Genomic DNA, 56,373 nt, shown 5'->3' with positions numbered 1-56,373 from the left:
ATTACCAAATTGGGAAAGGACAGATCAAACTCAATAATTATACGGAAGACGGAAAAGAATTTATTCAGAATATATTTTCGGGAGGACACAGTTTTGCAGAATCCCTGCTGTTTGTAGACCGTCCATATCCCATGAATGCGATCGCGATAAAGGATTCTCATATTCTAAGGCTTCCCAAATCTGTTTTTTTGAATCTGATTAAGGAAAATCAGGAGATCTCGCTTAATGTCTATCAATGTATGGCAGAAAGAATGTACTACAAATATCTGATGCTGTACAACCTCTCTTTCCAGAATCCGATACTGAAACTGAAACAGCTCATGGATTATCTTAAAAGTTACTACGAGGACAAGAGTCCTTACTCTTTTCAGATTCCCCTTACACGGCAGCAACTGGCTTCCCTTACCGGTGTCAGAGTGGAAACCGTTATCAGATCCATAAAAACAATGGAGAAAGAGAAGATTCTAAAGATTGAAAAGAGAAAGATTTTGTATTAGCTAGGAAGAGGGGTGATGGAAGATGGAAGTTCTATGAAGCCTGTGAAGAAAACAGAAGTCTTTCAATTGGTATTTTTTTAGTTTGGAAAAGGAAAATGGAAGTTATTATAGAGTTCCACTATTCTTTATTCGTATCAATTTCAAAACCTAGGGAGCAGGTAAGCTTTTTTGACGCAAAGCTTCATCTTGTTAATGTTTAGTTTTGAGGAAGGCAAAGACTGTGACTGCGTCACTGATGAAGCTCTGGGTATAAAACATCCGCTTAATCGGATCAATGAAATTGATTATGCTCTTTGCTCTCCTCGTACTGTACGGTATTATAATAGAACTTTGCGTGGAAAAATTTTATCTTTTCTCCAAGTTTTAGGTGATCCCTTAAGTCTCAACTCTTCGCTGCTTCCTACTGATTTTCTACAAAAACCAAATTCCGAAGAAATTCAGTGCAGCCTTCAAAATCGAAATAACGGTTTTTCAGAAGCTGGATTTGATAGTGTACCGGCAGGTATATTCCCCATTTTGAAAAATCTAAAATTCCCGGACTCTTTTCTAGTGTTATAGACAATTCTAAGTCTAAATCAGAAGATGTTTTGGATATTTCTTTAATGGCTGATTTGAAGATTTCTCTATTCATTTTCTTTTTGTTTTCATCCTCATTTGTCTTTATACTAAAAGAGCTTTCTAACTCAGAATAATGGCATGTTATTCCTTTAATCTCAAGAAGAAACCTTATTGTTCTGTTAATTCTGGAATCAGCAAATGAATAGAATCTGATATTGCTGTTACTTAATAATAAAGGACGTTCACTCTGGATATTCTTAAGATCAAAAATTGAAAATTTCTTACGAAGATCATGTATTACGTTCTCCCCATTTTCATTAATAGATTCTATCTTATTTTTTACTTTTAAAATGCTAAGCATTTTTTCTCTGATCCTGTGATCCGTATCTCCACCACCACCAAAAAATACAGGCTTTTTTCCATCTTTAGTAGGAATAACTTCTATCTTTTTTGAATGGAGATCTACTTCTACAATCTTCCATATTCTTGCTGCAAGAAATATATTTTCATCCTCTTTTAGCTGGAAAGACAAGGGCAGTTCACCTATTTTATTGCCGTTATGAGAAACTTTAAAAAAGGTTTCCGTTTTAAACACGCTATAAAAATCCTTATTGTTAACTACCTTTTCTCCTTCTATTCCAATGATAAGTTCTTTTCCTAATTTTTCAAAAAAATCAATTTTTATAAGATAATTAATTATCTCTACAGTTTCTTCTTCTGTAATATTAGCAAATGTTCTGTTTAACTTAATCTCATGAAGAAGTTTATCTAAAGTGATTCCTGAGGTTCCTTTAACTATTGAAAGAAGCTGATGAACAAGAATATCATAAGGCTTCTGGCTAACAGATACCGGTTCTATATAATGTTCCTGATATAACTGCCAGCAAGCTAGTGACTGCAATAAGCTCCATTCTTCCGTTGCATATAAAAATAAATTACTTGCTTTATCCTCTCTTCTTCCGCTCCGCCCGACTCTCTGTATCAAAGAAGCAATACTGTTGGTAGAATCAATCTGCACAACTTCATCAACGTTGCCTATATCAATCCCCAATTCCAGCGTAGAAGTACAGGAAATACAAAATTTTCGGTTCTTATTGTCTTCTTTCGCAAATTTTTCTATATCCTCTCTTACTTCTTTATCTACAGAAGAATGATGCGAAAAATAATTTTTATGCCCGCTTTTTCTTTCAGATTCTCTTTTAAGTTTCACAGCAACTTCTTCTACTCTCCCTCTAAAGTTAGGAAATATCAAAACTTTACTATTTTTAGTCTGTTCATAAAGATCCTCAATCAACTCTACAGGAAGTTCACTCGTTGTTCCTTCAAAATATTTAAAAACAGCATTAATAGGCTTCGGTGTGGTATCTCTGATGACTTTCGTATGTTCGGGATCTCCCAGAAAATTTTTGAGTTCAGCGTATTTATTTTCATCACTTACCGTTGCCGAAAGTGCCACAGTACTGAATTTCTTTTGGTTGACTTTCTGAAGACGCTGCAACAAAGACTGCAGATGAATCCCTCGGTCTGAGCCTAAAAAAGAATGAATTTCATCTATAACCACATACTCCAATGTTGAAAAAAGATGATGAATATTGTGTGGCTTATTTACAAACATCGCTTCCAGAGACTCCGGAGTGATCAGGACAATTCCTTCCGGAGCTTTGATAAGGTGATCTTTTGCTCCTTTTGAAGCTTCTCCGTGCCATTTCGTTACCGGAACATCCAGATAGGCACAGAGCTTTTCTACCCGCATAAACTGATCGTTGATCAAAGCAATTAAAGGTGAGAGATATAGAACTTTTACCCCTTGCTCTTTAAAATTAACTTTTGAAAGGATTGGCAGAAAGGCAGCCTCAGTTTTACCTGAAGCTGTTCTGGAAATTAAAACATAATTATTATCGGTCGGAATAATCCTCTGAATAGCAGCCTCCTGAATAGGCCTCAGACTTTCCCATCTCTGATCACGGATGTATTTTCTGATCGGCTCAGAAAGCATGTCGAATGCTGTCATATTTCCTCAATGTTGTCTAAGAGAACCAAATCGTTCGGTCTTTCGTCTGAAATCTCAATTTCTCCGAAAAGCTGCTTCTTGTCCACCGCCGGATTCTGTCGGATAATGTTCAGAATATTCAGAAAATCCCTGATGACTTCTCTGGGAGTCAGAAATTCCGAAGCTCCCGGTTTGTTGAACATTTCTTCCATGAAAGTGAAGATTTCATCATCGGTGATATTCAGTTCCGTTTTATAATTAAGATCAAAGATCAGCTTCAATTTCTTCAGCAAAACAAAGATTTCATTGTGGTCCAATGGCGTTAATTTGATCACCGGCTGGGCAAAATCTCTGATCTCAAGTGTTTCAAATTTATTGGTTTCCAGCCTGGATTTTAAAGCCTGATAGCTGAACAGTCCTCTCCTTTCGTTTTCCAGAAATTCTTTTGTTCCTGCAAAATTGATGAAGAGATTCGATATTTTCCCCTGAAAACAGTCGTTGTAAATGGATAAAATTTTCTCGTAATTCTTTTCCCGAGCCGCTGCCGTAGAGATTTTGTAGAGGTTGATGGCTTCATCCAGATTAATCATAAACCCACTGTAGCCCATGCTTACAAAGAATTTACAGAAATTCTTAAGCATATCATAAAAATTAGAATCATTGATGATTTCTCTGACACCCAGGTCCTGTCTTGCTTCCGTTTTGGTTTTATATTCGCCTTTGAGCCATTTCAGGGCATTTCTGCGAAGCAATTCATCTCCTTTGATGTAACCTTCGTAGTATTTAACGATCACAGAACCGAAATCGAAACCGCCGACTTCCGTGATTTCATTCACCGTTTTCATAATAGAATTCTGGATCAAACCCAAGTATTGATCGTTTCTGATTTCCGACAGTGAAATATGGTTTTCTTCGGCTGTTTTCGTAATCACCTGCTCAATCCATTTCTCCAGTAAAGTCTGTAATGCACCCCCTTCCGGCTTGGTCTGGATCGCAATATTGTCCATAATCGCAGAATATAAAATTACACTTTTTCCGTCGTTGGAATACAGTCGGTTGTCCGGAGTAAAATCTGCATTGGAAACAACGAATTTCTGTTTCAGGGCAACGGTGTTCAGTAAATGAAGCATAAATGATTTTCCGCTTCCAAAATCACCGATCCAGAATTTCGCCATGCTGTGACCGTTTTTCACATCATCCAGAGAACTTATAAATGCATTAATCTCTTCCGATCTTCCAACGGTTATATGCTGCACCCCTATTTTTGGGACTACTCCGCTCACCAGTGAGTTGATAATAGAAGTAGCTTCTTTGGGTTTAATATTGTCAATCATTGTTTAAAAGTTTTTTATAATAATCAGTATTAATTGTAAAATATTCATCCTCTTCTTCAATAATGATATCGTCTAGGATTTCAAAACAGAGATCATTAATTGAATCGATGGTAGATCCCATAAACAGGTTTTTAGACTGTAAATAGGTTGCCATTTCACTTTGAGGAATATTAAAACTCTGCTTTTCAAATAAGTCTAAAATTTCCTGCTGGATTTCTGATAAATTCAGTTGTTCAACATATTTCTGAGTCTCGGTTTCAGAATTCTGATGGGTGATGTTAATTGTCAGTTCGTCCTCTTCTTCCGGCTCTGCTGGTTTTTCAGTTATATTTTCTTCCTCATCATCATCTCTGAGATATTCTTCCAGCAAAACTACAGTTCCTGAATGCTGCCTTTGTACATTTTCAACCGCATCTCTGTCGATCACGATTTTTTTTCTTTTTGGAAGATACAGCTGAGAAGCTTTTTCAATGGCTGCTTTAAGATCCTTTGTTGTAATGAGCTCATTGACTATCTTTTCAAAATCTGTAAGCTGTTCATTTGTAGAGAACAGGCTCTTCTGAATGTTTTTTGTAAGCTGTTTTCTGTCAAATTGAGAAGAGTTCATATCTTTTTCAAAATAATGGAGATAAAGCTTTAAAGCACTGATCCTGTCATGCTTTGATACAAATTTTGAAGCTTCGAAAAAAATCAAGTCCTGAGAAGGATTTTTAATGTTTACATCCGCCAGCCTGAAGACTTCCCTTTCAAAAGCAAGAGCATTGGAAAAATCTTCTTTAATGGTTTCAAATTTTGCTTTCCACCGGCCGGTATTGTTTTCATTCAGGATGATATTTGTTCTGTGATCTGCATCCAGAATCTGATGCTGGTTTTCTATCAGAAAAGCCTCAAGTTTTGAAACGATCTTTCTGCTGTACTGGTGCAGAATATCCGGATGGGTATAGTTAAAATCCGTATTGATTTTTCTTTTAATTCCATAAACTTCCCTGACGTTATTTTCGCATAATTTTAATATTTGGTTGAAAATTTCAGTTTGTACCGCATCATAGGTATAGCGGTAATTAAGGCTTTCTTTTCTGTAATTATATTGCAGGCAGACAATGATTTCAGACAGTTCTTCAATAACCGTCGTATAGGATTTATTGACCGGAATACAATCGGTTTGGAGATAATTTATGGCTCTTAAAAACTGTTTTAAAATTTGTACTCTGCAGTATTCAATTTCATTGAAAACATTGTCTGCAAACCATAATCTGTCCAGCATTGCAGCCTGTTCATCATTTAAACTGAGTTTTCTGAGGTATTTTTTTCCTATTTTCCAGCCTTCAGGATCATATTGAGGCTGTTGTATATTTTCACCTGCAGGTTCCTGCACGTGTAAAGCCGTTCCAAAATCTATTGGAATATCCGCGCTTCCGGACACATCAATGATAGAGTCATCATAATGTTCATTCTGCATAGTTGTATTCGTATTTAAGGTGATATTTTCGGATAAATTTTCTCTTCAGATGGCATCAAAAACATCAAACTCATGAACCAGGACAATGGTATGTCCTGATTTTCTAAGATCCAAGGCTTTTTCTACCTTTCTTCCATAACAAGAATAACTCCAGCACGCATTATTGGTGTCGCCAATAATGAGATAATCCGTTTTTTTAGAAATAGTATTGACAGCAATTCCACCTTTGTCCTGAATCGCTTTCTGCAGTTCACTGCGATTTCCCCGGCTCAATATTCCTGTAATACAGAATGTTTTGTTTTCAAATATAATTTCGGGATCTAGCGCACAGATTCCTGAAATATTTACATCCGCAGTATCCCTTTCTATTTTAGCCGCTGTATCAGAGTTTTTCAGCTCTACAAACTGTTTGATAAAAGCTGTAAGTATCGTTCGTTCTTCTTCTTCAATGATTTTATCCGCAACAATAGACAACACCAGACTTCTGATCTCATCATAAGGATAATAGGAACTTAAATGTTCATTTTCGGAAAGCCATTCGTGAAGTTTGAATATTTCATGGTCATTTAAAATTCCATCCGCTAGAATTCCATGAAAAATCCCCTGTAATAGCTGAAGATCAGATGTGATTCCATTATAATAAATACTGCCGTGTTCGTATTTCTGACACAGCCAGTACAGATCTTCCACGGCTTCTTTGGCTGGTATTCCGTTGGTTGCCGTATTTTCAATCAAAAGCATAAATTCCCTGAACGGATTTCTGTTGACCAGATCATAATGCTCTTTGGCCCATAATCTGAGTTCTTCCATTTCTCTGGCATCAATTACATCATCTGAAATTATCCCCAGAAGAATGCCTTTTAATGAATTAATTGCTTTATCTGCTCTGGATTTGGTCGTCACAACCTGTAAGTCCGGATTTTCAAAATTCGTCATCTTAAATAATTTGAGTTGATTGGTTAATTAGTTTGTATTGATGGTAAAATCAACTTCCTAATATAGCAATATTATAGATTCAAAAATATTCAGAATTGAAAAAAAAGCCTTACGGTTTTCCGTAAAAGAAGAAGTTAGATTTTAGATTTTAGAGATTAGAAGTTAGAGTATGAAGGTTCTGTAAGACAACTTATCGTTTATCAATTATCATTCATCTTCTATTTTAAAACTACCCCGTCTTTTTGCTAGGTAAAAATCCACCCCTTCATAGAAGGAAAATTTGTGCCAATACAAATTGGTCATCTATATAAATTCCAGGTAGCATCCTGAATCTCGAAACCCGTATCCCGAAATAAACTTACACCTCTCCATCAAGCTGTCTCTGAAACTCCTCCAGATATTTCGCAAGATGCAATCCGTCTGCCAGTCCGTGATGGGCTTCCACAGAAACCGGAAGGTACTTTTTACCATCACGAATGCTAAACTTTCCGAATGTGATCTTTGGGACAGATTCTGAATTATTAAAGCTGGTAGGATGCAGCAGCGCGCTGAAAGAATTCCATGGAATGGTTGAGTGTCTGATGAGATCTTTTCCAAGTTCACCATTATTCATTCTGATCCCGGATGTTCGCTGTACATCTGCTATTTCTTCCTGCATCACTGCATTAAACACGTTAAAATCTTTGGAAAAAGGGATAAATGCAAAACCGAAAGTACCGTCTGCTCTGCCAATCGTAGTTCCGGCGTGAATAGCATCATACAAAACCACCTGACCATCTACGATTCTCAATTTTAATTCATCTACAGCATTGACAGCCACCATCGACCGGTGAAGATAGGTTGCGAAAAAAGAATGTCCGTTTTCCTTTGCATAAGCATAAGCTTTTGTACAGTCCACTTCAGTGGTAAAGCCAAAGTAGGGGCTTGCCATTTTGGAGAAAAATTCAAAATGTTCTTTTCGGTTCCAGTTTTCGATGTCTATGATCTTCATTGATTTTATTTGCTGCAAATTTCCGTAAGTTTTCCCGGTTTTAAAAGTTTATCATGAAAAAAATTATAGAAATAAAACATCGGAGATAGAATGAAAACTTACTATCTGTGGTTGATTTTGGTCGGTTTTTTGATGCAAACAGAACAGGTTTACACTATCAGATCTTTATTCTGTACTGTAAATTTCTCACTAACATTCTTTTGGCTTACTTACTAAAGAAGCTGTACTTAATAATAATTGAACACATACAATATGGAGACAGAAAAAATAGGATTCATCGGATTAGGAAATATGGGCCATCCTATGGCTAAAAACCTTGAAAAAGCTGGATTTCCGCTCTCAGTTTACAACAGATCACCTGAAAAAACTGAAGGTTTTAAAGAAAAATCAATCGTTTATACTCAAATTCCGGAGCTGGTTCAGAACAACAACATCATATTTACTATGCTTACCGATGATCGTGCCGCAAAAGCGGTTTATGAAGAAGTTTTAAAATCAGATATCAGCGGAAAACTCTTTATCGATATGAGTACTATTTCTCCGCAAGCAACCGGTGAAATTTCCGGAGCTGTTAAAATAAAGGAAGGATCATTCATTGATGCCCCGGTAGCAGGAAGTACCACGCCGGCTGCAGAAGGGACGCTGATCATTATGGCTGGTGGTGAAGAAAAAGATCTTCAGAGAGCCATGCCTTATCTGGAAAAACTTGGAAAAGCAGTCAAACATCTGGGCGAAAATGGAAAAGGAATTGCCGGAAAACTGTCGATCAACTATTTCCTTTCCGCTATTTATCAGGGTTTGGCAGAAACCGTTTTGTTTGCAGATCAATTGGGGATTGAACGCACTTCGATGTTAGAAATCATTAATGAAAGTGCAAGCGGAAGCGGTGCTACAAAAGTGAAAACACCTCTATTAATCAATAATCATTACGATCCTGCTTTTGCTTTGGACCTGATGTTGAAAGATATTCTCCTGGCTCAAAATGCAGGTGCAGATTTTCCACTATCAAAGGTTTTAAGCGAAACGTATCAGGCAGCTCATGATAAAGGCTTCGGGAAAGATGATGTGATTGGCATTATCAATTATCTGAAAAAATAAAACACGAAATGTTCTTGATCTCAGAAATAACATTTAACGGTAAACATGATGGATACACAAAATTTCAAAGGAACTCACTGGTCTGCAAGAAAAACAGGGCCAATTTATATTGTCAGTATCAAAGACCAATCAAGTATAGTTGAGGCTTTGACTGATTTTGTTAAAAGCCAGAATATACAGGCCGGAGAAATCACAGGTATTGGTGCTGTCAGCGAAGCCACCCTTCGATTTTTTAAACCTTCCGATAAAAAGTATGTCGATAAAACTTTTCATGAGCAGATGGAAATGACCAATATTTCCGGAAATGTTTCCGAGATCGATGGGAAACCGATGCTTCATATGCATATTACTTTGGGAAGAGAGGATTATACCGCTTTGGCAGGGCATCTTCTGGACGCAAAGATTCGTGGTGCAGGTGAATTTATTTTCTATCCGTTAGATACAAGAGTTGTAAAAGTGAAGAATGAAGAAGTGGGAATCAATTTCTATGATTTTGAAAAATGAAATGGCAAACTGCTTTGAAAGTAGTATTTTTGACTAAATATTTTCCTGATGTTTGACATCCTGCTTTCCCATATCCAAAACAAAGTTGAGCTTTCTGAAGAACAGAGCCATAAGATTCCATCTTTTTTTACGTTCAAAAAATTACGTAAAAAGCAATATCTGTTACAGGAAAATGATATTTGCAAATGTCTTTCATTCGTCAGTAAAGGCTTGCTTAAATCCTATGTGTTGGATGAAAAAGGAAACGAACGGATCAATATGTTTGCATTCGAAGGATGGTGGATCTCTGATTTTAACAGCTTTATTCATCAGGAAAAAGCAGTTTTGAATATCGATGCTGTAGAAGAAACCGAAGTATTGATGATTACATTGGAAAATTATGAAAGATTGATGCTGGAGATTCCCGTCATGGACCGTTATTTCAGGATTTTGTATCAAAACAGTCTGGTCACAAAAGATTACAGATTGATGGTTTCCAACAGCTTTACAGCAGAAGAAAAATACATGCATTTTGCTCAAAGAAGTCCGGACATCATCAAAAGGGTTCCCCATAATCTTATCGCTTCTTATTTAGGCCTTGCTCCCGAAACTGTAAGCAGGATACGAAAAAAATGGTCCCTGAATACTTGATCTGGATCAACACTAATGCATGACGCAAGTCAAGTGTTTCATCCTTCTCCTGTTCATAATTTTGTAAAAGAAATTTTACAGAAATGGACAATACAAAAAACATAGTACTGGTAGTCGGTGCGACAGGAATTACTGGCAGCAATCTTGCTGAAGAGCTTATTTCACAGGGATGGACGGTTTATGGACTTTCCAGAAATACAAATAACAACATTCCGGAACTGATTCCGGTAAAAGCTGATCTTCTGGATATCGACAGCTTAAATAAAGCACTGGATGGGATCTCACCTACTCATGTGTATTTCACAACATGGATGCGAAACGATACGGAAGAAGAAAACATCCGTGTGAACAGTGCATTGGTAAGGAATCTACTGGATGTTTTGGCTCCGAAAAAATCGGTAAAACATGTGGCTTTGGTGACAGGTCTGAAACATTATTTAGGACCTTTTGAAGCATATGCCAAAGAAGGAAAACTTCCTGAAACTCCGGTCAGAGAAGAACATCCGCGACTTCCTCTCCCCAATTTTTATTATGCGCAAGAAGACGAGGTGTATAAAGCTTCGGAAAGAGACGGATTTACGTGGAGTATTCACAGGCCCCATACTGTGATCGGTTATGCAGTGGGCAATCTGATGAATATGGGAACTACTCTTGCGGCGTATGCCAGTATCTGCAAAGAAAAAGGACAGAAAATGATATGGCCGGGTTCTGCAGAGCAATGGAATGGTGTTTCTGACGTGACGGATGCCAGAATCTTAGCCAAACAACTTGTCTGGGCTTCTACTACAGAATCTGCAAGAAATCAGGCTTTCAATATTGTAAACGGAGATGTATTCCGATGGAAATGGCTTTGGAAAAGGCTCGCAGACTGGTTTGGTATTGAAGCAGAAGATTTTGACGGAACAGTAAGACCGCTTGAAAATACATTGAGTACGGAAGGCAAAACCTGGAAAGAAATAGCAGAAAAATATGGTTTGAAAGAAAATAATCTCGACAGACTGGCTTCTGCATGGCATACCGATCTCGATCTTGGAAGACCTTTGGAAGTGATGTGTGATATGGCTAAAAGCAGAAAACTTGGATTTACAGCGTATCAGAATACAGAAGATTCTTTCAAGGAACTGTTTGAAAAACTGAAGGCGGAAAGATTGATTCCTTAATCTGAGTTTGGAAGCTGGGGAGGCTGGAAGTTACTATTAGACATTCATATTTAACTGTTCTCATCAAATTCGAATAGTCCTGAAAAATTAATAAAACTGCGATTTAGCTGTTCTTTGGGATACGAATATCTTCCCTCTTCCAGCTTCAAACTTCCCGACCTCAAAATAAAAAAGGAGCAGTTTATCGCTGCTCCTTTTTTATTATTGATGTGTTTTTTAGTTAAATCTCGCTGGTTGTCATTCCGAACTTCTGTTTGAACGAATAGTAGAAATGGGAAAGATTTTCAAATCCCAGCTCAAGATAAATATCTGACGGTTTTTTATCCCTGTGCCGGATCAGATAATACGCTTCTTCCAGTCTTTTTTCTTTAAGCCACTGTTTGGGTGTTGTATTGAATGCTTTGTTAAAATCACGCTTAAACCCCGACAAACTGCGGCCTGTGAGCCTGGCGAAAGTTTCCACCGATACATTAAACATGAAGTTCTTATTCATGTATTCTTTCAGATCAATCTTATGTGGTTCCGAAAAGTCAAAAAGAAGGTTTTTAAAATCAGGATTACTCTGAAGAATGAGTTCTATCGCTTCTTTGATCTTTAAAATAACTAATCTCGAAGTTGCTGTTTTTGTCTTATCAACATACGGCAGCAGCGAAACAAAATATCCTCTGAAGAACTCATCCGGTTCAAAAAACAACTTTTCAGTATTGGGAAATCTTTCCGCAGCCGTCATTTTATTTTCCGCAGCATATTGCCGAAGCGTTTCCTGATCAAGCGTTATAGAAAGAAACTGGTATTTTTCATTTTTTGAAGGCTGTTTTACCGTACGGATCAATTGATTTTTCCGCACCAGAACTACTGTATTCTCTTTTATGATCGTCTTTCCTTTGTCATGAAAAGCATGCGTTTCCCCGGACAGCTGAAAACCTAGAAAATGATCCGGAATAAATTCCTCATGTCCCCTGTACGTTTCAAAAGCACATGAATACACCAGTTTGTCGAATATGATCTCAGAAGTTCTCTCCATAATACAAATATCTGAAATTTAACCCACAACAGAAGCACCGGCCTCTGCAATCTCTTTGTCCTGCTCAGGAGTTCCCCCGGAAGATCCTATGGCTCCGATGATTTTCCCCTCAGCATCTTTGATCACTACTCCACCGGCAATCGTTAAAAGTCCGCCATTGGAATTCAGCATACCATATCCGTGCATATCTGCTCCGGCAATGATTGTTCCCATGACATCGCTGTTAACCCCGAACATCACTGCGGTTTTCGCTTTTTTAAGGGCAAAATCTATGACCCCGTAAACGCTGTCCAGTCTTGCTAATGTCATCAAATGTCCGCCATTATCTACCACCACAATACTTACTGGAATATTGATGGATCCAGCTTTTTCTATGGCTGCATGTAGTGCTTTTTCAGCCTGTTTATAAGTAATGTTCATGATTTAACTTTTTGCCGTCCATGCATCCGCCTGAAGCTGTTTTACAAAATCTTCCGTTTCTTTAGGATGTACGTTTCTGAAATTGGAATTTTCATCCAGTGCTACATTCACAATCACATCGGCCATAGACTGAGGATCCAGCTGATGCGCCAGAGATTCAGCAACGCCATCAAAAGAAGATTCCGGTGTGAAATTCACTTTAGGATCATACCATCGGAAGATAGAATCTACTCCTCTGTCATTGAATCCTGTTCCGAAAACGCCTGGATTGCAGGTTGCGATCTTGATATTGAATGGAGCCAGTTCAGTTTTTAAACCTTCTGCAATAGATTCCATAGCGTGTTTCGAAGCGCAGTAAGCCGCAACATAAGGAACCGTCCATAAACCTCCCATAGAAGTCGTGAATACAATTTTACCCGGCTTCTTCTGCTCAATAAATTTCTTAACGAAACCCTGCGTAAGTTCCAATGCACCGAAAACATTCACATCAAACATGGAACGGATAAATTCCAATGGCTGTTCTGCAATAGGACCACCTTCCATAATACCGGCATTACTGATTAAAATATCAATATCATACTTTTGATGGATATAAGCGATATCTCTGGAATTGGTTACGTCCAGTTTATCAGCTATCAGTTCAATTCCCAATTCGCCCGCCTCACGGATTAAATCACTTACCTGTGGATAAACCTGTGCCGTAGCGATTACTTTGTGTCCTTTTTTAGCCAGATCAAATGCGGCTATCTTCCCGAAACCGCTTGCTGCACCTGTAATTAAAATAGTTTTGCTCATTTTGTATTTCTTATTGTTACAGATACAAATTTCAAGGATTTTGAAAGGAAGATTATTGGTGGATGGTTCAAAGTTTTATTGGTGGAAAGTTCAATATAAAATTGGTTCACACCTATTTCTGTATGGAAAACAAACTTTGGTGAATATGAAGAGATGATCATGGAGCAACCCATGATGATAAGAGGAAAATTATTTATTGATATGAAAATGTTCTGTCATTCAGATGTGCTTTTTTTTAATTCCCTTTTTTGTTTATAAAAGTTTTTATCAGCAATGTAAATGGTCTTCTTTATTTCACAATAAAGGGTTTCCTTATTTTTATCTGTAAGCTGTGTTGTTTTAACAATGACAATTTCCTTTTCCGTTTTTATCCGCTCCTCTATTTCATTGAGTTCTTCTTTTGTATAAATGAATTCAGCATGGAGATCAATATGAGCAGGACGTTTAAAATAGATTTCTGCAGATTTATCCCAAATAACATATTTGTGATCCGTAAGATAGATCAGCTGAACCATAGGTATTGGATCGACTGAAGAAAACATACTGCCACCAAAAATACTTCCCATATAATTTTTGTTTCTATAACTGATAGGGAGCTTAATGCAAATCTGGGACAAATCTTTAGATACAAATTCTATCCGGGCAGTACTTCTGCGGTACATAGGAGATAAGTTGAATGCCCATTTGAATAGTTTTGGCAGTCCAATAATTTTTGCTCCGTATTTGCTTACATTTTGGTAAAAAGTCATTGTTAAAGTTTTAGATTGTTAATAATTTCATCCATTAAAAGCTGAATTTCATTTTTGGTATACAACCTTCCTATTTGTGCCAACCCAACTAACAGAGATAAAATTTCCATTGCCTTTAACTGACAATTCTTAATCATATGGAATTCTTTTTTATCAATACCGGATTCTAAGATTGCTGTGGTATGAGACAGAATGATTTCATTAAAATCCTTTAGCTTTTCGGTTATCTTTTCATCCAATGAATTATAATCAGAGGCTAAAGTTCCGGTCAGACAGATCTGCTGTTTATCAATAAGTGATAGATAGTAATTAAAAAGACCTTGCAATTTTTCCGTTGCTGAAAGTCCATTTTGGGCATGTTTCAGATTAAAGATACGCTGTTGATGTACTTCGATAATGGCCAGACAAAGATCAACTTTAGATGGAAAGTGATAATGTATAGATGATGTTTTTATGTCGATACTTTTCGAAATATCAGCATAACTAAAGGCATTATACCCCTTTTCAATTAGAAATTTATTTCCGATTTCAATAATTTTATCTTTCGTATTCATAAATCTATCTATTAGTAGGTAGATAAAAATACAAAATAAAATTGATTGTCGAGATTTAATTTAAAAGCAGTCTACAAATTTTAAAGAAAAACAAGGATTGGTTAGGTTTTTGAAGATTAAATACAAACCAATCACACCATTGAAATTAATCACATTCACAAAAAAAGGCATTTATTGTCCGCAGGGGAAATTCTATATCGATCCCTGGAGGCCCGTTGATCTCGCAGTCATCACACACGGACATGCCGATCACGCCCGATGGGGAATGAAAAAATACCTTTGTCACCATTATACAAAGCCGATTCTGTATCAAAGGATTGGGATAGATATTGAATGTCAGAGTGTTGAATATGGTGAAACGGTTATTTTGAACGGAGTGAAAGTTTCGCTGCATCCTGCCGGACATATCATCGGATCAGCTCAGATCAGATTAGAATACAAAGGATATATTACCGTTATTTCGGGAGATTATAAGGTGCAGGAAGATGGACTGAGTACTCCATTTGAGCTGGTAAAATGTAATGAATTTGTGACGGAAAGTACTTTCGGATTACCCATTTACAACTGGCTGGAAGTTCCCGATCTCAATAAAAAACTTCAATCCTGGGTACTTAAAAATCAGGAAAACTCAAAAACTTCAGTATTTATAGGGTATTCGTTGGGAAAGGCTCAGCGAATTATGAAAGCTGTGGAAGGTTTCGGGAAAATCTATGTTCATAATTCCATTGGAAGGTTGAATGAAGCCTTTGAATCCGTGGGCATTACTCTTCCGGATTACAAAATCGCTGATTTTAAGGAGAATCCAAAAGAAGTACAGCACGAAATCGTCATTGTTCCTCCTGCTCTGCTTGATAGCAGTATCATTAAAAAAATACCGGATGCCGCAACCGCGATCTGTTCAGGATGGATGCAGGTACGCGGAGCCAGAAGATGGCGCAGCGCGGATGCCGGATTTGCCATGAGTGATCACGCCGACTGGAAAGGACTTCTGCAAGCCGTAAAAGCTACAGAAGCCGAAATTGTACATGTCACCCACGGACAGACCGAAATTTTCTCAAAATATTTAAATGAAATCGGTATTAAAGCAGACGTTGTAGAAACCCTGTTTGGTGAAGACGAAGAAGAATCTGAAAAAGAAATCACTGAAAATCCTGAGCCATGAAACATTTTGCAGATCTGATTAATGCTTTGGAAACGACCAATAAGACCAATGCTAAAATAGATGCCATCATCGATTATCTGGAACGTGCTCCTGATGAGGATAAAGTGTGGTTTATTGCACTGTTTACAGGTAAAAGACCTAAAAGAAATGTCAACACCAATTATATGAAAGAATGGGCCCTGGAGATTACAAAACTACCGTTTTGGTTATTTCAGGAAAGCTATTCTTCGGTGGGAGATCTGGGCGAAACCATTTCCCTGATTCTTCCTCCGCCTTCGGAAAAAATTGAGCGTACTCTTTCGCAATGGATGTTGGATATTGTCAGTTTAAAAGACAAATCAGAAACAGAAAAAAAAGCTTTTGTATTGCAATCGTGGAACGGACTGGATTACACAGAACGTCTCATCTTTAATAAATTATTGGGCGGAAGTTTCAGAATCGGGGTTTCGGATAAAACGCTGATCAATGCACTTACTAAATTTTCATCTCAGGAATCCAGTACTTTGATGCATAGTCTGATGGGAAAATGGCTTCCCGGGGAAGTTTCATATCATGAACTGATTTCGGCTGAGAATATCAATCCGGATAATTCAAAACCCTATCCCTTCTGCCTGGCTTATCCGCTTGAAAAAGAACTGGAAGAACTCGGAAATCCTGAAGGCTGGCAGATTGAATATAAGTGGGACGGAATCCGAGGGCAGATCATCAAAAGGAATGATGAAGTCTTTATCTGGTCGAGAGGTGAAGAGTTGGTCACCGATCAGTTTCCGGAAATCAGGGATGCCGTACTGGCAATGAAAGGGAACTTTGTTTTAGATGGAGAGATACTTGCGGTAAAGGATTCTAATGTTTTAAATTTTAATGAATTACAGAAAAGATTAAACAGGAAAACTTTAACTAAAAAAATGCTCGCGGATATTCCGATTGAAGTCTTTGTTTATGATCTTCTGGAGCTGGAAGGAACCGATCTCCGCGAAAAATCCATCGCCGTCAGACGCGCCATGCTGGAAGAATTACTGCTGAATGAAACTCCTCAAAATATTAAACTTTCTGAAGTCATTGAGTTTGAAAAATGGGAAGACCTGAATGCAATACGGGAAGGATCCAGAGATATCAACAGTGAAGGTCTTATGCTGAAACAGAGAAACTCCCCCTACCATTCCGGAAGAAAAAAAGGCGACTGGTGGAAGTGGAAAGTAAGTCCGCTAACCATTGATGCAGTCCTGATCTATGCCCAGAAAGGAAGCGGCCGACGAAGTGCCTACTACACAGATTACACATTCGCCGTAAAAAATGGTGATACACTGGTGACGATTGCAAAGGCCTATTCGGGACTGACGGATAAAGAAATCATGGAGGTGAGCCGGTTTGTTAATAAAAATGCCATTGAAAAATTCGGTCCGGTGCGCACGGTGAAAGCTGAACTGGTCTTTGAAATTGCTTTTGAAGGTATCGGATTCAGCAGCAGGCATAAAAGTGGTGTGGCCCTGAGATTCCCAAGGATTGTAAGATGGCGGAAAGACAAAACCGTAGAAGAAATAGACGAACTTGAAGAAATAAAAAAACTGATCCAATAATTTGAAAGCATTTGAAAATAGCGACGGATTCAAAGTCATTCAGCAATGGATGGCTGATAAAGCCATTTCCCCTTTCAAATTTCAGATTGACACCTGGCAGAAATTCGGAAGCGGATACAGCGGAATGGTAGTGGCACCTACCGGATTCGGGAAAACATTTTCTGTTTTCCTTGCACTGGTTTCAGACTTTATGAATCATCCTGAACAGTATAAAAAAGGGTTGAAAATGATCTGGATCACTCCGCTGCGTTCTCTGTCCAAAGATATTGCCAAAGCGATGCAGGAAGCCATGGATGAAATCGGTTTGGATTGGACCGTTGGCGTCAGAAATGGAGATACGGAACAGAAAGTAAGACAACAGCAGATCAGGAATATGCCTGAAATTCTGGTCGTCACTCCTGAAAGTCTTCATCTGCTTTTAGGCCAGAAAAATCACACGAGATTCTTACAGGAAATGAAATGTGTGGCCGTTGATGAATGGCATGAACTCTTGGGTTCAAAACGCGGTGTTATGGTCGAACTGGCCATTTCACAGTTAAGAAAATATGTTCCGAAAATAAAAATATGGGGAATCACAGCTACGATAGGAAATCTGGATGAAGCAATGGATGTTTTAATTCCCTACGACATCAAAAGGACAAAGATTACAGCTAAAGAACATAAGAAAATAGACATCCTGCCGGTTATTCCGGATGAGCTGGACATTCTGCCGTGGGCTGGACATTTGGGAGCCAAATTAGCCGATAAAATAGTTCCCATCATTTTGGATTCAAAATCTACGATCGTTTTTACCAATACACGAAGTCAAAGTGAAATGTGGTACCAGCTTTTACTTGATGCTTATCCTGATTTTGCAGGCCAGATCGCCATTCACCACAGTTCCATTGATGCTCATCTCCGGATCTGGATCGAAGAAAATTTAAGTGCCGGAAAACTGAAAGCTGTCGTTTCCACTTCTTCGTTAGATCTTGGAATTGACTTTAAACCTGTTGATATGGTGATTCAAATCGGTTCTGCTAAAGGTGTCGCCAGATTTTTGCAGCGGGCTGGGCGAAGTGGCCATTCCCCTTTTGAAACCTCTAAAATCTACTGTGTTCCCACCCATTCTCTTGAACTGATCGAAGTGGCTGCTTTAAAAGAAGCCGTGAAACAGAAAGTAATCGAGCCGCGAGAACCTCAGGTGTTGTGTTTCGATGTATTGGTTCAGTTTCTGATGACTTTGGCGGTCGGTGACGGATTTTATCCCGAAGAAACCTTTGAAAGAATCAAAAAAGTATTTGCTTTCCAGGAAATGACCAATGAAGAATGGAAAAGTATTCTTGATTTTCTGACAATTGGTGGAAGCGTGTTAAAAAGCTATGAAGAATTCCATAAGATCGTAGTCATGGAAGACGGTTTATATAAAGTAACCTCACGGAAAATTGCCATGCTCCACCGTATGAATATGGGCGTTATAGTAAGTGATGCCATGCTGAAAGTGAAATTTATTTCAGGCGGTTATATCGGAATGGTAGAAGAATATTTTATTTCAAAATTAAAAAAAGAAGAAAAATTCATTCTGGCTGGACGAACGCTTGAAGTCGCCATGATCAAAGATATGACCGTCTACGTCCGCGCTGCAAAAGGAAAAGCAATAGCTCCGAGTTATCTGGGCGGAAGACTGCCTTTGAGCTCCAATTTAGGACATTTTTTAAGAGAAAAACTCTCTCATGCCTTAAACCCGAAAGCTTCTGAAAAGGAACTTAAATTTTTACATCCATTGCTGGTCAATCAGGAAAAAAATTCCCACATTCCTAAAGAAGACGAATTTCTCGTTGAGCTCATTAAAAACCGTGAAGGTTACCACCTTTTCATGTATCCTTTCGAAGGACGTTTGGTTCATGAAGTGATGGCCGCACTCATCGCTTACCGTATTTCAAAACTGGCCCCGATTTCTTTTTCAATGGCCATGAATGATTATGGTTTTGAACTTTTCAGCGACAAGGAAATTCCTCTGAATGAAGACAATTTAGATAAAATTCTAACCCGCGACAACCTCATGAACGATGTCATTGCCAGCATCAATTCAGCAGAAATGGCAAGAAGAAAATTCCGAGATATAGCCGTCATTTCAGGAATGGTGATTCAAAATTACGCCGGAAAACAACGCTCCAATAAATCATTACAAAGTTCTGCGGGTCTTATTTTTAAAGTGCTGGAAGATTACGACCCAAATCATTTCCTTGTCAGACAAGCCTATACCGAAGTTTTCAATATGCAGCTTCAGGAACCACGACTGGTAGAAGCTTTTAAAAGAATTGAAAAATCAAAAATCATTTTAAAATATTCCCATACCTTTACTCCATTGAGTTTTCCTATCAAAGTAGACAGCCTAAGACAGACGCTTTCAAGCGAAAGTTTGGATGCGAGAATTAAACGAATGGTGGAACAGGCGAGGAAAAGAGGGTTTTAGTTTTAGAGTTATAAATTATGAGTGATGGGTTTGTTTCGGGATACGGGTTTCGGGTTCTATGTCGCAATATAACAACTTCCCTCTTCCAGCTTCCAAACTCAATAATACATTTTACAAAAAAAATTGAATATCGCCGTTAAAAATATCACCCTCAACAATGAAGTTTTTACTTTGACCAATCAGCGTGTAGCCTTTTGGAAAAAAGAGAAAGCATTGATTTTGTCTGATCTTCACATTGGGAAAACCGCTCATTTCAGGAAAAATGGAATTGCTTTGGCCAATCATATTATGAAAAGTGATCTGGAGAGACTTTCTTTTCTGATTGAATATTTTCAGCCCGAAAAATTTATTGTTGTTGGGGATCTGCTTCATGCAGGAGACAACTCGGATGTGGATGAATTCTGCAACTGGAGAAACCAGTATCCGGATCTTCAGTTTTATCTGATTAAAGGAAATCATGACCGTTTATCCGCTGCCCTGGAAAAGAAATTATGTTTAAATTTTAAATCCAAAATTCTGACCATCGAAGGCTTTACTTTTATTCATGATTTTGACCAAACACTCCCGAAATTTCAAATTACTGGACATATTCACCCGGGCGTTGTCCTGAATTCTTCTGTAAAGAACATCAGGCTTCCGTGTTTTGTTCAGACTGAGAAACAATTATTACTTCCCGCATTCAGCGAGTTTACAGGACTGGATACGAAAAACATTCCTAAAGGTGGGAAATTCTTTGTATTTACGGATTCTGAGATTCATGAAATATAGGTTCCAGATATCCATTCAATAGGGATGGGCTTTAGCCCATCTGAACAAGAAAAAACATTTCAACGGCTTTAGCCAAAACCTGAAAAATATAGAATTTATTTCATTTTGATTTCCCGCTGATCTGGCGTATAGAGCAGATTTTTTATGTCTGATTAAGGATGAATACGTAAAATAAAAAGACTGCCCAATGACGGACAGTCCTTGAAAATATAAAAACAGGAAAAATTATTTTTGATTTTTACTTAAACTGATGCTGTAAAGCGTGATCAATACGGTTGCCACTAAAAATAAGGCTCCGATCCATGGTGTGCTTGCCAACCCCAATGAAGATGTTACAATAAGACCTCCAGTATAAGACCCAATAGCAATTCCTATATTGAATGCCGCAATATTGATCCCTGAAGCTACATCTTCAGTTCCCGGAAGTTCTTTTTCTGCAATCTGCACCACCAAAAGCTGAAGTCCCGGTACAGATGCAAACGACAAACCTCCTAAAAGAAAAAGGGTAATAATACTTAAGATCTGATTCCCGGCCGTGAAATAAAATGCCAGCAGTACCAGTCCCTGCGCTGCAAACATCCAGAGAAGTGCTTGTAAAGGATTTTTATTCGCAATCTTTCCGCCCAAAAGATTTCCTAAAGCAATCGCAATTCCGTAAATCAGAAGGATAAAAGTCACTGTAGATTCCTGAAATCCTGTGATCTGCTGTAAGATCGGAGATAAGTATGTAAATACCACAAAGGTTCCTCCGTATCCCATAGCTGTCATTAAAAAAGCAAAGATCATACGTCTGTTTCCAAATACCTTGGGAAGACTTTTTAAAGAGGCCGTCTGGTCGCTTTTAAGGTTTTTCGGAACCAACAGCATACTCGCTAATAAACCTATGATTCCAAGAATAGAAACTCCTATGAAAGTGGCTCTCCATCCGAAATGCTGTCCTATAAAAGTTCCCAGTGGAACTCCGGTGACAATTGCAAGGGTAAGTCCGGCAAACATGATTGAAATCGCTGTTGCCCTCTTCTCCTCAGGAACCAGTGAGGCTGCAATAGTTGAGCCGATGGAGAAATAAACCCCGTGAGCAAATCCTGTCAGAATCCTGGCCATAACCAATGTGATGAACCCAGGAGCAATAGAAGCCAGTCCGTTCCCGATCACAAATAAAAGCATGATGGATACGAGTAATACTTTTCTTGGAATTTTTCCCGTTAATGCTGTCAGTATCGGAGCACCTATCGCTACTCCAATGGCATAGAGACTTACCAGAAGTCCTGCTGAGGGAATGCTGATTCCCAGATCTCCCGCCACCGTGGGAAGAAGTCCTACAATCACGAATTCTGTGGTTCCAATTCCAAATGCACTGATGGTTAATGCCCACAATGCTGCCGGAAGACCTTTACTTTTAACAGCAGGCTCCGTTTTGATCTGTATTTCTTTTTGATAATTCATTGCGTTATAATTTTGTTGAGTTTTGACAGGACAAATTTCCGACGAATTATCGTATTATAAAAATAACTTAAATTCTACTTAAGTATCAGAATAATGATAGTTTGTTTTTTTGAACAAAAATTCCGTTCCTTTGCAATAAAGCCAGTTATCCTAATGAAAAAATCGGAAGCCACCCGCCTGAATATTCTCCAGAAAGCCTTTGAACTGATCTATGTAAAAGGGTATAAAACCACCAGCGTTGATGAGATCATTGCCACTACACAAGTGACGAAAGGGGCCTTCTATTATCATTTTAAAACGAAAGATGAAATGGGGCTTGCCATCATCAATGAACTTTTGAAAACCAACTTCAGAAGTACTTTTATTGAACCTCTTGAAAACACGGATCATCCGTTGGAAAGTATTTATCAGCTGGTGTACGGAATCTTAATGGAAAACGAGCTTCTGAAGGTTGAATATGGATGTCCTACTTCCAATTTAACCCAGGAAATGGCTCCCTGGCATATGGATTTCACCAGAGCACTGAACGAGCTTGCAGAACGTTGGGAAAATGCAATGATCACCTGTATCGAAAACGGGAAAAAGAAAGGTTCCATAAAAGAACATGTGGATGCCAAAGAAATTGCGGTTTTTGTGATGTCCGGGTATTGGGGCGTAAGGAATTTAGGGAAACTGGAGAATTCAAAATCTGTATATCTTATTTATTTAAAAGGACTTAAGAATTATTTTAATTCATTGGAATAATTTTTTCTTAAAAAACATACTAGTTAGTATGTTTTTATTATATCTTTGGTGCGTTCAAAAAAGTCATCCATGTACCAGACCCTTACCTTTTTGCACTCCACATTCCGCTGGATCGTTTTATTCAGTCTTATTTATGCCTTATGGAGATCCTACAGAGGATATTTTCATCATAAAGTATTTTCCAAAACAGATGATTCAGTCAGGCACTGGACGGCAACTATTGCTCATATCCAGTTGATCTTAGGAATTATTCTCTATGTTAAAAGTCCGATTGTTAAATATTTCTGGAAGAATTTCAACGAGGCGAAAGAATCTCTGGATCTGCTTTTCTTCGGACTGATCCACATTTCCCTTATGATTACGGCTATTGCACTGATTACGATTGGTTCCGCTTTAGCGAAAAGAAAACCTACAGACAGAGAAAAATTTAAAACGATGCTCCTTTGGTTCGCAACTGCACTTGCCGTTATTTTTATAGCGATTCCATGGCCGTTCTCCCCTTTTGTTAACAGACCTTATTTCAGATAATTATGAGACATTTATTAAAAACAAAAATCGGACGCCTGAGAATTCTGGCTATTCTGGAAGGAATCTCTCTGCTTACTCTTGTATTCATCGCCGTTCCAATGAAGTACTGGCTTGGAAACCCTGCACTTGTTAAGATGATGGGACCAATTCACGGAACTTTATTCCTTCTTTTCCTGTTTAATACTTTAAGCGTAGGCGTTGAGCAGCAGTGGAAGTTTAAGGAAACCACCTGGAAAGTGATTCTGGCATGTTTTATTCCTTTCGGGACCTTTTATATTGATAACAAAATTCTGAGCAAATTATGAAAACGGTGCTGATATTTTGCGGAGCAGCACTTACAATTTATGTTCTATACCGGGTTTACAAATATCAGACTTTAGATGACGGCTTAGATCAATTGATTAAAAAAGGGGGCTGTCATTCTCGATGTAAGAACCGAGAAAGAATATAAAATGGGACATATTGAAGGTTCAGTAAATATTTCTTTGGGAACCATCAGAGAAAGATATGTTGAACTGGATCGTGAAAAAACTTATATCACAGTATGCTCTCACGGACTTCGAAGCGTAAAAGCTGAAAATATTTTAAAACAAAGAGGATTTAAGCATGTGCATAATGGTGGTGCCTGGACTGATCTTCAGGGATTGATAAAGTAAGGAAGTTGGTCATTATTGAGATTGATTTCGAGCAATAGCCATGTCAATGTTTAAAACCTTGACATGGCTAATTTCCATCCTCTTAAGCCAGACTAAATAGTACTGTCCTTCATCCAAACCACTTTCTGCTCAGAATGATGTTCCATACCAATGATGTCACGATACAGTTCCGGCCTTCTTGCTTTTACATATCTGCTTCCGCCGGCCTGGGTAAGCTTTTCAGGAGTAAAAACAGCCGTTTCAAAACTGTCCTCAAATGAACGACATTCCGCAATGATATCTCCAAAAGGATCAATAATCATCGAGCATCCGTTTTTCAACTGATCATCATCCATCCCGATCGGATTGGAGAAAACAGCATAAATTCCGTTGTCATAAGCTCTGGCAGGCAGCCATTTCATCAGCCAGTCTCTTCCTTTCATTCCGTCAAATTCAAAACGGAGCGATGTAGGATCAGCTACTCTGTTCTTCCATAATTCAGGATCTACAAAACCGGCACCCGGCCTTGTGGAAGGCGTACACATCGTCACATGCGGCATAAAAATAATATCTGCCCCTAAAAGCCTCGTAGCTCTTACATTTTCAACGATATTGTTATCATAGCAGATCAGAATTCCACATGTCCAGCCATGAATTTCAAAAACACAGTATTCGTTTCCGGGTGTCAGATTTGGATTGATAAAAGGATGAAGTTTTCTGTATTTGGCTTTCAGTCCGGTTTTATCTACACAAACGTAAGCCTTGAAAATATGATCATTTTCATCTTTTTCAAACAATCCTGCCAAAATAGTAATATCATGCGTGACCGCAATTTGCTGCAATTTTTGAATGCTTTTTCCATCAGGAATGAATTCTGCGACATCCAGAAGCTGTTCTTTGGTCAGATTTCGGGCAAAAGTGTAGCCTGTAATTGAACACTCATGAAAAACAATGACTTGTGATCCTTTTGAAGCGGCTTCTGCAGCTAATTTTTCTATAACTGATAGATTATATTCTTTGTCACCGCTTTTATTTTCGAACTGGGCGGTTGAAACTTTGAGATTGTCCATTCTTTTTTTCTGCAAAGCTAGCAGTCACAAACATCCAAAGATTGTACAAAACCGACATTGGCTAGGTAAACGGAATTTCGATAAAATTGACCGCCAGTTTATTTTCAGTTTTCAGATACTGACCGGGTGTCAATCCGATTGTATTTTTAAATTCCCTGATCAGGTGGGATTGATCCGAATATCCCGCTTCGTAGGAAAGACTGGCGATGCTGTTTTGATCCGTACTGTTTTTCATCAGACTTAAAAAATGATGAAGTCGGATGATGGTACTGTATTTCTTGGGCGATATACCGATATTTTCTTCAAACTTCCGTTCAATATGACGTTCAGAATATCCTGTAAAATGTTCCAGTTCTTTCAGAGACAAAGCTCCTTTATTTTGAAGCATATATTGCTGAACCTTCATGAGCCATGAATCCGGATTATTTTTGGTTGAGATCAGCTTCATGAAATACGTATTCAGTGCTGCTATTATGGATTGCGGATCTTCTTTGTTATCCAGCTTTTCCTGAAATGGCAGCAACTGATCTTTTAAAATATCCGAAGCCGAAACGATTTCATTTTTAATGTCTTTAGCAGCCACATCAAACAGCAGATTGAAAAAATAGGGCTGAAAAACGACTGCCAGTAAGGAAAATTTTCCTTTTGTACTCAGATCTTTATATTGGGTAGGTTGTCCGTAAAAAAAAGATAATGGTAGATTGCTATCTTGTCTGTCACGCATATTCATATCCGCGGAGATGATTAAACCCGTATTTCCATCAGCAAATAAGCGGAGATTTTTAATCATATCTTCCGGATTTTCTAAGAAGATATAGTGCTTGATGTAGTTGGCCAGCTGTTTGGGAGGAGAGATCTGCATGGCTACAATTTAAGCTTTTTTATAATCCATGGCAACGTGAGTCCCTGTCCTAAAAGTGAAATTAAGACAACTGCTATGGAGAGGAAAACGATTTCACTCCGTAAGGGAAAAGGCTCGCCGTCATTTAATGTTGCCGGAAGACCCAGCGCAATGGCTAATGAAACAATTCCACGCATTCCCGACCAGGTAATGATAAAGCTTGTTTTGGAATCAAATAAGGCATCTTCACTGATTTTTCTTTTCCCCTGAAAAGCTTTCTGAAGGTTGAACTGCTGCAAATAAACCCTTGCCATTCTGATCAGTAAAGTAACCAGCACAATGATTACGGCATACCCGGCATAAGTCCAAACCTGAATATGAGGCATTTTCTTAAGGATGATCGGAAACTCAAGACCGATTAATAGAAATATCAGCCCATTCAGAAGGAAAATAATAATGTCCCAGAAATTTCTGGACTGTTCTTTCACGTGATCCGGAAATTTATTCCTGCTCAGTTTAGACATTCCCAAACCGAGCACAACCACCGCAATGACTCCTGATACCCCGAAGTGTTCTGCAATAAGATAAGTAACGAATGGCATGAGAAGAATTAAACTGTTCACCACCATGGCATCTTTACGAAACAAACCAATCGTCAGCGACAATGCTTTAAAAATAATCCAACCTACCAAAAGACCACCTCCTAAAACAACAAAAAATTCCCGTGAGGCTTTCCACGTAACAAAGGTAATTCCCGTGACCGCAGCCACCGCAAAACGATACGCAACCAAAGCTGAAGCATCATTGATCAGGCTTTCTCCTTCCAGAATCGTCATGGTTCTTTGAGACAGGCCTAATCCTTTTGTGACCCCAACAGCAGCTACAGCATCCGTGGCGGACAAAATAGATCCCAATACAAAAGCCAGTGGCCAGGTCATGCCCGGAATTAAATAATAAGCGATAACTGCAATTCCGGCCGTCGTTAAAAACACCAGTCCTATAGCCAATGTTCCTATGGTATTGATATTGGCTTTAAACTGCTGAAAAGAAATATTAAAAGCCGCATCATACAAAAGCGGTGGCAGAAAAAGCAGCATAATGATCTCGGGATTGATCTCAATTTCGGGCATTGCAGGGACAAAGCCGATCAAAATGCCGACAATTAAAAGCAGCATTGGTACCGGAATCTTTATTTTACTTGCCAAACCGGATACACCGATCATTAAGGCCATGATCACTAAAATGACCGCATAGTTTTCCATCAGATTTTATCGTATTGAAATGATTCGAATTCCCTTTTGAAATAAGGTTCTATCAACAAAAATAAATATTTCTGATGAGCACAGGTATTTTTTTTAAGTCTTAAATCTATTCTCTTTTTAATCCAATTGTTTTGTTGACAAAAAAACCGGAAAAACGGGGATATTTAATGGACAATACTTTGGTGTCATATCCTTTTGGTTAGATTTTTGAACTATACGGAACAACAAATACTGTATTGTATATTCTAAAATTCCAATCACTTAAAATATAATATTATGTCAACAAAAAATTTAACCCACCTCGAAGCCATTAAAAAAATTCAGGAACTGTCGGAAAAAGCAAGAATCTGTATGTTCTGTACCGAACTCGAAACCACACCTTTGAATTCCCGGCCAATGACTCTTCAGGAAACAGATGACAGCGGAAATTTATGGTTCATCAGCAGCGCAACCAGCAATAAGAATTTTGAGATCAAGGATGACCGCAGAGTTCAGCTTTTCTTTATGAATAATGGTGATTCACAATATCTTTCGGTCTTTGGACAAGCTTCTGTTTATAAGGATAAAGCTACCATAGAAGAAAAATGGTCGCCGATGGCCAAGGCATGGTTTGACGGAAAAAGATGATCCGGATGTAAGCATCATTCGCGTGGAACCTAAAGAAACCTATTACTGGGATACGAAAGCCGGAAAACTGGTGAGCCTTTTCAGTTTTGTAGCTTCGGCTCTGACGGGCATTAAAACCAATAACTCCGACGGCGTAGAAGGCAATGCCATCGTATAAGATAAAGGGGGCTTCGGATTCCGAAACCACCTTTTCTACAACATAAATATTAAACTGATATCAAAAAAAACTGGTGGCTGAAGCTTTCGAAGCCATCAGTTTTTTTATTTCTTCACATCCTCCATGGATGCTCCAAAATTGATATGGAGAACATTTCCGTTCGGCGTTACCAAAGCAGGAACCGACTTTACACCTGCATTTTCAGCTTCTGTAATCTTATTCCTGTCATTTCCTAAATGAACAATCTCTACGTTGTCAGCACCGATAAGGTTAATGATGTCATGTTCTGCACTTACACATACTGAACATCCTGCGTGATAAAAAACTGGTTTTTTCATAATTTAAATTAATTTACAAGGGTTTTAATAATATTTCTAAGTTCTTCTGTTTCTTTTTCGGTCAGAGGTTTTAGCGGACTTCTTAAGCTTCCACCTTCCTCACCGAGAATATTCAGGCCTGCTTTGACTGCTCTGGGCAGACCTTTATTCACAATGAATTTCAACAGGTCAAACTGTCTGTAGAACACTTCTTTTGCTTTCTCTAAATTTCCTTCTTCAATGGCTTTGTACAAACCCACATTAAGTTCAGGAATTAAATTGGGGGCTGCGGTACACCATCCTCTTGCTCCGGCCGTAAATGCAGCCAGTGCCAATGGATTGGATCCGTTGTAGAAAGCCGTTTCCTCGCCGAGTTCTTTTCTCAGATAATGCATTCTCTGGATATCTCCCGTACTTTCCTTGATCATCGTAATATTCGGGATCTCCAAAAGCCTTTTCAAAAGTGTCGGAGACATATCTACTCCACTGGTTGCCGGATTATTATAAGCCATGATAGGAATTGAAATCTTGCTGGCCACTGCATCATAATGGGCTACGATCTCATCATCCGTCAGTTTCCAGTAGCTCATAGGAATGATCATCACGGCATCCGCACCTGCTTTTTCTGCAAATTGAGCATGATGAACGGTCTTTTCTGTGGTAAGGTTTGATACCCCTACCAATGTTGGAATCCTTCCGTTGGTCTGTTGTATAGAGGCTTCTGTGATCGCTTCCTTTTCGTCATCAGACAGATAGGGCATCACGCCTGTACTTCCTAATGGGGCAATTCCGTGGCTTCCCGAAACGATGAGTCTTTCCACCAGCTTTTTAAAAAGAGGAATATCTACTTTCTCATTCTGGTCAAAAGGCGTAATGGGATAAGCAATGATGCCTTTGAATGGAACATTTTTCATGTTTTATTTTTTTTAATTAAATGATAAATTAGAGTTTAGGGTTTAGGGTTTAGGGTTTAGGGTTTAGGGTTTAGGGTTTAGGGTTTAGGGTTTAGGGTTTAGGGTTTAGGGAAAAAATCCTTTATTTTATATTTAAAAAAGTGTTCGGTTTGATGTTTTTCTGGAATTTAGTTAGAAAGGCTCTCCTCTAAATCTTTACAAATGAATCGCTTAACCTTAACCTTAACCTTAACCTTAACCTTAACCTTTGAACCCTAAAGATCTCTTCCTTCCTCTTCTCTCAACGCCACACCTAAGTTCTGAAGCTGTGGTGCATTTTCGCAAGCCAGATATTTGGCAGGCTCTGTGTCACTGAGATTCTGATGTTTGTGCCAAGCCCAAGAAGGAATATAAACCGCGTCTCCTGCTTCCCAATGTACTCTCTCGTCCTCTACTTCTGTCCATCCTTTTCCTTCGATCACATACAATACGGTTTCATACGTGTGACGGTGTCTGTTGGTTTGCTGACCCGGAGTTAATCCACCGATAGTCATGCTGACGTTTTTACTTGGAAGATCTACAAAGAAAACCGGGTGCTTTCTTTCTGTTGAAAATTGATTGTGCACGCCTGCATTTTCTACATTTTTATGAATTAAATGGCTAGGTTTTACGTACTTTGGTCTTGCAAATGTTTCGTGAAAGTCTTTTGAACTGAAATCTTTTTTGTCCATGATGTTTTAAATTTTAATTGTTTGTGCGTTATTGCATGACAAAATTACCTTATATTTGGACTGTTTAAATGATTCAGTTTTTACATAAATAGGTAGTCCAGATGCTTCGTCCTTGGAAATTAGAATTTGAAATAGATAAAGAACTTGAAAAAGCCGTCTATCTGCAGATCGCGGATACGATTATTGCGGATATACGTTCCGGAAGGCTCAATGCCGGGGATGCACTTCCCGGAAGCAGAAATCTTGCGTTGATGCTGAAAATCAACAGAAATACAGGAGTGGAGGCCTATCAGGTGCTTATTAATGAAGAATGGGTCGTTTCCAAAGAAAGAAAAGGAATCTTTGTATCCGATAAACTTCCGGTTTTACAGGAAAGAATCAATACAAGAGGTCCGGAAGCTGAAAAGGATTTATCCGTTTTAAACAGACCCATAATCAATTTTGATGATGGCCATCCTGACAGCAAAATAGCTCCGGTGACAGAACTTGCCCGCGCCTACCGCCAGATCTTTAACAGGAAAGCAAAATGGCAGATGATGGGTTACAGCGATGAACACGGCGATATTGAATTCCGGAAAACCATCTCCCAGATGCTGAACCACCAGCGCGGAATGCATATCAATGAAAATGAAGTTTCGATCACGAGAGGAAGCCAGATGGCGATGTTTCTGACCGCTCAATGCCTGCTAAAACCCGGAGATCAGGTGATTGTGGAAAATCCCGGTTACAAACCCGCATGGAAAGCCTTTGAATACGCCGGAGCTGAGCTTCTGCCTGCAGCAATAGATGATGAAGGGATTATGATCAAAGACATTGAAAAGCTTTTAGCAGAAAATAAAAATATAAAAGCGATCTACATTACCCCTCACAGACAGTATCCTACAACGGTTACTTTAAGTTTAGCAAGAAGACTTGAATTAATTGAATTATCAAACAAAAATGAAATAACCATCATTGAAGATGATTATGACAATGAGTTCCATTTTGGGTACCGCCCTATTCTTCCCGTTTCCAGTTTTGCTGAACTCAACAGCTATGTCTACGTGGGAACATTGAGCAAAGTGGTCGCTCCTGCCCTACGGATCGGCTATCTGGCATCCAAAGATCCCAACCTGATCAAAAAAATAGGAGATTTGCGCAAGATCATTGATGTTCAGGGTGATGTGATTATGGAACAGGCTGTCCTCCAATTAATCAAGGAGGGCACGGTGAAAAAACATATCAAAAAAGCGACCATCCATTATAAAAACAAAAGAGATCTTGTGTACAGCCTTTTGGAAAAGCATTTGAAAGATGTCGCCGATTTTACACTTCCTGAAGGCGGTCTTGCTTTCTGGATCGTTCCGAAAGAAAATCTGGATTGGGATGCTGTAACGGCTTCACTGCTTGAAAAAAGCATCAATATCATTCATCCGAAACAATACAGTTCTGATCGTATTATCAACGGATTCAGACTCAGTTATGGATCTCTTTCCGAAGAACAGTTGGAGGATAGTATAAAAATCATTTCCAAGGTTTTGGAATTTCATATCAGCAGGGTAAAATAATTTTATAATTCTATATTTTGGCTAAAGCCGTTGAATTTTTTTTCCTTGTTCAGATGGGCTAAAGCCCATCCCTATTGAATGGATATCCAGAAGCATAATCAGAAATAAAAAAATCTGCTCTATCTGCCGGATCCGCGAGAGATTAAAATGAAATTCGCAGTTCATTTTTTCCGCAGATTGAGCAAATAAAGCAGATTTGTATAGGGTTAATAAGTGAATTATTCCACTTCAAAAATAGCCTGAATTTCCACAGAAGAATTCACAGGAATAGAGGAAGCTCCCAGAGTGGCTCTCGCATGTTTTCCTTTTTCACCCAGAATTTCTACCGTCAGATCTGAAGCTGTATTCATGAGGTCTGCATGCTTTGTGTAATCATCTTTTGTATTGAAGATTCCGGTAAGTTGCACACATTGCTTTACTTTATTAAGATCACCGCCTACTGCTTCTTTTAAAACCGCAATAACGTTAAGCATCGTCGCTTTTGTAGCCTCTTTTACCTGTTCTTCATTCACACTAACGCCTAATTTTCCCGGGTTTAAAATTTTCCCGTCTTTCAAAGCCACCTGATTGATGAATACCAGATTTCCTGAACGTACATACGGCTTATAATTTCCGGCTGGTTGAGGAACTTTTGGAAGGGTTATATTTTTCTGTTTCAAAACAGCATTGATATCTTCGGATTTTTCTACAGAAACTGCTGCTGTCATTTTTTTGCTGAATGTTCCTTTCAAAGCTAAAGCCGTTTTAGCAAAATTACTTCCCTGAAGTTCTGCCAGCGCACGCTCATCTTTGGTAGGTCTTTCCACATCTTTCAGTGAGGCCATACTTGTAACGCCTAAAACGGTATTTCCCTGAGGAATGGTTTTATTGATACCTTCAGTTCCTCTGATTCCGTTGGAAACCAATACCATTCCGTGAACGGCTAAAGTATTCCAGAACGCATTAAGAGCCAGTTCTTTTCCCGCACCACTTCCTGCAGACATAAAAACAGTGGCAGGCATTCCTTCTAGTGAATGATTTGTCCATAAATTAACGGTCTTCGATAAGAATTCACTCATCCCAGTACTGATATTCCCGAAATAAACAGGCGATCCAAACGCGATTCCGTCGTAAGAAGGCAGTTCTTCCACGGATGCGACAGGAATATTTTTCAGTTTTGTGTTTTGAGATTCTTTTACCTGTTTGATGACGGCTGTAGCATTTTTGCTGCTTTCGATGCCGGTTGCTATTTCTTTAGCCAATTCGTAGGTTCCGCCATTATCAGAATGAATGAGGACCAGTATTTTAGCTTTGTTGTCTTGTGCCATGATTGTGGTGATTTTTAATAATAAAATTAATACAAAAACCGTACTTAGTTTTTTCATTTTTAATAGATAAATAATTACCATACAAAATTAGTATTGTCGTTTTTATTAAATTTGCCAAAAATTCTATGCAGAACGACATCGTAAAATGCGGTTTAAAGGAACAAAAGGATAGCCGTTTTGTAGACACCATCGGAAAAGAAGCCTATGTCTGGTGTGAAAAAGATTGGAAACATGATGATCATGAGCATGCCCATCACCGTGCCCAACTTACCTTTGTGGAAGAGGGCTATCAGTATTTTCATATTGACCAGAAGATCTATCTTGTGCCACAGTATCATGTAATTTGGGTTCCTTCGGGAAAGGCGCACAGGATTACTTCTGAAGCAAAAACGGTCAATTTGATGGTCTTTTTATTTAAAAACGTTTTTAATGATGATTTTTATAAAGATGTTCACGTTTTTGCAGTTCCTCCTGTTTTAAAGGAAATGCTTTTGTATGCTTCGAAATGGAACCAGTTAACGGAAGAAGATGAGGAGCAGGATTTGTTTTTTAAGGCTATTTTAAAAAGTCTGCCGAATTTCTGCAGAGAAAGCAGTTATCTTGAAATTCCCGTTCCGTCGGATGCCAGACTTATTCCTGTCTGTACATCTATCAATACCAATTTTAAATACAGCCTGAATGCTGATGAACTGGCAGAAAAAGCACAGATGTCCGTCCGCAGTCTGCAGAGAATATTTAAGAGTGAAACCGGAATTACGCTTCAAAAATACCATCAGCTCGTAAGAATCTTGAAAAGTATAGAATTGATCGATATAGGGCAGTTTACCTTAAGCCAGATCGCCTACAAAGTCGGCTACCAGAGCTTATCGGCTTTTACGTCTTCTTATGATTCGATTATGAAATCGAAACCTAAGGTGAAAAAACTCAGCTAAGGTGTTTCGTCGTGTGCCATGTCTACCGGCTTGGATTCGGGGGAGCCTTTTTCACGGAGCCAGATCGACAGTACCACTATAGAGAAAACAGCTAAAAATTCACTCTGCCAGTTCTGAAAAGATTCAAACCAGAATCTGGAGTCGGATATATAATGCATAGCTGTAACGGTAGGCTCGTGCTTTACCATCAGTTCCTCATTATAATCTTTGAGACTGCCGTAAAAATGCATTCCAAAACTTGCCAGAAACAGAAGAGCAAAAACTAAGGATAAGGAATGTTTGTACAAGGCAAGCCATATTCCGCCTTTCTTAACAGGCCACGGGGCTTTTGCATGAAATTTCGGTTCTTTGTCCACCTCCTCTTTTTCTTCCAGAGATTTTGATTCACTGGAGCCCTTCTGCCTTAAAGAAACGGTCAGAACGATATACAGCATCATCTGAAGAAATTCACTTTCCCAGTTTTCAAATGTTGCCTGTATAAAATGTCCGCTGTGAATATAAGATCCCAGAGACAGTACAGAACTTCCCTGTTCTGCCAGTTCTTTATTTAATGTTTTCCATCCCGTTAAGAACTGCCCCAAAAGACAAACAAGCATTAATCCGAGTACAACAATACTTAAACTGTTACGATAGAAGAAACTTTTTTTGGACATGGTAACGAGCTTAAAGTTTACTATTAAATTTCAAGATGCAGATCTCAGAATTTTGAGACTGATCTAATCTACTTTCTCAATGAAATTATTTTAAAATCAATAACTGGTTTATTTCACTTTTAAAACATCCTAAAATAAATTCCGTATAATACATCTGAGCGTTTAAAGCCTGTGTTTTAGGATGTAGTTCCAGTTTTTTGGTAAGAATGATCTCCCCTTTATAAGAAAATGAAAAATAGGCGAAAATCTTGTACATGGAGTTTCTTATCGGAGTGAAATAGCCAGTGGTCGCAATTGACCAGTCTGATTCAAATAGTTTTGCTACGTTCAGTGCCATGGTTCGTACTACATTTTCAGATACGCAGTCACATTCTTCGGCTTCTGCTCTGTCTACCTGCAATAGTTTTACCTTTTGAGGGAGTGTATAGGCTGTCATGCCTCCTTTGTAAAAAAGAGTAGCATTAGGCATCTGTGAAAAAGCCAGTTGCAGGCATCCTGAGGTAACGCTCTCCGCCACCGCAATTGTTTCACCTGCAGTCATGATAGACTGGCTGATATATTCTAAAAGATTTTTTTGAAATTCCATAATTTTAAATATTTAGTGTGGTGTGAAGGGTATTCGTGGGTTTACGCGTTTCTTTCCGGTTCAAGATCCCAAACTCTGTGTTTGGAAACTGCTGTGATAAACTGCTTATCAGAACTGCTGTCTTTCCAGATCACTACTGCCGGATCTTCATGCTTTTTTGCAGCAATATTGCTGTTGTTATAAAGTTCTTCCGTTTCTGCTCCAAAATAAACGGCTTTACAGTGTTTGTAAGCTTCATTGATGAACTGCAGCACATGATGTTTATTTTCCGGAGCCATAAGTTCTTTCGTTGATTTTTCTCCGGCACTGATGTATAAAGCATCAAAGCAGACACTGGCAATGCTCGTCAGAGAATGTTTTGGCATAAGAGCTGATCCGTCTTTGGTTTTAACGGGAGCTACACTGGGTGCGATAAGTTCTACTTTTGCCCCTTCCGATTCAAGCTTTGATTTTAAATCATTGAGTGCTTTTCCATCTGTACCATTAGCGATGATAAAGCCGATCTTTCTGCTTTTAATGGTATCTTTTATGGTATCTTTCATGCTCAGCGCATCAGAAACCTTGGTTTTAGGCTCTTTTTCTTTGCTCTGAAGTTCTGATGCATTTCCGTCTGCCGGTATACTTTGGTTGGGTTCTACGAGCTTTTTCACTTTCACGCCTACTTTATCAGCTACTTTTTGAGCCAGAGTCTTATCAATAAATGCAAGCTGTCCTACCATTCTTTCACGGATCCCGGGAATCGTTACTTTTGAAAGTTCAAAAATAAGAGCATTCTGAAGGTGGGTCTGTTCAGGTGCTGACTGGCTGTTATAAAACAATTTTGCCTGTGAATAATGATCTACAAAACTCTCGCTTCTTCTTCTGACCTTTTCGCCGGAAACCCTTTCTTCCTGAGAAACAAATCCTCCTTCCGACATCATGGCCTGATAAGGACATCCTCCTCCGATGGAATTGGGCTCATAGCTTACTTTTCCTTTTACTATTTGCTGTCTCATATGTCCGTCACGCTGATTGTTGTGAACGGTATTCACAGATCTGTTAATTGGAATTTCATGGAAATTCGGCGATCCTAATCTGGATAACTGGGTGTCCGTATAAGAGAACAGTCTTCCCTGAAGCAGAGGGTCATTGGTAAAATCAATGCCGGGAACCAGGTGTCCGGGATGAAATGCGACCTGCTCTGTTTCAGCAAAAAAGTTGTCCGGATTTTTATTCAGTGTCAAAGTTCCAAAGATCTCTACAGGAACTTCTTCTTCGGGAATTAGTTTGGTAGGATCCAGAAGATCAAAATCGAATTTATGCTCGTCTTCTTCCGGGATCAACTGTACACCGAAGTCCCATTCCGGAAAAGCACCGCTTTCAATGGCTTCCCATAAATCTCTTTTGTGAAAGTCGGGATCTACCCCGGATATTCTCTGAGCTTCATCCCATGCTACAGAATGCACTCCTAATTTCGGTTTGAAGTGAAATTTAACGAAATGTACCTTGCCTTCTTCATTAATAAATTTAAAGGAATGTACCCCGAAACCTTCCATCATCCTTAAACTTCTTGGAATGGCTCTGTCGCTCATCACCCACATGATCATATGCATACTTTCAGGCATCAGTGAGATAAAGTCCCAGAACGTGTCATGTGCGGAAGCTGCCTGTGGTATTTCATTGTCAGGCTCCGGTTTTACCGCATGGATAAGATCAGGAAATTTTAGAGCATCCTGTATAAAAAAGACAGGTACATTATTTCCTACAAGGTCATAATTGCCTTCATCAGTATAAAATTTTATGGCAAAACCTCTTACATCCCGGGCCAGGTCGGTACTTCCTTTACTTCCGGCAACGGTTGAAAATCTTACAAAAACAGGCGTTTCGTCTCCTACATTATCCAAAAATTTTGCTTTTGTATACGCTTTGAGACTTTTGTTTAATTTAAAAACGCCATGGGCCCCAGAACCTCTTGCATGAACTACCCTTTCGGGAATTCTTTCATGATCAAAGTGGGTAATCTTTTCTCTTAGAATAAAATCTTCCAGGAGTGTAGGACCTCTGTCGCCGGCCTTTAGTGAGTCCTGGTTATTATTGATTTTAAGTCCTTGATCAGTTGTTAGTTTCTCGTTTTCATTAGAGGTACTATGCGTATTCAGCTGGTCTAACTTTTTATTCTTTTGGGTGTCGTTTTTCATATCAATTTTTTTGGTGGTGTGAAGGGTAAAAAGTCAAACAATATCGATGATAAGATTATTCTGTACTTATCCTGTCTTTTTCCAAAGTACTCAGGAGTTTATTCAGGTATTCTTCTTCTTTTAATACTTTGTAATACGCTGTTTTAGCATATAAAGTGAAAGAAGAGTTCTCAATTTTTATTTCGGTATCCACAGGGGCTGCAGATTCAGTTCTCTCGCCGTGATATTCGCGGATATTCAGGATGTATTCGTTCATGTAATTATCGATCACATTTTTCAGAATATCGCATTTGGAATTGTTCTTTATCTTTTCCAATGACTTGATCAGAAAAGCGGTTACTCCGTATGAATTGATAACACTCGGGAATAAAGATTCATTCTCTATCATATTGTTTTTATCATTCAGTCCGGAGTGTTTTAAAGTGTCATTTTCAAATATCATATGCTCATCGGTTATTAGTTATCGGAAACTTTTAAATATTTTTCAAAATAATGAAGGTCTTCCTTGTTCTTGATTGAAAGATAAAACATGATCTGTTCCGGCTCTTTCATTCCGATACTGCTGAAACTGTCAAAATGGGCGATCAGTGCCTGGATATTTTCAATTTCTATGTCCTTTAAAATAACGAACAGTAAAAATATATTATCCCTGATCTCTTTTGCATAAACAGTTGCACCGTCCTCAAACCAGTTTCCTTTATAGGGCACTTTGATAAAGTCTTTGTGCTTCAGGGTCTTTACTATTTTCTGACAGTCCATATATCTGAGTATCGTGGTTATATTGAGCTTCCAATAAGCCTATATAACTTATTATGAGCCGGTTATTCATTTCAATCAAGCCTCTGAACTGCGGTCGTCAAAATCTCCAGTATGCTCAACTGAATTGTATAACTTACTATAATGATGTTTGAAACCCGGCAACAGTTTGGAATCTGATCATCCTATCCGGAAAGCCTAAAGCTTCCATGCTGCCCTTACTGAGGTCTTATGAAATGTATTGAAACTTGATATCTCAAATATACAGGGGAATAATTCACTTTTTTATGACCTTGATCATAATGGAGTCCTTTTAATACACAATTTTCCTGTTTTCAATTGTAATATTTCCTTCTTTCTCCATCTTTTTTAAAGCCCTGATTACAGTTTCTACCCTCAGCCCTACAAGATTTGCAATCTGCTGTCTGGTGAGTTCGATCTGAAAACAACTTCCACAGCTGTCGTCATGATAACTTTTAAGATAATCCAGAAGCCCTTTTAGTCGGGAAATCGGGTTCAGGGATGCGATGTTCTGCAGCATAATCGCTTTAAAATACAGTCTTTGAGAAAGACAGGCATTCATTTCCAGAGAAAGATGATGATGCTTCTTTATCAGCTCCAGAAACCGGTCCTTCGGTACTCTTATAATCTCCGCAGGGGCAATACAGACTGAATTCGTTGGATAGAATTTATCTAAAAAAAGCATTGAATCCCCAAAGCTCTGTTTTACTCCAAAAATATTATGTATAAATTCTTTTCCTTCATCATCATAATTATTGAGTTTCACCTTTCCTTCTCTGATCTGGAAATAATAAAGCGCATGGTCTCCTTCTCTGTATACAAGTTCACCTTTTTTATACTGTTTTACGTCTCCTCCCGATGAATATAACTGCTCTTCGTCAATATTCATACAGCTTATTGTTTTCATACGTATGTCTTTAAAATATTTTCAATAAAAAATAGGGAAATTATATTATTGAAACCGCGTTTTAGTATAAAATTTTTCAATCTTTAATCTGAACAATTTTGTCTCTCTTTATGCACAATAATCCCCTTACCAAAAATTTCATGGGAACTTCGTTCTGTATAGCGCATGCAAATATCGAACCTTATCGATTGAATAAAACGTTAAATAAAGTTAAATTAATTATTAAAATTTAATATAATTAATTTATTATTTGAATTTTAAACAATAATTATACTCATAAATTAAGATATTATCAAAGATAAAATTATCGTTCGAGAAATTGATCCTCACAGCCAACCTGAGGGTATTAAAACCCGCTTTAGTACAAAAACGGGTTTTAAAATCTATGAGGGTAAAATTATTTTTTGATGGCTTTTACAGTGTCCATTTTTTTAGTGGCATCACTATCCATTGTAGGTAACATATCAGAAGGTATGGTATCAATAACCACACTGTCTGATTTTGTAGAAGGATTCGCTTTAGTTTCTTTTTTGCAGCTCAATACAGTTAAGCCTAAAACCATAAGTAAAACGGAGAATTTCATAATCATTATATTTTGTAGGATATGCCTAAAGATAATTTAATTACAAAACGCTATTTTATGATTAGAATCATAATGTTTTATTTTCGATTATTTCGCAAACTTTTTGGTTCCTGCCACACATAAAATAACCCCAATGGTAACGCCAAGCATTCCTATACTCACCTGTTCATGAAGAAAATAGGCTGCAAGTCCCAGTCCGAAAAAAGGCTGCAACAGCTGGAGTTGCCCTACAGTAGCAATGCCACCCTGCGCCAGACCTTTGTACCAGAATATAAATCCGATGAACATACTGAAAAGAGAAATATAAGCCATTCCAAACCAGCCCTGAAAACTTACGGTCTCAATATGTTCAGGAAAATAGATAAAAAACAAAGGAATCATCACCGGCAAAGCCAATACCAGCGCCCACGAAATCACCTGCCAGCCGCCTAATGTTTTTGAAAGTTTTGCACCTTCTGCGTAGCCCATTCCACATAAGATAACAGCCAGCAACATCAGGATATCGCCGATGGGTGATGCTGAAATTCCCTGTGAAACGGCATATCCCATTACCAAAAGGCTTCCAATAATTGAGAAGAGCCAAAATATAGGATGCGGCCGTTCCCCACCACGAAGAACCCCGAATATAGCGGTTGCCAGAGGAAGCATTCCCAAAAACACAATAGAATGTGCCGAGGTCAGATATTGAAGTGCCAGTGCAGAAAGCAGCGGAAACCCCACCACACAACCTATAGAAACCAGTAGAAGAGGAAATATCTGTCTTTTTTCAGGACGCTTTTCTTTATAGATCATCAGGACAGAGAGGGCCAGAATTCCTGCAATGGCTGCACGGGCTATGGTAACAAAGATCGGGCTCATTTCCATTACGGCTAATTTAGTGGCCGGCATTGATCCGCTGAATAGCAGCACCCCTATGAAACCATTGATCCATCCGCTTACACTTTCGTCTTTTGATATTTTATCAGTCATCATTTTATTATCTTTTTTAATAGTTCAAAATTAGAAAGCTGAAACGAATAAACACAGTCTCAGTTTTGTATATTTGCATGAGCACAGTTGCAAAAAATATGAACAGAGAATTTATCTATAATGAGATTGCAGACGGAATAGCATCCCAGATCAGAAATGGCGTATTGAAAGCCGGAGATAAGCTTCCTTCGGTAAGAATGATGTGTCAGGAGCACCAGGTGAGCATGAATACAGCCAAACGGGTCTTCCTGGAACTTGAGTCACAGTCATTAATTGAATCCAAGCCGCAATCCGGTTATTTTGTCAGCAGACTGATGTCTGTAAAACTCCCTCTTCCTGAAGTGAGCAGCCCATCACTGATGGCCAATAATAATGAACCGGATGAACTGATCAGCAAGGTGTATGAAAATATGGGTAAAAAAGGACTCACTTTCTTTTCTATCGGAATTCCTTCGGGAGACCTTCTGCCGCAGGCTAAATTAAAGAAAGAGATCATCAATGCAACCCGGGAATTAAAAGACGGAGGAACGGGATATGAAGAACTTCAGGGGAATTTAAAACTGCGGAGAATGATTGCAGTCCGTTCCCTTCAATGGGGCGGAAACCTCAGTGAAAATGATCTCGTTACCACAAACGGTGGGATGAATGCCCTCTCCTTCTGCCTTATGGCTTTGGGAAAACCCGGCGATACGATAGCCATTGAAAGCCCTTGTTATCCCGGAATTCTTCAGTTGGCAAACGGCTTGGGCTTAAATGTACTTGAACTTCCCACGCACCCGACGACAGGTATTGAAATTGATGCTTTGAGAAAAGTAATTTCCCAAATCAATCTGTGTTTATTAATCCCGAATTTCAATTCACCGCTGGGAAGCTGTATGCCGGATGAAAATAAGAAAGAGATTGTAAGACTTCTGTCCGAACATCATATTCCCCTGATTGAAGATGATGTGTATGGCGATCTTTATTTCGGTTCCACCCGTCCGAAATGCTGTAAATCTTTTGATAAGGATGGAAATGTATTGTATTGCAGTTCTATTTCAAAGACTTTAGCGCCCGGATACCGTGTAGGCTGGATTGCTCCAGGCCGGTATAAAGACAAGATCATGAAGCTTAAACTGCTTCATTCCACGTCTTCTATTTCGATTGTGAATGAAGCGGTTGCCAATTTTCTCAAATCAGGACGCTATGAAAAGCACCTCCAGCAGATGAGAAGGGCACTTCAGAATAATTATCAGAATTATGTACAGACCATCGTTGATTATTTTCCGGAAGGCACAAAAACCAGCCGTCCTCAGGGAGGTCTCTCACTTTGGGTCGAATTTGATAAAAAGATCCGGACCACTGAACTGTACGATCTCGCGATTAAACAGAACATCAGTATTGCTCCCGGCAGGATGTTTACCCTTCAGGATCAGTTTGAAAACTGCATGCGTCTCTGTATCGGCCTTCCATGGACGGAAGAAACCAAGCTGTGCCTGCAGCAGGTCGGTAATCTTGCAAAAAGGATCTGATATTATTTGTCCGGAACGAAATTTTTCCTGGCCAGTTCTTTTCTTACCCTGCTTAAGCTCTCAGGCGTGATTCCAAGGTAGGAAGCGATCATCCACTGCGGGACTCTCAGAAGAAGATCCGGGTACATTTTGATGAACTTCATGTATCTTTCTTCGGCCGTTTCGCCCAGCAGAGAATTGATTCTGTTCTGCAGACTTCGGATGTGTTTCTGCAGCAGGAAATCACTCCTTTCGATACTGTTCGGGAACTGTTCTACCAGTTTGTTGAAGAAATCGGGATGTAGAAACAGAACTTCCGTGTCTTCCACCGCTTCTATATAGTAAATGGATTTTTCGTTAAAATAAAGACTGCTTCGGTCAGAAATCAGCCAGCTTTCAGGAGCGAATTGTATGATGTGTTCTTTACCGTTTTTATCGATGGAATACATCTTTAAAAGCCCTTTTTCTACAAAGAATATATGCCTGCATATTTCACCATACTGTAAAAGAAACTGGTTTTTAGGTATTTTCTTTACTTCGTAGTGTAAGCTGCACATGTTCACTTTTTCTATGGGAACATTGAGTACTTTAGCTAAATACGTGTTAATATTCTTCATTATATAATCTGGCTTATAGATATATCTTCGTGCGAAGCGCTGTTGATCACTTTCCCGTCTTCGATGATGATCAGCTGCGGGCTTTCATGCCTGATTTCAAGATCCTTAGATATTTTATTTGAAATCGCTCTGTGTTCCAGCAAATCTAGGTAATATAAATCCAGTTGATGATCTAAATTATCTATTTCTCTTTCAAAGTTATTCAATACCGTTTTGCTGATGAAGCAGCGTGTAGAATGTTTGAAAATAGCTATTCTATGATGATACGAACTTTCAATTGCTTTAGCCAGATCTTCCTCAGATTCTATTTTTTTCCAGAAAGATTTACGTTCAGGGGTGTTTTCTTTTCCTCCGAATATTTTATCAAAAAAACTCATACATTAAATTGTTTTAAATGATGATCAAGATGTTTGTACTCTAAAAATCCCCAGTCCTTTTCAGTCATTGTACCGAATAATCTGTGGCGGTCCGGAAGCTCTTTATGTTCAGATGCCGTCCGGAAATCCTTCAGTGTATTCAGCAGATTGGTTTTTGATTCATCAAAATCACATTCAAAATTAACGATTAGTTTTTGAAAAGTGGGCATGTTTCGGGGAATTCCGTTGTTAAAGACCTGCATTTCTATTTTGGTTGCCGCTCCTATGGTTTCAAAAAGGATGTTAATCTTGGGAAGTTCAATTTTCCTCAATGGTACCTTAAGAACAAGCTCACAGTGTGTTAACATCTGGGAAATACTCATTTTTCCCCATTTTCGTGGAGAATTTTCATTGAGCAGGGAAATCCTTTGAATGATCTCTTCAAAATAAACCGGATTGTGCAGACTCTTTTTTACCACCCTTTTTCCTTCTTCAGATTTTCGATGTGGGCAAAATGATGGTTGCAATGCCAGACATATAAAGCAAGATAATTTCTCAGATCATAATTCTGGTTTTGCTCGGGATGATGAAAAGTTCTCTCGAATTGCTTATTAGTAAGGGTTTTAAGCAAAGCAGTCCATCGTTGGTGAGTCCCTTTTATCATTCTCATAGCAGGTTTTATCGGCATATTGACACTGTCCTGAAGTTCTGCCCATTTGGCCTCATCATAAGGTCTTATGGTTGGGTTATCTTCCGTTAATGCCAGTTTCAAACGGATAAAACTGTTGATATGACTGTCTGCAATATGGTTCACAAGCTGTCTTACCGTCCATCCTCCTTCTCTGTAAGGCGTGTCCAACTGATCATCAGAGAGATTCTCTATTGAGTTTTTCAGTTTTTCAGGAAAGTTTTTGATGACTTTAATGTATTCATCAAGTTTAATATCACAGATGCTCTCAGGTTGCTGGTACTCACCTATTGGAAACCTCTTCTGGTCTAAGTTGCTCATTTTATTAATTTTATTTTTTAAAGTCTCAGCTGTGTCCGGTCATTAATTTTTGGACGTTTTTTTTAAATAGAAGTGGGCGTAAATTTATCAAAAATTCAAGAATCTAAAATGAAAAATACGTTAATTGTATTTATTACGGATCAATTTCAAAACTTGGTGGCTAGGCAAAAAGTGAATTAGTCTCAAAACTTAAGTAGCAGATGATCCGATTTGTTTTGCTAACAAAAAAAATTATAACATTAAGAAATTAAGATCTTAAAATATGGGGTGCTTAAAGAACTTAAAAAATCAATTTATTGATTTCTTCATTCATAACAATAAGCATACTGCTTAAATCCTTAATGTTTAAATTAAGAAATAAACTAAAGTTTATTGAGGTTAAGAAAATTAAGTTCAAATTTAAACAGACTCTTATAGTTTTTGACTATACTTATTTTATTCCCAAAGTTTCGAAACTAAGTCTTCATTACATAGAATTTACTAATAAAAAAGCTCCAATTCTATTAAAATTGAAGCTTATTATTTAAATCGCTGTGCTAGTAACCATGCAAATCAATGCCCTCGGTTCTCTGTAACGTTATTTTCTTACCCATTTTCTTTTGAATCACTCTGAAGTGTTGTAATTCATCATCCGTCAGAATATTGATAGCCGTTCCTTTTTCATTGGCACGACCGGTTCTACCAATTCGGTGAATATAATCCAAAGGCGAACGTGGCAGCTCATAATTGATCACACATGGTAAAGACTCAATGTGAATACCACGGCCAATAAGGTCTGTAGCGACTAAAATCTGAGCTCCGTTTACTTTAAACTCTTCCAGATTATTTCTTCGGGCACCCTGTGATTTCTGACTGTGAATGGCTACTGCCTTAATTTTATTCTTTTTAAGTTTTTCAACCAGATTATCGGCAGATCTTGTAGAGGAAACAAAGATCAATGCTTTTTCCACTTTCTTTTCTTTAATTAAATAGCGTAAGAAAGGTCCTTTGTTTTCAGGAGAAACATGATAAGCCAATTGTTCGATATTATCAATTTCAACTTCTTCCTTTTTAATCTCAATCATCGTAGGATTAATGGACAAACGCTCCTTCATTTCAGACACTTTATCATTTAAAGTCGCCGAAAACAAAGTCGTTTGCCTTCCGACAGGCATCAGAGCGAAAAGTTTATTCATTTCTTCTCCAAAACCTAACTGAAACATTTTATCCGCTTCATCAATGACCAAATGCTGAATTCCTGAAATACTTAAAGCATTATGATCAATCAAATCCAATAAACGGCCCGGTGTTGCAATAAGAACTTCTACTCCAAACATTCCTTTCATCTGCGGATTAATAGAAACTCCCCCATAAACAGCCATCGTACGGATCTCGCGCTTCAGGTTTTCTGTAAAAGCTCTGAAAACTTCATCAATCTGAATCGCCAGTTCACGGGTAGGAACCAATATTAATACCTGAACATTACGGTCTTTTTTAACTTCTGCGTTTTGTAATTTCTCTAAAATAGGCATCACAAAACAAGCTGTTTTTCCGGAACCGGTCTCTGCAATTCCCATCAGATCTTTTCCCTCCAAAATAACAGGAATAGCCTGCTCCTGAATCGGGAACGGCTTCAGATAGCCTAATTTATTGACAGAACGAATAATATTGTGTGATAATCCTAACGACTCAAATGACATAAAATACTTATTTCCTGCAAAGATAAGCTATTGATATTTGGTTTATATCCAGAAACCGAATGCTGATTGCAATTATTTTCTTTTTAGACGAAAAATTTATATTGCCGATTTGTCCGATAATTCAGTTTTGGACAATTTTTTGAGTATTTTTATCCAAAATTCGAGAAATCTAAATATGAAAAAAGCGTTAATAATCGTAGATGTACAGAATGATTTCTGTGAAGGCGGCGCATTAGCAGTTCCGGAAGCGAATGAAGTGATTCCATACATCAATCTTCTGATGGAGGAAAATGAATATGACCAAATTGTTCTCACCCAGGACTGGCATCCTGCCGATCATAAAAGTTTTGCCAGCAATAACAACAGAAAAGTCGGTGAAAGCATTATCCTGAACGGTGTCCCACAGTTTATGTGGCCTGATCACTGTATCCAGGGAACTTTCGGGGCAGAATTCCATAAAGATTTAAACAGAGATAAAGTCACCCATATCATTCAAAAAGGAAAAAATACTGAAATCGACAGCTACAGTGGATTTCAGGACAACAATCACTTTATGAAAACAGGACTTGATGATTTCCTTAAATACCATGAAATCCAGTTGCTTGAAGTCGTGGGTCTTGCGATGGATTACTGTGTGAAATTCACCTGTACAGATGCGGTGGCCAACGGATATATCACATGTCTTCACTTCAACGGAACAAAAGCGGTTAATGTGAAGCCGGAGAATGGCAGAGATGCTATTTATGAAATGATCCAGAAGGGGGTTACGATTTTGGGGTAATTTAATGAGAAGGAATTAATTGGGTGCGAGATTCGGGTTCCGGGATCGTGCTACAAATTAATTTTCAGTTTATAATGGTCTATACATAATTAAGACGCGGTTTTTCTGCGTCTTTTTTGTTGTGTATAACTTTTTGACTACCACTTCTTTTTGCTCCAAAAAAACCACCCATTCAGCGAAGGGATGAAAACCATTTCCCATAAACATAAATATTTCCACGCATCATCCCGGAACCCGAATCTCGCACCAAGCTCATACCATATAATTTCAGCCCCACTTCTCAGATAATTATCTATATTTGAAAGAAATACGCTGAATGAAAAAAAGCATTGTATTGGCAGCATTTTTCACTGCTGTTCTTGGGAACGCTCAAAATACAGCAGATCCCACATTCAAATATCTGGAATATGACATCCAGAAAATTCAAAGTCTTTACAAAAACAAAAAAACATCGGTAAAAGAAGTGGTGGAAGCCTATCTGAAGCGCATCAATGATGTTGATAAAAACGGAATTAAGCTTAATTCAATTATCACGGTCAATCCGGATGCGGTCAGAATTGCAGACTCTTTGGATCATATCAGTTCAAAATTTAAAGATAAACCGCTGTTTGGAATTCCTGTTTTATTGAAAGACAATATAGACACCCGAGATAAAATGCCGAATACTGCAGGATCTCTGGCATTGAAGAATTCTTTTCCGTTGCAGGACAGTTATCTGGTGAAAAAATTAAGAGAAGCCGGCGCCGTCATCATCGGGAAAACCAATCTCAGCGAATGGGCCAACTTCCGGGGAATGAAATCTACCAGCGGCTGGAGCGGACTCGGTGGCCTGACAAAAAACCCCTATATTTTAGACAGGAATACCTGCGGATCCAGTGCCGGTTCCGGAGCGGCCATCTCTGCCAATCTGGGCATTGTAGCTATTGGTACGGAAACCAACGGATCTATCGTCTGTCCTTCCAGTATCAATGGAATTGTAGGGTTAAAACCAACGGTTGGATTAATTTCAAGACAGGGAATCATCCCTATTTCAAGCACACAGGACACGCCTGGACCTATGGCTAGAACGGTGAAAGACGTTGCGATAAGTTTGGGAACTATGGTAGGCGAAGATAAAAATGATGTAAAAACCTTTGGTAATACTCCATTTCTCCATAAAGATTACACCCGATTTCTCAATTTAAAAGGATTGAATGGCAAAAGATTAGGATATGTAAAAGGAATCACCCACGGCGCCAGCAAAAAAGTAGATGATCTCTTTTTACAGACCTTAAAAGTTCTGGAAAGTCAGGGAGCTGTTATCGTTGAAATAGAAAAAGATCTGCTTTCCGAAGAAGTCCATGAAAAGTCTCTGGAACTGATGATTGATGAGTACAAAGATGGGATCAACGATTATCTTGCCTCACTGGGCAAAAACGCACCGGTGAAAAATATAGACGAACTGATCGCTTTCAATAAAAACAATAAAGAAGAACTGAAATATTTCGGACAGGAATATCTTGAAATAGCAGCTAAAAGCAAAGGCACCAAAGAAGAAGGCTATGCTAAAGCCGTAAAAACAGCACAGGAAGGCAGCCGTGAGAAAGGGATAGATCTCGCCATGAAAAAATATAATCTGGATGCGATTATTTCCCCTACCACAACGGAAGCCTGGAAAACAGATTTAGAAAATGGAGACCATTATTCTTTCGGAAGCGCAGATGCAGCAGCCATCGCAGGATATCCAAGCATTACGCTGACGATGGGCTATATCAATGGACTTCCTGTTGGAATCTTATTTTCTGCTGAAAAGTGGAGTGAAGGAAAACTGATTAATATGGCTTATACTTTTGAGCAGACGAATCCGCAGAGGAAGGTTCCGCAGTTTTTGAAGGAATAACGGGGTCCGGGATACGAGTTGCGAGGTTTCGAGATTCGGGTTTTGAGAAGATGGGATTTTAGTTCAACTTAAAGTTTAATTGGATCAATTTAAAAACTTGAGGAGAGGATATTTTTTTTGACGCAAAGAAATTGATTATCCTACTGATAAAAGGGAAGCAAAGGCGGAATCAATTTCATTGATTCGATTAAGCGGATGTTTTACACCTATAGCATCATCAGTGACGTAGTCACAGTCTTTGCCTTCCTCAAAACTAAACGTTAACAAGATGAAGCTTTGCGTTAAAAAAAGCTTATCTGCTCCCCCCAAAAAAAAAGCGCGGAAATAAAATTTCCGCGCTTTTTATACTTTATAATTCTCTTCTAATGCTTAGAATTCAGCTTTCAATTATGAAACTGAAAAAGTTCTGCTTTGCGACCATAACCCGAATCTCGAATCTCGAAACCCGTACCACGAATCCAGCAACACGCTATTAAAGCATTTTAAGATTATTAACTTCCAGTTCTGTAAGGATTCTCCAGTGTCCACGTTTGATGTTTTTCTTGGTCATTCCAGCAAACATTACTCTGTCTAAAGCTTCCACTTCGTATCCAAGTCTTTGGAAAATTCTTCTGATAACACGATTCCATCCGATATGAATTTCAATTCCGATTTCATTTTTAGGTTTCCCTTCAATGAATGAAATCTGATCTACTACCGCTATTCCTTCGTCAAGACGAATTCCTTCTACGATAAGTCTCATGTCTTCATTGGTCAGTTTTTTATCCAGCGTCACATGATAGATCTTTTTAGCATCAAAAGATGGATGCGTCAGTTTTTTCGTCATGTGTCCGTCATTCGTTAAAAGAATAACTCCGGTTGTAGAACGGTCAAGTCTTCCAACAGGGAAAAGACGGTACGGTGATGCATTCGCTACCAGATCCATTACGGTTTTTCTGGCTTTGTCATCTTTAGTGGTAGAAATATATCCTTTCGGTTTATTTAAAAGCACATATACCGGTTTTTCAGGAGTGATACCCTGTCCGTCAAAAACTACTTTATCGGTCTTCTGAACCTGATAGCCCATTTCACTCACCACTACTCCGTTTACTTCTACCAGCCCCTGCGTGATCAGTTCGTCAGCTTCTCTTCTGCTGCAGATCCCGGAGTTGGCGATATACTTGTTAAGACGGATGGTGTCTTTATGAACATCTTTTTCAATCTTGTTTAACCTTCTTTTCTGTACAAAAGATCTTGCCTTGTCTTCATCTTTGTCATCGCCGGCAGATGGTCTTCTTCCATATTTCAGGCTGCCTCTTTCATACTTGTCTCTGGTATCAAAACTTTTTGTACCTCCTCTTTTTGCAGCTGGTTTACCGAAAGTCTTTCTTTCACGTCCTTCACTTGAATTGGTAATGAAAGCTCTGCTTGCCGTTTTTTCACCTGCCTCTTCATCGCTGCTTTTGGCACTGTCATCACTTCTTTTGAAAGGTTTCTGTCCAAACTTTGAATTACTGCCTTTGTTGTCAAAATTTCTTTCGCCTGCTTTAGGAAAAGGTTTCTTAAAAGGTTTTGATCCTGAAGAATTTCCAGATCTGGAAGCACGAGAATCATCAGAATTGTTTCTTGTTGAAGTTCTTGGTCTTTTTGGTCTTTCTGAATTATTATTATCTCTGCTCATTTCTAAAAATTTCTGCAAAGATAGTAATTTAGTTACGAGTTAAAAATTAAGAATCATAACTTTGCAGAATAGTTTTATTTTAATTTTAAAGAAACCCCAATAATGATAACAATATTAAACGATGATTTTTCTCAATTAAACAATTTTCTACACGGAAAATCTTTCAGTAAAATCTTTATTTTAGTTGATGAAAACACCCATGAATATTGTCTTCCGGTTCTTTTAGGCAACATGGAAACAGATTTAGGTTTTGAAATTTTAGAGATTGAAGCCGGTGAGGAAATGAAAAATATCCAAACGGCCAATCAGCTTTGGGAAATTCTTACCGAAATGCAGGCGGACAGAAAAGCACTGGTCATCAATCTTGGTGGCGGGGTGATCACAGATATGGGCGGTTTTATCGCATCTACCTATAAAAGAGGCATTCAGTTCATCAATATCCCTACTACCCTTTTATCCATGTGTGATGCTTCTATAGGCGGAAAAACAGGAATAGATCTGATGCATTATAAAAATATGGTGGGAACTTTTGCCTTCCCGGAACAGATTTTTATTTATCCTAAATTTTTAGAAACACTTCCTTTTAAAGAACTGCGAAGCGGTTTTGCAGAAATGCTGAAACACGGTCTTATTGCTGATAAAGCCCATTGGGATAGTTTGATTCAAATTCACAAGCTGGATGTGGAAACGGTGGTTCCTCATATTCAGACTTCCATGGACATCAAACAGGACGTTGTAGAAAAGGACTTCCATGAAAAAAATATCAGAAAAACCCTGAATTTCGGGCATACCATAGGACATTCAGTGGAAAGTCTTTGTCTGAGCCGGGGAAATCCTATTCTTCATGGTGAGGCTGTAGCTATGGGAATGATTTGTGAAGCACACCTGGCTAATCTTGAAAACCTTATCACTGAAGAAGATGCCACTTTCATCATTGAAAACATTCAGAGGTATTACTCTTACCTTGATATCAGCGACTTTACGGACGAGAGTATTACGGAACTTCTGCTTAACGATAAAAAGAATACAGACAGCAAAATCAATTTCTCCCTGCTTACGGGAATAGGATCATGTACTTATGATTACCAGTGCAGTCAGGAAAATATTTTGAAATCTTTAGAATTTTACAGAAAACTGGATACTGTTTAAATACTACCCGGAATTTTGAAGCCGGAAATCATTAAGATATGCCAACTAACCATGTCAAGGTTTTGAATCTTGACATGGTTCTAATTAACGGGAACTATTAAAAATTACTGACTCATACTCTCTCTCAGCTTCCATTCCTAATTCCCCGATATTTTTCGCTGTAAACGCTGTTTTATCGTCTGATAAACCTCTTCCAGCTCATGGGTATCATTATATAAATAAGGAAGGTAAAAACCGACTCCCTCTACTTTAACTCTTATCTTATTTCCCAGCCATTTATCAATGATTATCTCGACTGTCAGCTGATCCGTAAAATAAGCTTTCTCCATTTTTGTACGAAAAAACATAGAGACTGCATGGAAGTTTCGTGTTCCGGTCCCAAAGTCATAGATCGGGAAAAACTCAAAACTGTCATCGTTTATAATAAGTTGGACAATCTTTTTCCTCCGGATAAATAATTTGATTCCCATGAAAATACTGTACAGTGATGCCAGGAATAAAATGATCAACAAAACCAGCATCATTATAAGCGCAGCAGACTTTCCGGTTTGAATTTCTTTCATAATCCCAGGAACTGAGGGAAGCAAAAAATAAATAAAAAATGCCGGCATTACGATCATTACAACACTGAACGTGGTGCTTCTGTAGGACGAAATAAAAAACAATTTCTGTCCGGGAGTATCCCGACAATCCGTCGTCACAGGCACAGGATCTGTTGTAAATGCAGTATAAATAAATTTTACAGTCAAAAACAGGATCACAGTACCCACACCTGCCATCATATAAATAGTAAAAGGATATTCAACCATGCCTGAAAGCATGACAAACATGGCTATCATCATCAACACAGCAATGGAAACCGTAAATTTTATAATCTTTTTATGTTCCATAATCGCAGCTTTCTTTTTTATAACCTGTCTTGTTGAGAATTCAAAAACGATCCTATCCTAAGTTTTAAAAGCTTAATTTACAATATTACAGTTAATTATGAAATAACACTGTTTTTAACTTATTTTAATAGAATATAGAACAGTTTTTAAGGGTTTGCAATTTAGATCATGTCTAAACAAACGTTTAATAGGATAGTTAAAATACTAACATCCAACCATTTAAATGCATTACAAGCAAAATCACTACGCCTTTTTATACTGACTTTTGTCATGTAAATTATTTTTGGCAAGCAATTTGAAAGATACTCTGCGTTCAACCAAAAAATTGAACAGTAGTAAAATTTAAAATTAAGAATAGTAAAATATTAAAAAAATTAAAGTTATGAAAAAGTTAATTTTAGGATTAGCAGTAACTGCAAGTTCACTGGCATTCGCACAACAGACTCCAAAATCTTCTTCTAACCCTGTAACATTCGGTGTGAAAGGTGGGATGAACGTATCTTCTCTTTCTAAAGACGAAGGTTTAGATGATCAAAAATCTAAAATCGGTTTCAATGCAGGTGTATTTGCTAACATTCCAGTTGCAGAATCATTCAGCATTCAGCCGGAGGTTTTATACTCTCAGTATGGAGCAAAAGCAGATTATACTGTATTAGGAAACAAGTTTTCTTCTTCAACTAAATTAGATTATATCGCAGTACCGGTAATGTTCCAGTACAACCTGATCCCTAATCTTTTTGTAGAAGCAGGTCCTGAATTCGGATTCCTGGTAAGTGCAAAAAACAAAATCAAAAACGAAAGTAACGGAAACTCTTCAACTTCTGATAACTACAAAGATGATTTAAAATCTTTCAACTTTGGTATCGGTCTTGGAGCAGGATATTACTTCACAGATAACTTCGGAATTACAGCGAGATACGTTGCTGGTTTAACAGACGTAGCTAAAGACAGACCTAATGGATCTGATGCTGTAAAAAACAATACATTCCAGGTAGGATTAGCTTATAAATTCAAATAATAAGCTTTAACATTCAGATAACAAATTTTATATTCAATAGAAAGCCGGCCTATTTATTTAGTCCGGTTTTTTTGTGTTTAAATTTTCTCCATTCAGCATTTTTGGCAAGAAGTTTGCGTATATCTGAGAAGCTGGAAAACATGATATTTCAATCAACGTAAGACAGCAAAAAAAGTTTCTTCATATACAAATTGATTTCAATAGAAAAGGTCAGGTTTATTCATTTAAGCCTGACCTTTTCGCGTAAAACATGATATTTATCAGTTTAATCCCTTTGGCGGGAATTTTGATGCAGTGTGAAAGCATAAGTATAAACTTTAAAAATCATGAAAAAACTAATTTTAGGATTGGCATTTGCTGGAAGCCTTTTGGTGAATGCACAGGAAAAAACTAAATCTGCATCTGCATCACCGATTACTTTCGGGGTTAAGGCAGGATTGAACGCTTCTACGCTTACCAAATATGATGGGTATGACGGGTATGATAATGACCAGAAACTGAAGCCAGGTTTTAATGCAGGAGTATTTGTAAATATTCCGGTAGCAGAGAAATTCAGCGTTCAGCCGGAAGTTCTTTTTAGCCAATTAGGTTCAAAAACTGAAGAAAGAGAGGTGTACTACAATAATTCTGATAAATTCAGAAGAGAATCTGATTACAAAAAAACACTGAATTATCTTACCGTTCCTGTAATGGTGCAGTATAATATCCTTCCTCAGCTTTATGTAGAAGCAGGACCAGAATTCGGATTTCTTCTAGGAGGAAAAGACAAAGGAGATTTTACTCTTACACAAACTTCAGGAAGTACTACGACCACACAAACGACAAGCTTTTCCAACAACATTGTTAAAGATCTTCACAATAAATTCAATTTTGGAATCGGTATCGGCGCAGGATATTACTTTACTCAGAACTTTGGGGTAACAGCTAGATTTACAGCGGGTATTACAGATATTTATAAGCATAACACTGGAGATGCGGTTAGAAACAATGCATTTCAGGTGGGTGTAGCTTACAAATTCAAATAATCAGTATTTTAGATCATAAGATGTCTGAATTTTATTTAATTCAGTATCGATCAAAGCATTACAAAAGATCAGGCTTATTCATTTAAGTCTGGTCTTCTGTTTATAATACGACTTTTTTTAATTACTCACTTTGATGGGAATTTCACCAAAGGCTGAGAAAATAATTTAAACTTTATAATCATGAAAAAACTCATTTTAGGATTGACCATTTCGTTGGGTTCGCTTGCATTTGCACAGGAAAAAACAGAAGCTAAATCTAAATCTCCCATTACTTTTGGAGTAAAAGGGGGTATGAACATCTCTACCGTTAGCGAAGTATATGACAATGGTTGGATGTATTCTGACCAAAAAGCAAAAATTGGTTTTAATGCCGGAGTTTTTGCCAACATTCCAATCTCAGAAAAATTCAGTCTTCAGCCGGAAATATTATACAGCGGACTGGGTGCAAAAATAGAAACCAGCAGAATGTTTGATCTCGGCCCTATGACCAAATTAGAAGGAAAGGAAACTCTTTCGTTAAGTTACCTATCCGTACCTGTAATGTTTCAATATAATATCATTCCTGATTTATATGTAGAGGCCGGACCTGAATTTGGGTTTCTTCTAGGCGGAAGATCTAAGGGAGAATGGACTGACACTACAGATAATATCAAGACTACAACAAGCTATTCTGATAAACTTTCAAACGGTTTATTCAATAAATTCAATTTTGGAATCGGGATTGGAGCCGGATATTATTTCACTCAAAATCTTGCAGTGACAGCTAGGTTTACAGCAGGTATTACAGATATCTATAAGCACGACAATGGAAATGCAGTTAGAAATAATGCATTCCAAGTTGGTTTAGCTTACAAATTCAAATAGAGATATATTATTTTCAAGTTAATGTCGGGTCTTTTCGGAGATCCGGCATTTTTTATGGATATGTATTTTGCCAAGGGTATCAATTATCTTATCTGCTTTCGTCTTATTTTTTCAGGTTTAATTCTATATTAAATCATCAACATAAATGCATTTTAGTATAAAATCGTTTCCAAAAAACAAAATTCCATAACATAATTTTTCATAAAATTTCGTTAAAACAGCGGAAAACAGAATCCGGAAAACCTTCACAAAAGCCCTTCAGGTAAGGGTTTTCCGAGTTTGGCAAGCATTTTGCAAAATAATTCAAGTCTGATTGAAAAACCAGACACGAAGTACAACAGTAAAATTAAAAAATAAAATTATGAAGAAGTTATTTCTAGGGTTGGCAGTTACTGCTGGCATGATGACATTTGCTCAAGAAACAAAAACAGTAACTCCGGAACCCATCAAAAAAGAAAAACAACCGATCAGATTTGGTATCAAAGCAGGGGGAAACTCTTCTTACTTCAGTGAGCAGAAATTAAGCCTAAATAACCAGAAAGTCGGATTCCATGCTGGGGTTTTAGTTAATATTCCAATTTCTCAAAAATTCAGCTTACAACCAGAGGTTTTATACAATCAGTTAGGAGCAAGAAGCGTGATCTCATCTACGGATGTAACTACGGGTGCTACGAACGTTAAAACGAAGAGCGAATACAAAACTACCATGAACTATATTTCAGTTCCTTTAATGGTACAAATGAGACCTACTGAAAGATTTTATGTAGAGGCAGGTCCTGAATTCAGCTATTTCATCAACGGGAAAAACTCCGGAGACAGCACGATTTCTACGACAACAGGTGGTGTTACCACAACTCAGTCTGTATCTAACTCTGAAGACATTAACAAAGATAACGTTAACAAGTTTAACCTAGGTTTAGGTTTAGGTCTTGGATATGATGTTACTCAAAACCTGGGGATCAACGCAAGATACATCAACAGTCTTACGGATATGAGAAACCAAAAGCCTGAAGGTACAGAACCATTGAACCACAGAGCGTTTCAGTTAGGTCTGAATTACAAGTTCTAATAAGAGACAATCAATTATTTAACCTATAGTAAAGCCCGGATTTAATTTTTTTAAGTCCGGACTTTCGTTTTTTGGCTCTGGTGGCTTCGAGTGCCTCAGCCACCAGATATTTGTCACTCTTTGAATGCTTTTCGATGTATTGGATTTACGTATCTTGAAACGCTCAAACCCTAAAACACTCCCACTCTCAAACCCGTACCTCGCATCCTGAAACACTCTAGCTCTAAAACGCTCAAACTCTCAAACCTCTTTACCGGTTATTCAAATATTCTCGGATCATCGCTGATTACACCGTCTATTCCCATATCTTTTAATTCTTTTAATCTTTCTTTCGTGTTGACGGTCCATGGGATCACTTTCATACCCAATGCATGGCATTCCTGTACCAATTTTGAAGTAACGAGGGTGTGATCAGGACTGTAAATAGTTGGGGTAAAACTTAGAAATTTCATATCTCCGGCTACACCATTCAAATGATTCGGATATTCTTTGAATTTTTCGGTGGGTATATTTTCGAAATGAGCCTGCTGTTGAACTATC

Annotated in this window: 59 protein-coding genes (2 of these 59 cut by a window edge); 25 read left to right on the top strand and 34 right to left on the bottom strand. The window is 38.2% G+C overall.

Features of this window, described 5'->3' with window-relative positions:
* Nucleotides 1-497, top strand: the 3' portion of a protein-coding gene (locus N0B48_RS18310) for a Crp/Fnr family transcriptional regulator (RefSeq protein WP_259840404.1). Its footprint begins 97 nt before the window's first position; 497 of the gene's 594 nt are visible here — the last part of the coding sequence; its start codon lies off the left edge, out of view; its stop codon occupies nucleotides 495-497.
* 400 nt (nucleotides 498-897) lie between these two features.
* On the opposite strand, the gene N0B48_RS18305 is transcribed toward N0B48_RS18310, so the two are convergent.
* From N0B48_RS18305 to N0B48_RS18285, 5 genes are all read right to left on the bottom strand, one after another.
* Nucleotides 898-3,066, bottom strand: coding sequence for a DEAD/DEAH box helicase (locus N0B48_RS18305; protein WP_259840403.1), 2,169 nt, complete (start codon nucleotides 3,064-3,066; stop codon nucleotides 898-900).
* The gene (locus N0B48_RS18300; RefSeq protein ID WP_259840402.1) at nucleotides 3,063-4,379 is read right to left on the bottom strand and encodes an ATP-binding protein; all 1,317 of its coding nucleotides are present in this window, start codon (nucleotides 4,377-4,379) and stop codon (nucleotides 3,063-3,065) included. Before N0B48_RS18300 ends, N0B48_RS18305 begins: the two co-directional genes overlap by 4 nt.
* On the bottom strand, nucleotides 4,372-5,838 hold the full coding sequence (locus N0B48_RS18295; RefSeq protein ID WP_259840401.1) for a tellurite resistance TerB C-terminal domain-containing protein: 1,467 nt from the start codon (nucleotides 5,836-5,838) through the stop codon (nucleotides 4,372-4,374). Before N0B48_RS18295 ends, N0B48_RS18300 begins: the two co-directional genes overlap by 8 nt.
* A 45-nt stretch (nucleotides 5,839-5,883) precedes the next feature.
* Nucleotides 5,884-6,774, bottom strand: a complete 891-nt coding sequence (locus tag N0B48_RS18290) for a BRCT domain-containing protein (RefSeq protein ID WP_259840400.1) — start codon at nucleotides 6,772-6,774, stop codon at nucleotides 5,884-5,886.
* A gap of 358 nt (nucleotides 6,775-7,132) precedes the next feature.
* Entirely contained in the window at nucleotides 7,133-7,765 is a 633-nt protein-coding gene (locus N0B48_RS18285) for a chloramphenicol acetyltransferase (RefSeq protein WP_259840399.1), read from the bottom strand.
* 252 nt (nucleotides 7,766-8,017) lie between these two features.
* Between N0B48_RS18285 and N0B48_RS18280 the strand changes: the two genes are divergently transcribed.
* The 4 genes from N0B48_RS18280 to N0B48_RS18265 all read left to right on the top strand — a co-directional run bounded on the left by N0B48_RS18280 (nucleotide 8,018) and on the right by N0B48_RS18265 (nucleotide 11,157).
* Nucleotides 8,018-8,863, top strand: coding sequence for an NAD(P)-dependent oxidoreductase (locus N0B48_RS18280; RefSeq protein ID WP_259840398.1), 846 nt, complete (start codon nucleotides 8,018-8,020; stop codon nucleotides 8,861-8,863).
* Between the two features lie 45 nt (nucleotides 8,864-8,908).
* A complete protein-coding gene (locus N0B48_RS18275; protein ID WP_259840397.1) occupies nucleotides 8,909-9,367 on the top strand; it encodes a PPC domain-containing DNA-binding protein in 459 nt (152 codons plus the stop codon).
* A gap of 48 nt (nucleotides 9,368-9,415) precedes the next feature.
* Complete coding sequence (locus N0B48_RS18270; RefSeq protein ID WP_259840396.1) at nucleotides 9,416-9,997, top strand: Crp/Fnr family transcriptional regulator; 582 nt, start codon at nucleotides 9,416-9,418, stop codon at nucleotides 9,995-9,997.
* Between the two features lie 83 nt (nucleotides 9,998-10,080).
* Nucleotides 10,081-11,157, top strand: a complete 1,077-nt coding sequence (locus N0B48_RS18265; protein ID WP_259840395.1) for an SDR family oxidoreductase — start codon at nucleotides 10,081-10,083, stop codon at nucleotides 11,155-11,157.
* Between the two features lie 220 nt (nucleotides 11,158-11,377).
* On the opposite strand, the gene N0B48_RS18260 is transcribed toward N0B48_RS18265, so the two are convergent.
* The 5 genes from N0B48_RS18260 to N0B48_RS18240 all read right to left on the bottom strand — a co-directional run bounded on the left by N0B48_RS18260 (nucleotide 11,378) and on the right by N0B48_RS18240 (nucleotide 14,699).
* Complete coding sequence (locus N0B48_RS18260) at nucleotides 11,378-12,181, bottom strand: helix-turn-helix domain-containing protein (protein ID WP_259840394.1); 804 nt, start codon at nucleotides 12,179-12,181, stop codon at nucleotides 11,378-11,380.
* 18 nt (nucleotides 12,182-12,199) lie between these two features.
* Nucleotides 12,200-12,601, bottom strand: a complete 402-nt coding sequence (locus N0B48_RS18255; protein ID WP_259840393.1) for a GlcG/HbpS family heme-binding protein — start codon at nucleotides 12,599-12,601, stop codon at nucleotides 12,200-12,202.
* A 3-nt stretch (nucleotides 12,602-12,604) separates the two neighbouring features.
* Nucleotides 12,605-13,396, bottom strand: coding sequence for an SDR family oxidoreductase (locus N0B48_RS18250; protein ID WP_259840392.1), 792 nt, complete (start codon nucleotides 13,394-13,396; stop codon nucleotides 12,605-12,607).
* A 215-nt stretch (nucleotides 13,397-13,611) separates the two neighbouring features.
* Entirely contained in the window at nucleotides 13,612-14,145 is a 534-nt protein-coding gene (locus N0B48_RS18245) for a DUF4442 domain-containing protein (protein WP_259840391.1), read from the bottom strand.
* A gap of 2 nt (nucleotides 14,146-14,147) precedes the next feature.
* Nucleotides 14,148-14,699 carry a TetR/AcrR family transcriptional regulator gene (locus N0B48_RS18240; protein ID WP_259840390.1) on the bottom strand — a complete coding sequence of 184 codons (552 nt, stop codon included), beginning with the start codon at nucleotides 14,697-14,699 and terminating at the stop codon, nucleotides 14,148-14,150.
* 139 nt (nucleotides 14,700-14,838) lie between these two features.
* Between N0B48_RS18240 and N0B48_RS18235 the strand changes: the two genes are divergently transcribed.
* The 4 genes from N0B48_RS18235 (at nucleotide 14,839) to pdeM (ending at nucleotide 20,658) form a co-directional block, all read left to right on the top strand.
* Nucleotides 14,839-15,861 (top strand): ligase-associated DNA damage response exonuclease, encoded by a 1,023-nt coding sequence (locus N0B48_RS18235; protein WP_259840389.1) that lies wholly within the window; start codon nucleotides 14,839-14,841, stop codon nucleotides 15,859-15,861.
* On the top strand, nucleotides 15,858-17,438 hold the full coding sequence (locus tag N0B48_RS18230) for an ATP-dependent DNA ligase (protein ID WP_259840388.1): 1,581 nt from the start codon (nucleotides 15,858-15,860) through the stop codon (nucleotides 17,436-17,438). The genes N0B48_RS18235 and N0B48_RS18230 overlap by 4 nt, the downstream gene beginning before the upstream one ends.
* A gap of 1 nt (nucleotide 17,439) precedes the next feature.
* Nucleotides 17,440-19,890, top strand: coding sequence for a ligase-associated DNA damage response DEXH box helicase (locus tag N0B48_RS18225; RefSeq protein ID WP_259840387.1), 2,451 nt, complete (start codon nucleotides 17,440-17,442; stop codon nucleotides 19,888-19,890).
* 123 nt (nucleotides 19,891-20,013) lie between these two features.
* Entirely contained in the window at nucleotides 20,014-20,658 is a 645-nt protein-coding gene (pdeM, locus tag N0B48_RS18220; RefSeq protein WP_259840386.1) for a ligase-associated DNA damage response endonuclease PdeM, read from the top strand.
* Between the two features lie 225 nt (nucleotides 20,659-20,883).
* Here pdeM and N0B48_RS18215 read toward each other — a convergent pair whose 3' ends face one another.
* The gene (locus N0B48_RS18215) at nucleotides 20,884-22,104 is read right to left on the bottom strand and encodes an MFS transporter (protein WP_259840385.1); all 1,221 of its coding nucleotides are present in this window, start codon (nucleotides 22,102-22,104) and stop codon (nucleotides 20,884-20,886) included.
* A gap of 153 nt (nucleotides 22,105-22,257) precedes the next feature.
* Between N0B48_RS18215 and N0B48_RS18210 the strand changes: the two genes are divergently transcribed.
* The 4 genes from N0B48_RS18210 to N0B48_RS18195 all read left to right on the top strand — a co-directional run bounded on the left by N0B48_RS18210 (nucleotide 22,258) and on the right by N0B48_RS18195 (nucleotide 24,032).
* The gene (locus tag N0B48_RS18210; protein ID WP_259840384.1) at nucleotides 22,258-22,848 is read left to right on the top strand and encodes a TetR/AcrR family transcriptional regulator; all 591 of its coding nucleotides are present in this window, start codon (nucleotides 22,258-22,260) and stop codon (nucleotides 22,846-22,848) included.
* 69 nt (nucleotides 22,849-22,917) lie between these two features.
* Nucleotides 22,918-23,376: a hypothetical protein gene (locus N0B48_RS18205; protein ID WP_259840383.1), complete on the top strand. Its 459-nt coding sequence runs from the start codon at nucleotides 22,918-22,920 to the stop codon at nucleotides 23,374-23,376.
* A gap of 2 nt (nucleotides 23,377-23,378) precedes the next feature.
* Nucleotides 23,379-23,681, top strand: coding sequence for a DUF3817 domain-containing protein (locus tag N0B48_RS18200; RefSeq protein ID WP_259840382.1), 303 nt, complete (start codon nucleotides 23,379-23,381; stop codon nucleotides 23,679-23,681).
* A 147-nt stretch (nucleotides 23,682-23,828) separates the two neighbouring features.
* On the top strand, nucleotides 23,829-24,032 hold the full coding sequence (locus tag N0B48_RS18195; protein ID WP_259840381.1) for a rhodanese-like domain-containing protein: 204 nt from the start codon (nucleotides 23,829-23,831) through the stop codon (nucleotides 24,030-24,032).
* A gap of 92 nt (nucleotides 24,033-24,124) precedes the next feature.
* On the opposite strand, the gene N0B48_RS18190 is transcribed toward N0B48_RS18195, so the two are convergent.
* The 3 genes from N0B48_RS18190 to N0B48_RS18180 form a co-directional block, all read right to left on the bottom strand.
* Nucleotides 24,125-25,081 carry a nitrilase family protein gene (locus N0B48_RS18190; protein ID WP_259840380.1) on the bottom strand — a complete coding sequence of 319 codons (957 nt, stop codon included), beginning with the start codon at nucleotides 25,079-25,081 and terminating at the stop codon, nucleotides 24,125-24,127.
* A 61-nt stretch (nucleotides 25,082-25,142) separates the two neighbouring features.
* Complete coding sequence (locus N0B48_RS18185; RefSeq protein ID WP_259840379.1) at nucleotides 25,143-25,943, bottom strand: AraC family transcriptional regulator; 801 nt, start codon at nucleotides 25,941-25,943, stop codon at nucleotides 25,143-25,145.
* Between the two features lie 2 nt (nucleotides 25,944-25,945).
* Nucleotides 25,946-27,184, bottom strand: coding sequence for a Na+/H+ antiporter (locus tag N0B48_RS18180; RefSeq protein ID WP_259840378.1), 1,239 nt, complete (start codon nucleotides 27,182-27,184; stop codon nucleotides 25,946-25,948).
* A gap of 276 nt (nucleotides 27,185-27,460) precedes the next feature.
* Between N0B48_RS18180 and N0B48_RS18175 the strand changes: the two genes are divergently transcribed.
* Together N0B48_RS18175 and N0B48_RS18170 are read left to right on the top strand one after the other, a co-directional pair.
* A complete protein-coding gene (locus N0B48_RS18175; RefSeq protein WP_259840377.1) occupies nucleotides 27,461-27,811 on the top strand; it encodes a pyridoxamine 5'-phosphate oxidase family protein in 351 nt (116 codons plus the stop codon).
* Complete coding sequence (locus N0B48_RS18170; RefSeq protein ID WP_259840376.1) at nucleotides 27,795-27,968, top strand: pyridoxamine 5'-phosphate oxidase family protein; 174 nt, start codon at nucleotides 27,795-27,797, stop codon at nucleotides 27,966-27,968. The genes N0B48_RS18175 and N0B48_RS18170 overlap by 17 nt, the downstream gene beginning before the upstream one ends.
* Nucleotides 27,969-28,072: 104 nt before the next feature.
* On the opposite strand, the gene N0B48_RS18165 is transcribed toward N0B48_RS18170, so the two are convergent.
* From N0B48_RS18165 to N0B48_RS18155, 3 genes are all read right to left on the bottom strand, one after another.
* Nucleotides 28,073-28,306: a thioredoxin domain-containing protein gene (locus N0B48_RS18165; protein ID WP_259840375.1), complete on the bottom strand. Its 234-nt coding sequence runs from the start codon at nucleotides 28,304-28,306 to the stop codon at nucleotides 28,073-28,075.
* A gap of 8 nt (nucleotides 28,307-28,314) precedes the next feature.
* Nucleotides 28,315-29,199, bottom strand: coding sequence for a dihydrodipicolinate synthase family protein (locus N0B48_RS18160; RefSeq protein WP_259840374.1), 885 nt, complete (start codon nucleotides 29,197-29,199; stop codon nucleotides 28,315-28,317).
* 254 nt (nucleotides 29,200-29,453) lie between these two features.
* Nucleotides 29,454-29,909 (bottom strand): cupin domain-containing protein, encoded by a 456-nt coding sequence (locus N0B48_RS18155; RefSeq protein WP_048507048.1) that lies wholly within the window; start codon nucleotides 29,907-29,909, stop codon nucleotides 29,454-29,456.
* A 101-nt stretch (nucleotides 29,910-30,010) separates the two neighbouring features.
* On the opposite strand from N0B48_RS18155, the gene pdxR reads away from it, so the two are divergent.
* Entirely contained in the window at nucleotides 30,011-31,456 is a 1,446-nt protein-coding gene (pdxR, locus tag N0B48_RS18150; protein WP_259840373.1) for a MocR-like pyridoxine biosynthesis transcription factor PdxR, read from the top strand.
* A 218-nt stretch (nucleotides 31,457-31,674) separates the two neighbouring features.
* Here pdxR and N0B48_RS18145 read toward each other — a convergent pair whose 3' ends face one another.
* Entirely contained in the window at nucleotides 31,675-32,820 is a 1,146-nt protein-coding gene (locus tag N0B48_RS18145) for an Atu1372/SO_1960 family protein (RefSeq protein ID WP_259840372.1), read from the bottom strand.
* Nucleotides 32,821-32,888: 68 nt separating this feature from the next.
* On the opposite strand from N0B48_RS18145, the gene N0B48_RS18140 reads away from it, so the two are divergent.
* The gene (locus N0B48_RS18140; RefSeq protein WP_259840371.1) at nucleotides 32,889-33,695 is read left to right on the top strand and encodes an AraC family transcriptional regulator; all 807 of its coding nucleotides are present in this window, start codon (nucleotides 32,889-32,891) and stop codon (nucleotides 33,693-33,695) included.
* Here the strand turns inward: N0B48_RS18140 and N0B48_RS18135 are convergent.
* The 8 genes from N0B48_RS18135 to N0B48_RS18100 form a co-directional block, all read right to left on the bottom strand.
* A complete protein-coding gene (locus N0B48_RS18135; protein WP_259840370.1) occupies nucleotides 33,692-34,348 on the bottom strand; it encodes a DUF6766 family protein in 657 nt (218 codons plus the stop codon). The genes N0B48_RS18140 and N0B48_RS18135 overlap by 4 nt on opposite strands.
* 85 nt (nucleotides 34,349-34,433) lie before the next feature.
* Nucleotides 34,434-34,934: a CinA family protein gene (locus N0B48_RS18130; protein WP_259840369.1), complete on the bottom strand. Its 501-nt coding sequence runs from the start codon at nucleotides 34,932-34,934 to the stop codon at nucleotides 34,434-34,436.
* A gap of 41 nt (nucleotides 34,935-34,975) precedes the next feature.
* A complete protein-coding gene (locus N0B48_RS18125; RefSeq protein ID WP_259840368.1) occupies nucleotides 34,976-37,111 on the bottom strand; it encodes a catalase in 2,136 nt (711 codons plus the stop codon).
* A gap of 55 nt (nucleotides 37,112-37,166) precedes the next feature.
* Nucleotides 37,167-37,553, bottom strand: a complete 387-nt coding sequence (locus N0B48_RS18120; protein ID WP_259840367.1) for a hypothetical protein — start codon at nucleotides 37,551-37,553, stop codon at nucleotides 37,167-37,169.
* Between the two features lie 14 nt (nucleotides 37,554-37,567).
* Nucleotides 37,568-37,870, bottom strand: a complete 303-nt coding sequence (locus tag N0B48_RS18115; RefSeq protein WP_259840366.1) for a hypothetical protein — start codon at nucleotides 37,868-37,870, stop codon at nucleotides 37,568-37,570.
* Nucleotides 37,871-38,180: 310 nt separating this feature from the next.
* The gene (locus tag N0B48_RS18110; RefSeq protein WP_259840365.1) at nucleotides 38,181-38,795 is read right to left on the bottom strand and encodes a Crp/Fnr family transcriptional regulator; all 615 of its coding nucleotides are present in this window, start codon (nucleotides 38,793-38,795) and stop codon (nucleotides 38,181-38,183) included.
* A gap of 397 nt (nucleotides 38,796-39,192) precedes the next feature.
* The gene (locus N0B48_RS18105; protein WP_259840364.1) at nucleotides 39,193-39,378 is read right to left on the bottom strand and encodes a hypothetical protein; all 186 of its coding nucleotides are present in this window, start codon (nucleotides 39,376-39,378) and stop codon (nucleotides 39,193-39,195) included.
* Between the two features lie 87 nt (nucleotides 39,379-39,465).
* On the bottom strand, nucleotides 39,466-40,350 hold the full coding sequence (locus N0B48_RS18100) for a DMT family transporter (RefSeq protein WP_259840363.1): 885 nt from the start codon (nucleotides 40,348-40,350) through the stop codon (nucleotides 39,466-39,468).
* A gap of 95 nt (nucleotides 40,351-40,445) precedes the next feature.
* On the opposite strand from N0B48_RS18100, the gene N0B48_RS18095 reads away from it, so the two are divergent.
* Nucleotides 40,446-41,858 carry an aminotransferase-like domain-containing protein gene (locus N0B48_RS18095; RefSeq protein ID WP_259840362.1) on the top strand — a complete coding sequence of 471 codons (1,413 nt, stop codon included), beginning with the start codon at nucleotides 40,446-40,448 and terminating at the stop codon, nucleotides 41,856-41,858.
* Nucleotides 41,859-41,860: 2 nt separating this feature from the next.
* On the opposite strand, the gene N0B48_RS18090 is transcribed toward N0B48_RS18095, so the two are convergent.
* The 5 genes from N0B48_RS18090 to N0B48_RS18070 all read right to left on the bottom strand — a co-directional run bounded on the left by N0B48_RS18090 (nucleotide 41,861) and on the right by N0B48_RS18070 (nucleotide 45,498).
* Nucleotides 41,861-42,454 carry a Crp/Fnr family transcriptional regulator gene (locus N0B48_RS18090; RefSeq protein ID WP_034730236.1) on the bottom strand — a complete coding sequence of 198 codons (594 nt, stop codon included), beginning with the start codon at nucleotides 42,452-42,454 and terminating at the stop codon, nucleotides 41,861-41,863.
* Nucleotides 42,454-42,831 (bottom strand): bacillithiol system redox-active protein YtxJ, encoded by a 378-nt coding sequence (gene ytxJ, locus N0B48_RS18085; RefSeq protein WP_259840361.1) that lies wholly within the window; start codon nucleotides 42,829-42,831, stop codon nucleotides 42,454-42,456. Before ytxJ ends, N0B48_RS18090 begins: the two co-directional genes overlap by 1 nt.
* Nucleotides 42,828-43,289 carry a DUF1569 domain-containing protein gene (locus N0B48_RS18080; RefSeq protein ID WP_259840360.1) on the bottom strand — a complete coding sequence of 154 codons (462 nt, stop codon included), beginning with the start codon at nucleotides 43,287-43,289 and terminating at the stop codon, nucleotides 42,828-42,830. The genes ytxJ and N0B48_RS18080 overlap by 4 nt, the downstream gene beginning before the upstream one ends.
* A complete protein-coding gene (locus tag N0B48_RS18075) occupies nucleotides 43,283-43,819 on the bottom strand; it encodes a YfiT family bacillithiol transferase (RefSeq protein WP_259840359.1) in 537 nt (178 codons plus the stop codon). Before N0B48_RS18075 ends, N0B48_RS18080 begins: the two co-directional genes overlap by 7 nt.
* Before the next feature lie 536 nt (nucleotides 43,820-44,355).
* Nucleotides 44,356-45,498 carry a DEAD/DEAH box helicase gene (locus tag N0B48_RS18070; RefSeq protein ID WP_259840358.1) on the bottom strand — a complete coding sequence of 381 codons (1,143 nt, stop codon included), beginning with the start codon at nucleotides 45,496-45,498 and terminating at the stop codon, nucleotides 44,356-44,358.
* A 175-nt stretch (nucleotides 45,499-45,673) separates the two neighbouring features.
* Here N0B48_RS18070 and pncA point away from each other — a divergent pair, with 175 nt between their 5' ends.
* Together pncA and N0B48_RS18060 are read left to right on the top strand one after the other, a co-directional pair.
* The gene (pncA, locus tag N0B48_RS18065; protein ID WP_259840357.1) at nucleotides 45,674-46,279 is read left to right on the top strand and encodes a bifunctional nicotinamidase/pyrazinamidase; all 606 of its coding nucleotides are present in this window, start codon (nucleotides 45,674-45,676) and stop codon (nucleotides 46,277-46,279) included.
* 316 nt (nucleotides 46,280-46,595) lie between these two features.
* Nucleotides 46,596-48,158 carry an amidase gene (locus N0B48_RS18060; protein WP_259840356.1) on the top strand — a complete coding sequence of 521 codons (1,563 nt, stop codon included), beginning with the start codon at nucleotides 46,596-46,598 and terminating at the stop codon, nucleotides 48,156-48,158.
* A 472-nt stretch (nucleotides 48,159-48,630) separates the two neighbouring features.
* Here the strand turns inward: N0B48_RS18060 and N0B48_RS18055 are convergent, their stop codons facing one another.
* Complete coding sequence (locus N0B48_RS18055; protein ID WP_371830624.1) at nucleotides 48,631-49,554, bottom strand: pseudouridine synthase; 924 nt, start codon at nucleotides 49,552-49,554, stop codon at nucleotides 48,631-48,633.
* A 366-nt stretch (nucleotides 49,555-49,920) separates the two neighbouring features.
* Here N0B48_RS18055 and aroB point away from each other — a divergent pair, with 366 nt between their 5' ends.
* A complete protein-coding gene (aroB, locus tag N0B48_RS18050; protein ID WP_259840354.1) occupies nucleotides 49,921-50,967 on the top strand; it encodes a 3-dehydroquinate synthase in 1,047 nt (348 codons plus the stop codon).
* Between the two features lie 137 nt (nucleotides 50,968-51,104).
* Here the strand turns inward: aroB and N0B48_RS18045 are convergent, their stop codons facing one another.
* Nucleotides 51,105-51,857, bottom strand: a complete 753-nt coding sequence (locus tag N0B48_RS18045) for a hypothetical protein (protein WP_259840353.1) — start codon at nucleotides 51,855-51,857, stop codon at nucleotides 51,105-51,107.
* Between the two features lie 382 nt (nucleotides 51,858-52,239).
* On the opposite strand from N0B48_RS18045, the gene N0B48_RS18040 reads away from it, so the two are divergent.
* The 4 genes from N0B48_RS18040 to N0B48_RS18025 all read left to right on the top strand — a co-directional run bounded on the left by N0B48_RS18040 (nucleotide 52,240) and on the right by N0B48_RS18025 (nucleotide 55,833).
* A complete protein-coding gene (locus N0B48_RS18040) occupies nucleotides 52,240-52,875 on the top strand; it encodes a porin family protein (RefSeq protein WP_259840352.1) in 636 nt (211 codons plus the stop codon).
* A 326-nt stretch (nucleotides 52,876-53,201) separates the two neighbouring features.
* A complete protein-coding gene (locus N0B48_RS18035; protein ID WP_259840351.1) occupies nucleotides 53,202-53,900 on the top strand; it encodes a porin family protein in 699 nt (232 codons plus the stop codon).
* A 180-nt stretch (nucleotides 53,901-54,080) separates the two neighbouring features.
* The gene (locus N0B48_RS18030) at nucleotides 54,081-54,764 is read left to right on the top strand and encodes a porin family protein (protein WP_259840350.1); all 684 of its coding nucleotides are present in this window, start codon (nucleotides 54,081-54,083) and stop codon (nucleotides 54,762-54,764) included.
* 361 nt (nucleotides 54,765-55,125) lie between these two features.
* Complete coding sequence (locus N0B48_RS18025) at nucleotides 55,126-55,833, top strand: porin family protein (RefSeq protein WP_259840349.1); 708 nt, start codon at nucleotides 55,126-55,128, stop codon at nucleotides 55,831-55,833.
* A gap of 257 nt (nucleotides 55,834-56,090) precedes the next feature.
* On the opposite strand, the gene N0B48_RS18020 is transcribed toward N0B48_RS18025, so the two are convergent.
* Nucleotides 56,091-56,373, bottom strand: partial view of a glycerophosphodiester phosphodiesterase family protein gene (locus N0B48_RS18020; RefSeq protein ID WP_259840348.1) — the end only. The gene runs 665 nt beyond the window's last position; only the last 283 of its 948 coding nucleotides appear in the window; its start codon lies off the right edge, out of view — the gene reads right to left on this strand; its stop codon occupies nucleotides 56,091-56,093.

The sequence above is a fragment of the Chryseobacterium herbae genome, from assembly GCF_025154075.1.
Lineage (GTDB): Bacteria > Bacteroidota > Bacteroidia > Flavobacteriales > Weeksellaceae > Chryseobacterium > Chryseobacterium herbae.
The sequence above is the reverse complement of the archived record's forward strand: the minus strand, read 5'-3'. Positions and strand labels throughout refer to the sequence as shown.

What these genes read in the sequence shown, in the direction of transcription:
- N0B48_RS18160 (WP_259840374.1), bottom strand. Translation starts at nt 29,199, where the DNA reads ATGAAAAATGTTCCATTCAAAGGCATCATTGCTTATCCCATTACGCCT.
- N0B48_RS18165 (WP_259840375.1), bottom strand. Translation starts at nt 28,306, where the DNA reads ATGAAAAAACCAGTTTTTTATCACGCAGGATGTTCAGTATGTGTAAGT.
- N0B48_RS18245 (WP_259840391.1), bottom strand. Translation starts at nt 14,145, where the DNA reads ATGACTTTTTACCAAAATGTAAGCAAATACGGAGCAAAAATTATTGGA.
- N0B48_RS18045 (WP_259840353.1), bottom strand. Translation starts at nt 51,857, where the DNA reads ATGGAACATAAAAAGATTATAAAATTTACGGTTTCCATTGCTGTGTTG.
- N0B48_RS18135 (WP_259840370.1), bottom strand. Translation starts at nt 34,348, where the DNA reads ATGTCCAAAAAAAGTTTCTTCTATCGTAACAGTTTAAGTATTGTTGTA.
- N0B48_RS18195 (WP_259840381.1), top strand. Translation starts at nt 23,829, where the DNA reads ATGGGACATATTGAAGGTTCAGTAAATATTTCTTTGGGAACCATCAGA.
- N0B48_RS18130 (WP_259840369.1), bottom strand. Translation starts at nt 34,934, where the DNA reads ATGGAATTTCAAAAAAATCTTTTAGAATATATCAGCCAGTCTATCATG.
- N0B48_RS18260 (WP_259840394.1), bottom strand. Translation starts at nt 12,181, where the DNA reads ATGGAGAGAACTTCTGAGATCATATTCGACAAACTGGTGTATTCATGT.
- N0B48_RS18290 (WP_259840400.1), bottom strand. Translation starts at nt 6,774, where the DNA reads ATGACGAATTTTGAAAATCCGGACTTACAGGTTGTGACGACCAAATCC.
- N0B48_RS18300 (WP_259840402.1), bottom strand. Translation starts at nt 4,379, where the DNA reads ATGATTGACAATATTAAACCCAAAGAAGCTACTTCTATTATCAACTCA.
- N0B48_RS18105 (WP_259840364.1), bottom strand. Translation starts at nt 39,378, where the DNA reads ATGAAATTCTCCGTTTTACTTATGGTTTTAGGCTTAACTGTATTGAGC.
- N0B48_RS18115 (WP_259840366.1), bottom strand. Translation starts at nt 37,870, where the DNA reads ATGGACTGTCAGAAAATAGTAAAGACCCTGAAGCACAAAGACTTTATC.
- N0B48_RS18190 (WP_259840380.1), bottom strand. Translation starts at nt 25,081, where the DNA reads ATGGACAATCTCAAAGTTTCAACCGCCCAGTTCGAAAATAAAAGCGGT.
- N0B48_RS18215 (WP_259840385.1), bottom strand. Translation starts at nt 22,104, where the DNA reads ATGAATTATCAAAAAGAAATACAGATCAAAACGGAGCCTGCTGTTAAA.
- N0B48_RS18270 (WP_259840396.1), top strand. Translation starts at nt 9,416, where the DNA reads ATGTTTGACATCCTGCTTTCCCATATCCAAAACAAAGTTGAGCTTTCT.
- N0B48_RS18090 (WP_034730236.1), bottom strand. Translation starts at nt 42,454, where the DNA reads ATGAAGAATATTAACACGTATTTAGCTAAAGTACTCAATGTTCCCATA.
- ytxJ (WP_259840361.1), bottom strand. Translation starts at nt 42,831, where the DNA reads ATGAGTTTTTTTGATAAAATATTCGGAGGAAAAGAAAACACCCCTGAA.
- N0B48_RS18275 (WP_259840397.1), top strand. Translation starts at nt 8,909, where the DNA reads ATGATGGATACACAAAATTTCAAAGGAACTCACTGGTCTGCAAGAAAA.
- N0B48_RS18100 (WP_259840363.1), bottom strand. Translation starts at nt 40,350, where the DNA reads ATGATGACTGATAAAATATCAAAAGACGAAAGTGTAAGCGGATGGATC.
- N0B48_RS18185 (WP_259840379.1), bottom strand. Translation starts at nt 25,943, where the DNA reads ATGCAGATCTCTCCTCCCAAACAGCTGGCCAACTACATCAAGCACTAT.
- N0B48_RS18125 (WP_259840368.1), bottom strand. Translation starts at nt 37,111, where the DNA reads ATGAAAAACGACACCCAAAAGAATAAAAAGTTAGACCAGCTGAATACG.
- N0B48_RS18295 (WP_259840401.1), bottom strand. Translation starts at nt 5,838, where the DNA reads ATGCAGAATGAACATTATGATGACTCTATCATTGATGTGTCCGGAAGC.
- N0B48_RS18240 (WP_259840390.1), bottom strand. Translation starts at nt 14,699, where the DNA reads ATGAATACGAAAGATAAAATTATTGAAATCGGAAATAAATTTCTAATT.
- aroB (WP_259840354.1), top strand. Translation starts at nt 49,921, where the DNA reads ATGATAACAATATTAAACGATGATTTTTCTCAATTAAACAATTTTCTA.
- N0B48_RS18040 (WP_259840352.1), top strand. Translation starts at nt 52,240, where the DNA reads ATGAAAAAGTTAATTTTAGGATTAGCAGTAACTGCAAGTTCACTGGCA.
- N0B48_RS18035 (WP_259840351.1), top strand. Translation starts at nt 53,202, where the DNA reads ATGAAAAAACTAATTTTAGGATTGGCATTTGCTGGAAGCCTTTTGGTG.
- N0B48_RS18305 (WP_259840403.1), bottom strand. Translation starts at nt 3,066, where the DNA reads ATGACAGCATTCGACATGCTTTCTGAGCCGATCAGAAAATACATCCGT.
- N0B48_RS18060 (WP_259840356.1), top strand. Translation starts at nt 46,596, where the DNA reads ATGAAAAAAAGCATTGTATTGGCAGCATTTTTCACTGCTGTTCTTGGG.
- N0B48_RS18175 (WP_259840377.1), top strand. Translation starts at nt 27,461, where the DNA reads ATGTCAACAAAAAATTTAACCCACCTCGAAGCCATTAAAAAAATTCAG.
- N0B48_RS18095 (WP_259840362.1), top strand. Translation starts at nt 40,446, where the DNA reads ATGAACAGAGAATTTATCTATAATGAGATTGCAGACGGAATAGCATCC.
- N0B48_RS18200 (WP_259840382.1), top strand. Translation starts at nt 23,379, where the DNA reads ATGAGACATTTATTAAAAACAAAAATCGGACGCCTGAGAATTCTGGCT.
- N0B48_RS18025 (WP_259840349.1), top strand. Translation starts at nt 55,126, where the DNA reads ATGAAGAAGTTATTTCTAGGGTTGGCAGTTACTGCTGGCATGATGACA.
- pdxR (WP_259840373.1), top strand. Translation starts at nt 30,011, where the DNA reads ATGCTTCGTCCTTGGAAATTAGAATTTGAAATAGATAAAGAACTTGAA.
- N0B48_RS18075 (WP_259840359.1), bottom strand. Translation starts at nt 43,819, where the DNA reads ATGAGCAACTTAGACCAGAAGAGGTTTCCAATAGGTGAGTACCAGCAA.
- N0B48_RS18110 (WP_259840365.1), bottom strand. Translation starts at nt 38,795, where the DNA reads ATGAAAACAATAAGCTGTATGAATATTGACGAAGAGCAGTTATATTCA.
- N0B48_RS18145 (WP_259840372.1), bottom strand. Translation starts at nt 32,820, where the DNA reads ATGAAAAAACTAAGTACGGTTTTTGTATTAATTTTATTATTAAAAATC.
- N0B48_RS18250 (WP_259840392.1), bottom strand. Translation starts at nt 13,396, where the DNA reads ATGAGCAAAACTATTTTAATTACAGGTGCAGCAAGCGGTTTCGGGAAG.
- N0B48_RS18285 (WP_259840399.1), bottom strand. Translation starts at nt 7,765, where the DNA reads ATGAAGATCATAGACATCGAAAACTGGAACCGAAAAGAACATTTTGAA.
- N0B48_RS18210 (WP_259840384.1), top strand. Translation starts at nt 22,258, where the DNA reads ATGAAAAAATCGGAAGCCACCCGCCTGAATATTCTCCAGAAAGCCTTT.
- pncA (WP_259840357.1), top strand. Translation starts at nt 45,674, where the DNA reads ATGAAAAAAGCGTTAATAATCGTAGATGTACAGAATGATTTCTGTGAA.
- N0B48_RS18030 (WP_259840350.1), top strand. Translation starts at nt 54,081, where the DNA reads ATGAAAAAACTCATTTTAGGATTGACCATTTCGTTGGGTTCGCTTGCA.
- N0B48_RS18265 (WP_259840395.1), top strand. Translation starts at nt 10,081, where the DNA reads ATGGACAATACAAAAAACATAGTACTGGTAGTCGGTGCGACAGGAATT.
- N0B48_RS18205 (WP_259840383.1), top strand. Translation starts at nt 22,918, where the DNA reads ATGTACCAGACCCTTACCTTTTTGCACTCCACATTCCGCTGGATCGTT.
- N0B48_RS18180 (WP_259840378.1), bottom strand. Translation starts at nt 27,184, where the DNA reads ATGGAAAACTATGCGGTCATTTTAGTGATCATGGCCTTAATGATCGGT.
- N0B48_RS18140 (WP_259840371.1), top strand. Translation starts at nt 32,889, where the DNA reads ATGCAGAACGACATCGTAAAATGCGGTTTAAAGGAACAAAAGGATAGC.
- N0B48_RS18155 (WP_048507048.1), bottom strand. Translation starts at nt 29,909, where the DNA reads ATGGACAAAAAAGATTTCAGTTCAAAAGACTTTCACGAAACATTTGCA.
- N0B48_RS18280 (WP_259840398.1), top strand. Translation starts at nt 8,018, where the DNA reads ATGGAGACAGAAAAAATAGGATTCATCGGATTAGGAAATATGGGCCAT.
- N0B48_RS18255 (WP_259840393.1), bottom strand. Translation starts at nt 12,601, where the DNA reads ATGAACATTACTTATAAACAGGCTGAAAAAGCACTACATGCAGCCATA.
- N0B48_RS18230 (WP_259840388.1), top strand. Translation starts at nt 15,858, where the DNA reads ATGAAACATTTTGCAGATCTGATTAATGCTTTGGAAACGACCAATAAG.
- N0B48_RS18120 (WP_259840367.1), bottom strand. Translation starts at nt 37,553, where the DNA reads ATGATATTTGAAAATGACACTTTAAAACACTCCGGACTGAATGATAAA.
- N0B48_RS18070 (WP_259840358.1), bottom strand. Translation starts at nt 45,498, where the DNA reads ATGTCATTTGAGTCGTTAGGATTATCACACAATATTATTCGTTCTGTC.